At 71.1% G+C, this 57,671-nt stretch carries 53 protein-coding genes, 2 tRNA genes and 1 pseudogene (2 of these 56 running past the window's edge); 36 read left to right on the forward strand and 20 right to left on the reverse strand.

What is annotated here, in order from left to right:
- Positions 1-647, forward strand: partial view of a thioredoxin-disulfide reductase gene (gene trxB / locus BA175_RS14120; RefSeq protein ID WP_069171614.1) — the 3' portion only. 325 nt of this gene lie to the left of the window's left edge; the window shows 647 of its 972 coding nt (coding positions 326-972); its start codon lies off the left edge, out of view; the stop codon is at positions 645-647.
- Positions 648-684: 37 nt separating this feature from the next.
- Positions 685-1,017 carry a thioredoxin gene (trxA, locus tag BA175_RS14125; protein WP_069171615.1) on the forward strand — a complete coding sequence of 111 codons (333 nt, stop codon included), beginning with the start codon at positions 685-687 and terminating at the stop codon, positions 1,015-1,017.
- 93 nt (positions 1,018-1,110) lie between these two features.
- Here the strand turns inward: trxA and BA175_RS14130 are convergent, their stop codons facing one another.
- The 9 genes from BA175_RS14130 to rpmH form a co-directional block, all read right to left on the reverse strand.
- Positions 1,111-1,728 (reverse strand): GNAT family N-acetyltransferase, encoded by a 618-nt coding sequence (locus tag BA175_RS14130; RefSeq protein ID WP_069171616.1) that lies wholly within the window; start codon positions 1,726-1,728, stop codon positions 1,111-1,113.
- 309 nt (positions 1,729-2,037) lie between these two features.
- The gene (locus tag BA175_RS14135; RefSeq protein ID WP_069171617.1) at positions 2,038-3,141 is read right to left on the reverse strand and encodes a ParB/RepB/Spo0J family partition protein; all 1,104 of its coding nucleotides are present in this window, start codon (positions 3,139-3,141) and stop codon (positions 2,038-2,040) included.
- Positions 3,138-4,214 (reverse strand): ParA family protein, encoded by a 1,077-nt coding sequence (locus BA175_RS14140; protein ID WP_079159537.1) that lies wholly within the window; start codon positions 4,212-4,214, stop codon positions 3,138-3,140. The genes BA175_RS14135 and BA175_RS14140 overlap by 4 nt, the downstream gene beginning before the upstream one ends.
- A gap of 300 nt (positions 4,215-4,514) precedes the next feature.
- Positions 4,515-5,231: a 16S rRNA (guanine(527)-N(7))-methyltransferase RsmG gene (gene rsmG / locus BA175_RS14145; RefSeq protein ID WP_069171619.1), complete on the reverse strand. Its 717-nt coding sequence runs from the start codon at positions 5,229-5,231 to the stop codon at positions 4,515-4,517.
- A gap of 109 nt (positions 5,232-5,340) precedes the next feature.
- Positions 5,341-5,850 carry a Jag family protein gene (locus BA175_RS14150; RefSeq protein WP_069171620.1) on the reverse strand — a complete coding sequence of 170 codons (510 nt, stop codon included), beginning with the start codon at positions 5,848-5,850 and terminating at the stop codon, positions 5,341-5,343.
- 14 nt (positions 5,851-5,864) lie between these two features.
- Positions 5,865-7,133, reverse strand: a complete 1,269-nt coding sequence (yidC, locus tag BA175_RS14155; protein WP_069171621.1) for a membrane protein insertase YidC — start codon at positions 7,131-7,133, stop codon at positions 5,865-5,867.
- 3 nt (positions 7,134-7,136) lie between these two features.
- Entirely contained in the window at positions 7,137-7,496 is a 360-nt protein-coding gene (gene yidD / locus BA175_RS29595) for a membrane protein insertion efficiency factor YidD (protein WP_079159538.1), read from the reverse strand.
- Complete coding sequence (gene rnpA, locus BA175_RS29600) at positions 7,493-7,864, reverse strand: ribonuclease P protein component (RefSeq protein ID WP_079159539.1); 372 nt, start codon at positions 7,862-7,864, stop codon at positions 7,493-7,495. The genes yidD and rnpA overlap by 4 nt, the downstream gene beginning before the upstream one ends.
- An 18-nt stretch (positions 7,865-7,882) precedes the next feature.
- Positions 7,883-8,020: a 50S ribosomal protein L34 gene (gene rpmH, locus BA175_RS29605; protein ID WP_014047156.1), complete on the reverse strand. Its 138-nt coding sequence runs from the start codon at positions 8,018-8,020 to the stop codon at positions 7,883-7,885.
- A 381-nt stretch (positions 8,021-8,401) separates the two neighbouring features.
- Between rpmH and dnaA the strand changes: the two genes are divergently transcribed.
- The 9 genes from dnaA (at position 8,402) to BA175_RS14200 (ending at position 21,324) form a co-directional block, all read left to right on the forward strand.
- Positions 8,402-10,186, forward strand: coding sequence for a chromosomal replication initiator protein DnaA (gene dnaA, locus BA175_RS14160; protein ID WP_079159540.1), 1,785 nt, complete (start codon positions 8,402-8,404; stop codon positions 10,184-10,186).
- Positions 10,187-11,398: 1,212 nt separating this feature from the next.
- Complete coding sequence (dnaN, locus tag BA175_RS14165; protein WP_031090399.1) at positions 11,399-12,529, forward strand: DNA polymerase III subunit beta; 1,131 nt, start codon at positions 11,399-11,401, stop codon at positions 12,527-12,529.
- 133 nt (positions 12,530-12,662) lie between these two features.
- On the forward strand, positions 12,663-13,541 hold the full coding sequence (gene gnd, locus BA175_RS14170; protein ID WP_069171623.1) for a phosphogluconate dehydrogenase (NAD(+)-dependent, decarboxylating): 879 nt from the start codon (positions 12,663-12,665) through the stop codon (positions 13,539-13,541).
- A gap of 52 nt (positions 13,542-13,593) precedes the next feature.
- Complete coding sequence (gene recF / locus BA175_RS14175) at positions 13,594-14,724, forward strand: DNA replication/repair protein RecF (protein ID WP_069171624.1); 1,131 nt, start codon at positions 13,594-13,596, stop codon at positions 14,722-14,724.
- Positions 14,725-14,750: 26 nt separating this feature from the next.
- On the forward strand, positions 14,751-15,311 hold the full coding sequence (locus BA175_RS14180; RefSeq protein WP_069172113.1) for a DUF721 domain-containing protein: 561 nt from the start codon (positions 14,751-14,753) through the stop codon (positions 15,309-15,311).
- Positions 15,312-15,739: 428 nt separating this feature from the next.
- Positions 15,740-17,809: a DNA topoisomerase (ATP-hydrolyzing) subunit B gene (gene gyrB, locus BA175_RS14185; protein ID WP_069171625.1), complete on the forward strand. Its 2,070-nt coding sequence runs from the start codon at positions 15,740-15,742 to the stop codon at positions 17,807-17,809.
- A gap of 46 nt (positions 17,810-17,855) precedes the next feature.
- Positions 17,856-20,483 carry a DNA gyrase subunit A gene (gyrA, locus tag BA175_RS14190; protein WP_069171626.1) on the forward strand — a complete coding sequence of 876 codons (2,628 nt, stop codon included), beginning with the start codon at positions 17,856-17,858 and terminating at the stop codon, positions 20,481-20,483.
- 93 nt (positions 20,484-20,576) lie between these two features.
- Positions 20,577-21,176 carry a DUF3566 domain-containing protein gene (locus BA175_RS14195; protein ID WP_069171627.1) on the forward strand — a complete coding sequence of 200 codons (600 nt, stop codon included), beginning with the start codon at positions 20,577-20,579 and terminating at the stop codon, positions 21,174-21,176.
- Positions 21,177-21,247: 71 nt separating this feature from the next.
- Positions 21,248-21,324 (forward strand) — tRNA-Ile (locus BA175_RS14200).
- 314 nt (positions 21,325-21,638) lie between these two features.
- Here the strand turns inward: BA175_RS14200 and BA175_RS14205 are convergent.
- Positions 21,639-22,013 carry a DUF6344 domain-containing protein gene (locus tag BA175_RS14205; protein ID WP_069171628.1) on the reverse strand — a complete coding sequence of 125 codons (375 nt, stop codon included), beginning with the start codon at positions 22,011-22,013 and terminating at the stop codon, positions 21,639-21,641.
- A 305-nt stretch (positions 22,014-22,318) separates the two neighbouring features.
- Between BA175_RS14205 and BA175_RS31415 the strand changes: the two genes are divergently transcribed.
- Positions 22,319-22,453 (forward strand): DLW-39 family protein, encoded by a 135-nt coding sequence (locus tag BA175_RS31415; RefSeq protein ID WP_003958712.1) that lies wholly within the window; start codon positions 22,319-22,321, stop codon positions 22,451-22,453.
- Positions 22,454-22,728: 275 nt separating this feature from the next.
- Here BA175_RS31415 and BA175_RS14210 read toward each other — a convergent pair whose 3' ends face one another.
- A complete protein-coding gene (locus BA175_RS14210; protein ID WP_069171629.1) occupies positions 22,729-24,156 on the reverse strand; it encodes a serine/threonine-protein kinase in 1,428 nt (475 codons plus the stop codon).
- Positions 24,157-24,439: 283 nt separating this feature from the next.
- On the reverse strand, positions 24,440-24,988 hold the full coding sequence (locus tag BA175_RS14215; protein ID WP_069171630.1) for a helix-turn-helix domain-containing protein: 549 nt from the start codon (positions 24,986-24,988) through the stop codon (positions 24,440-24,442).
- A 170-nt stretch (positions 24,989-25,158) separates the two neighbouring features.
- On the opposite strand from BA175_RS14215, the gene BA175_RS14220 reads away from it, so the two are divergent.
- Positions 25,159-25,231 (forward strand) — tRNA-Ala (locus BA175_RS14220).
- 107 nt (positions 25,232-25,338) lie between these two features.
- Here BA175_RS14220 and BA175_RS14225 read toward each other — a convergent pair.
- Positions 25,339-25,938: pseudogene (locus tag BA175_RS14225) on the reverse strand (TetR/AcrR family transcriptional regulator).
- A gap of 80 nt (positions 25,939-26,018) precedes the next feature.
- On the opposite strand from BA175_RS14225, the gene BA175_RS14230 reads away from it, so the two are divergent.
- On the forward strand, positions 26,019-26,840 hold the full coding sequence (locus tag BA175_RS14230; protein ID WP_069171631.1) for an SDR family oxidoreductase: 822 nt from the start codon (positions 26,019-26,021) through the stop codon (positions 26,838-26,840).
- A 24-nt stretch (positions 26,841-26,864) separates the two neighbouring features.
- Here the strand turns inward: BA175_RS14230 and BA175_RS14235 are convergent, their stop codons facing one another.
- Positions 26,865-27,779 carry a serine hydrolase gene (locus BA175_RS14235; RefSeq protein WP_069171632.1) on the reverse strand — a complete coding sequence of 305 codons (915 nt, stop codon included), beginning with the start codon at positions 27,777-27,779 and terminating at the stop codon, positions 26,865-26,867.
- Positions 27,776-28,648, reverse strand: a complete 873-nt coding sequence (locus BA175_RS14240; RefSeq protein ID WP_069171633.1) for a LysR family transcriptional regulator — start codon at positions 28,646-28,648, stop codon at positions 27,776-27,778. Before BA175_RS14240 ends, BA175_RS14235 begins: the two co-directional genes overlap by 4 nt.
- 218 nt (positions 28,649-28,866) lie before the next feature.
- Between BA175_RS14240 and BA175_RS14245 the strand changes: the two genes are divergently transcribed.
- The 3 genes from BA175_RS14245 to BA175_RS14255 all read left to right on the forward strand — a co-directional run bounded on the left by BA175_RS14245 (position 28,867) and on the right by BA175_RS14255 (position 35,294).
- Positions 28,867-30,519, forward strand: coding sequence for a penicillin-binding transpeptidase domain-containing protein (locus BA175_RS14245; protein WP_254667865.1), 1,653 nt, complete (start codon positions 28,867-28,869; stop codon positions 30,517-30,519).
- Positions 30,520-30,645: 126 nt separating this feature from the next.
- On the forward strand, positions 30,646-31,620 hold the full coding sequence (gene bla, locus BA175_RS14250) for a class A beta-lactamase (protein WP_069171634.1): 975 nt from the start codon (positions 30,646-30,648) through the stop codon (positions 31,618-31,620).
- Positions 31,621-31,937: 317 nt separating this feature from the next.
- Positions 31,938-35,294, forward strand: a complete 3,357-nt coding sequence (locus BA175_RS14255) for an AfsR/SARP family transcriptional regulator (RefSeq protein ID WP_069171635.1) — start codon at positions 31,938-31,940, stop codon at positions 35,292-35,294.
- A gap of 34 nt (positions 35,295-35,328) precedes the next feature.
- Here BA175_RS14255 and BA175_RS14260 read toward each other — a convergent pair whose 3' ends face one another.
- The gene (locus tag BA175_RS14260) at positions 35,329-36,333 is read right to left on the reverse strand and encodes a beta-ketoacyl-ACP synthase 3 (RefSeq protein ID WP_069171636.1); all 1,005 of its coding nucleotides are present in this window, start codon (positions 36,331-36,333) and stop codon (positions 35,329-35,331) included.
- Positions 36,334-36,529: 196 nt separating this feature from the next.
- Between BA175_RS14260 and BA175_RS14265 the strand changes: the two genes are divergently transcribed.
- The 8 genes from BA175_RS14265 (at position 36,530) to BA175_RS14300 (ending at position 45,508) form a co-directional block, all read left to right on the forward strand.
- The gene (locus BA175_RS14265) at positions 36,530-38,035 is read left to right on the forward strand and encodes a DHA2 family efflux MFS transporter permease subunit (protein ID WP_254667866.1); all 1,506 of its coding nucleotides are present in this window, start codon (positions 36,530-36,532) and stop codon (positions 38,033-38,035) included.
- 302 nt (positions 38,036-38,337) lie between these two features.
- Positions 38,338-40,056 carry an AMP-binding protein gene (locus BA175_RS14270; RefSeq protein ID WP_069171638.1) on the forward strand — a complete coding sequence of 573 codons (1,719 nt, stop codon included), beginning with the start codon at positions 38,338-38,340 and terminating at the stop codon, positions 40,054-40,056.
- Positions 40,053-41,030 carry a ribonucleotide-diphosphate reductase subunit beta gene (locus BA175_RS14275; protein ID WP_069171639.1) on the forward strand — a complete coding sequence of 326 codons (978 nt, stop codon included), beginning with the start codon at positions 40,053-40,055 and terminating at the stop codon, positions 41,028-41,030. Before BA175_RS14270 ends, BA175_RS14275 begins: the two co-directional genes overlap by 4 nt.
- Positions 41,031-41,083: 53 nt before the next feature.
- Complete coding sequence (locus tag BA175_RS14280) at positions 41,084-41,347, forward strand: acyl carrier protein (RefSeq protein ID WP_069171640.1); 264 nt, start codon at positions 41,084-41,086, stop codon at positions 41,345-41,347.
- 30 nt (positions 41,348-41,377) lie between these two features.
- The gene (locus BA175_RS14285) at positions 41,378-42,061 is read left to right on the forward strand and encodes an SGNH/GDSL hydrolase family protein (protein WP_069171641.1); all 684 of its coding nucleotides are present in this window, start codon (positions 41,378-41,380) and stop codon (positions 42,059-42,061) included.
- Positions 42,058-43,677: a GMC family oxidoreductase gene (locus BA175_RS14290; protein WP_069171642.1), complete on the forward strand. Its 1,620-nt coding sequence runs from the start codon at positions 42,058-42,060 to the stop codon at positions 43,675-43,677. The genes BA175_RS14285 and BA175_RS14290 overlap by 4 nt, the downstream gene beginning before the upstream one ends.
- Positions 43,678-43,722: 45 nt before the next feature.
- Positions 43,723-44,094, forward strand: a complete 372-nt coding sequence (locus tag BA175_RS14295) for an SCP2 sterol-binding domain-containing protein (RefSeq protein ID WP_069171643.1) — start codon at positions 43,723-43,725, stop codon at positions 44,092-44,094.
- Between the two features lie 151 nt (positions 44,095-44,245).
- Entirely contained in the window at positions 44,246-45,508 is a 1,263-nt protein-coding gene (locus tag BA175_RS14300) for an acyl-CoA dehydrogenase family protein (RefSeq protein ID WP_069171644.1), read from the forward strand.
- A gap of 127 nt (positions 45,509-45,635) precedes the next feature.
- On the opposite strand, the gene BA175_RS31150 is transcribed toward BA175_RS14300, so the two are convergent.
- Positions 45,636-45,803 (reverse strand): hypothetical protein, encoded by a 168-nt coding sequence (locus tag BA175_RS31150; protein WP_175420826.1) that lies wholly within the window; start codon positions 45,801-45,803, stop codon positions 45,636-45,638.
- Between the two features lie 96 nt (positions 45,804-45,899).
- On the opposite strand from BA175_RS31150, the gene BA175_RS14305 reads away from it, so the two are divergent.
- From BA175_RS14305 to BA175_RS14330, 6 genes are all read left to right on the forward strand, one after another.
- Positions 45,900-46,832, forward strand: coding sequence for a hypothetical protein (locus BA175_RS14305; protein WP_069171645.1), 933 nt, complete (start codon positions 45,900-45,902; stop codon positions 46,830-46,832).
- Positions 46,829-47,731, forward strand: a complete 903-nt coding sequence (locus tag BA175_RS14310) for a ThiF family adenylyltransferase (protein WP_069171646.1) — start codon at positions 46,829-46,831, stop codon at positions 47,729-47,731. Before BA175_RS14305 ends, BA175_RS14310 begins: the two co-directional genes overlap by 4 nt.
- Positions 47,728-48,660, forward strand: coding sequence for an AurF N-oxygenase family protein (locus BA175_RS14315; RefSeq protein WP_069171647.1), 933 nt, complete (start codon positions 47,728-47,730; stop codon positions 48,658-48,660). The genes BA175_RS14310 and BA175_RS14315 overlap by 4 nt, the downstream gene beginning before the upstream one ends.
- Positions 48,661-48,678: 18 nt before the next feature.
- Positions 48,679-48,990, forward strand: a complete 312-nt coding sequence (locus tag BA175_RS14320; RefSeq protein WP_069171648.1) for a DUF4873 domain-containing protein — start codon at positions 48,679-48,681, stop codon at positions 48,988-48,990.
- Between the two features lie 84 nt (positions 48,991-49,074).
- Positions 49,075-49,842, forward strand: a complete 768-nt coding sequence (locus BA175_RS14325; protein ID WP_069171649.1) for a dienelactone hydrolase family protein — start codon at positions 49,075-49,077, stop codon at positions 49,840-49,842.
- Between the two features lie 134 nt (positions 49,843-49,976).
- Positions 49,977-50,594, forward strand: a complete 618-nt coding sequence (locus BA175_RS14330) for a TetR/AcrR family transcriptional regulator (protein ID WP_069171650.1) — start codon at positions 49,977-49,979, stop codon at positions 50,592-50,594.
- Positions 50,595-50,657: 63 nt separating this feature from the next.
- On the opposite strand, the gene BA175_RS14335 is transcribed toward BA175_RS14330, so the two are convergent.
- Positions 50,658-52,241 (reverse strand): BTAD domain-containing putative transcriptional regulator, encoded by a 1,584-nt coding sequence (locus BA175_RS14335; protein ID WP_368073315.1) that lies wholly within the window; start codon positions 52,239-52,241, stop codon positions 50,658-50,660.
- A gap of 224 nt (positions 52,242-52,465) precedes the next feature.
- Between BA175_RS14335 and BA175_RS14340 the strand changes: the two genes are divergently transcribed.
- The gene (locus BA175_RS14340; protein WP_254667867.1) at positions 52,466-53,005 is read left to right on the forward strand and encodes an RNA polymerase sigma factor; all 540 of its coding nucleotides are present in this window, start codon (positions 52,466-52,468) and stop codon (positions 53,003-53,005) included.
- Between the two features lie 362 nt (positions 53,006-53,367).
- On the opposite strand, the gene BA175_RS14345 is transcribed toward BA175_RS14340, so the two are convergent.
- A complete protein-coding gene (locus BA175_RS14345) occupies positions 53,368-54,093 on the reverse strand; it encodes a DUF5324 family protein (protein ID WP_069171652.1) in 726 nt (241 codons plus the stop codon).
- Between the two features lie 340 nt (positions 54,094-54,433).
- Between BA175_RS14345 and BA175_RS14350 the strand changes: the two genes are divergently transcribed.
- Both BA175_RS14350 and BA175_RS14355 read left to right on the forward strand, forming a co-directional pair.
- Complete coding sequence (locus BA175_RS14350; RefSeq protein WP_069171653.1) at positions 54,434-54,961, forward strand: peptidylprolyl isomerase; 528 nt, start codon at positions 54,434-54,436, stop codon at positions 54,959-54,961.
- Between the two features lie 193 nt (positions 54,962-55,154).
- Positions 55,155-56,060 carry a rhomboid family intramembrane serine protease gene (locus tag BA175_RS14355; protein ID WP_069171654.1) on the forward strand — a complete coding sequence of 302 codons (906 nt, stop codon included), beginning with the start codon at positions 55,155-55,157 and terminating at the stop codon, positions 56,058-56,060.
- A gap of 257 nt (positions 56,061-56,317) precedes the next feature.
- Here the strand turns inward: BA175_RS14355 and crgA are convergent, their stop codons facing one another.
- Complete coding sequence (crgA, locus tag BA175_RS14360) at positions 56,318-56,572, reverse strand: cell division protein CrgA (protein WP_069171655.1); 255 nt, start codon at positions 56,570-56,572, stop codon at positions 56,318-56,320.
- Between the two features lie 178 nt (positions 56,573-56,750).
- On the opposite strand from crgA, the gene BA175_RS14365 reads away from it, so the two are divergent.
- Positions 56,751-57,476: a DUF881 domain-containing protein gene (locus BA175_RS14365; protein ID WP_069171656.1), complete on the forward strand. Its 726-nt coding sequence runs from the start codon at positions 56,751-56,753 to the stop codon at positions 57,474-57,476.
- A 132-nt stretch (positions 57,477-57,608) separates the two neighbouring features.
- On the forward strand, positions 57,609-57,671 hold the 5' portion of the coding sequence (locus BA175_RS14370; protein WP_069171657.1) for a hypothetical protein. It continues 123 nt past the right edge of the window; 63 of the gene's 186 nt are visible here — the first part of the coding sequence; its start codon is at positions 57,609-57,611; the stop codon falls past the right edge of the window.

Consider the following 57,671-nt stretch of genomic DNA (forward strand, 5'->3'; position numbering starts at 1 on the left):
TCATCGTCACCACGGGATCGCAGCACCGCAAGCTCGGCCTGCCGAACGAGGACACACTCTCCGGCCGGGGCGTTTCCTGGTGTGCCACCTGCGACGGCTTCTTCTTCAAGGACCAGGACATCGCCGTGGTGGGTGGTGGCGACACCGCCATGGAGGAGGCAACCTTCCTCTCGCGGTTCGCCAGGTCGGTCACGATCGTCCACCGTCGTGATTCCCTGCGGGCCTCCAAGGCGATGCAGGCGCGGGCCTTCGCCGACCCGAAGATCAAGTTCGCCTGGGACAGCGAGGTCGCCATCGTCCACGGCGATCAGAAGCTCTCCGGCCTGACCCTTCGCAACACGAAGACGGGCGAGACGTCCGAACTTTCGGTGACCGGCCTTTTCATCGCCGTCGGTCACGACCCTCGCACCGAGCTGTTCAAGGGTCAGCTGGACCTCGACGACGAGGGTTACCTCAAGGTCGACGCCCCCTCGACCCGCACCAACCTGACGGGCGTCTTCGGCGCCGGCGATGTCGTCGACCACACCTACCGGCAGGCGATCACCGCTGCCGGGACCGGCTGTTCCGCGGCCCTCGACGCGGAGCGTTTCCTGGCTGCGCTCTCGGACGAGAAGCTCGCCGAGCCGGAGAAGACCCCGGCAGTCTGACCGTTTCCCCACACCCCACGTAGTTAAGGAGGTCGCCGTGGCCGGCGCCCTGAAGAACGTAACCGACGCCTCGTTCGACGAGGACGTCCTCAAGAGCGACAAGCCCGTCCTGGTGGACTTCTGGGCGGCATGGTGCGGCCCGTGCCGGCAGATTGCGCCGTCCCTCGAGGCGATCGCGACCGAGTTCGGCGACAAGATCGAAATCGTCAAGCTCAACATTGACGAGAACCCGGCCATCGCTGCCAAGTACGGCGTCATGTCCATCCCGACGCTCAACGTGTACCAGAACGGCGAGGTCGCCAAGACCATCGTCGGTGCCAAGCCGAAGGCCGCGATCCTGCGCGACCTGGAAGCCTTCATCGGCGCGTAGGACAGCACCGCACACTGTTTCACGTGAAACGGGCCCACCCTCCGGGGTGGGCCCGTTTCGTTCGGTCGGCAGGGACCTGCCACAGCCCCACGCTCAAAGGGGACGTAACGCGGGTTCCTTCTGTACTGCACCGAGCAATCTGTCCAGCGCCAGCTCGACGTCCTCTTTCCAGGAGAGTGTCGTACGCAGCTCCAGCCGCAGCCGTGGGTACACCGGGTGGGGGCGCACCGTCTTGAATCCCACCGCCAGCAGATGGTCGGCAGGCAGTACACAGGCCGGCTCCTTCCAGCGGGCGTCGCCGAAGGCCTCGATGGCTCTGAAGCCCCGCCGCAGGAGATCCTTGGCGACTGTCTGCACCATGACCCGTCCGAGCCCCTGCCCCTGAAACCCGGGCAAGATCAACGCGGTGATGAGCTGGACAGCATCAGGAGATACGGGGCTGGTGGGAAACGCCGTGGACCGCGGCACATACGCAGGCGGGGCATAGAGGACGTAGCCGACTGGCACATCGTCCACGTAGACGACCCGCCCGCAGGAACCCCACTCCAGTAGAACAGCGGAGATCCACGCTTCCTTCTCCACCTCGGGCCGGCCGGCCTTTACCGCTGCTTCCCCGCTGACCGGATCAAGTTCCCAGAAGACACACGAGCGGCATCGCCGGGGGAGATCCGGAAGGTTGTCCAGTGTGAGCGGTACGAGCCGACGCCCCATGTAGGCGGTTCCTCACTTCCTTCGCCCGCCGCATCCCGTGCGGCTGCCAGCGCACTCCGTTCTCGGAACAGGCTGCCGACGAAGCCCCCGACAGCACCGAGCACCAGCCCAACTGTCACCAGGTGGCTGCGATTCAGTGATCGCACGACCCCCGCCTCCTCTGAGGTGCGTCACGGTGGTGGAAACGTCATCCCAGAACGCATCGTATCCACCCAGAGGTGATGCCGACACCGAGGAAATGCAAAGGGCGGGCTGTGTTCCGGAAACTTCTCCGGCGCACATCCCGCCCCGCCGCCCCGCGCGGGAGGCTCAGATCTCGTCGTCGCTCGGATCGTCGTCGCTCTGCTCCTCCGAGAGGCTCCGTTCCAGCACTCGCCCCTCGCCTGGAGCCAGACTGCCGAGGATCCGGTCCAGATCCTCCATCGAAGCGAACTCGACGACGATCTTCCCCTTCTTCTGTCCGAGATCGACCTTCACCCGCGTCTCGAAACGGTCCGACAGCCGGGACGCAAGGTCGGTGAGGGCAGGTGAGACGCGGCCGCCCGCCCGGGGGCGCTTCGGCTTCACCGAACTCATGGGCTCGTGGCCCAGCAGATTCACGATCTCCTCGACCGCGCGCACCGACAGTCCCTCCGCCACGATGCGGTGAGCCAGCCGGTCCTGCTCCTCGGAGTCGTCCACCGACAGCAGTGCCCGTGCGTGGCCTGCCGAGAGAACACCCGCCGCTACCCTGAGCTGCACCGGCGGAGAGAGCCGCAGCAGGCGCAGCGTGTTCGAGACCTGAGGACGGGAACGGCCGATCCGGTCCGCCAGCTGCTCCTGGGTGCACTGGAAGTCCTTCAGCAGCTGGTCGTATGCCGCCGCCTCCTCCAATGGGTTCAGCTGGGCCCGGTGCAGGTTTTCCAGGAGCGCGTCGAGCAGGAGCTTCTCATCGTCCGTGGCACGGACGATCGCCGGGATGCGTTCCAGGCCGGCCTCGCCGCAGGCCCTCCACCGACGCTCACCCATGATGAGCTCGTAGCGGTCGTCGGCCACCTTGCGGACGACGACGGGCTGGAGAAGACCGACCTCCTTGATGGAGGTGACCAGCTCCGCCAGAGCGTCCTCGTCAAATACCTCGCGGGGCTGCCTGGGATTCGGGGTGATCGAATCGAGCGGCACTTCGGCGAAATAAGCCCCCGCGGAGTCGGCCGAGCCCTCAAGAGTCTCCGCATCGGCCGGGGGAGAGCTCGGCTCCGGCACCAGCGAGCCTGAGGGGAGACCGGCGACCTTCGCGGCCGCCACCCCACGGTCAGCGGTCAGCAGGGCAGAGGGCCCCGGACCCGAAGAGGGAGAGGCTACCTGCTTCTCCGACGGAGCTGCGGGGATCAGTGCACCGAGCCCACGCCCCAACCCTCTACGACGCTCACTCACTGCATGCCCTCCGTCTTGCTCTGCTGGCTGTTCTGCATGTCCGTATGGGCGTGCTGGGCCTCATAGTGCATCCCCACACCCCTCAAGGCGATCTCGCGGGCCGCTTCGAGGTAGGACAGTGATCCGCTGGACCCTGGATCATAGGTCAGCACTGTCTGCCCGTAGCTCGGCGCCTCGGAGATGCGTACCGACCGCGGGATGCTCGTCCGCAGCACCTCCTTGCCGAAGTGGCTGCGAACCTCCTCCGCCACCTGGGAGGCAAGTCTCGTACGCCCGTCGTACATGGTGAGGAGGATGGTGGAGACATGGAGCTCCGGGTTGAGATGTCCCCGCACGAGGTCGACGTTACGCAGCAGCTGCCCCAGGCCCTCCAGCGCGTAGTACTCGCACTGAATCGGGATGAGCACTTCGGCTCCGGCTACGAGCGCGTTGACCGTCAGTAGCCCCAGGGACGGCGGGCAGTCGATGAGGATGTAGTCGAGTGGCTGCTCGTAGGCCTGAATGGCCCGCTGAAGCCGGCTCTCCCGCGCCACCAGCGATACCAGCTCGATCTCCGCGCCGGCGAGATCAATGGTGGCGGGCGCACAGAAAAGACCCTCGACGTCAGGAACCGGCTGGACCACCTCGGAGAGAGGCATGCTGTCCACCAGCACGTCGTAGATGGACGGAACGTCCGCGTGGTGGTCGATCCCCAGGGCCGTGGAGGCGTTCCCCTGCGGATCCAGGTCTACCACCAGGACTCGCGCACCGTGCAGCGCGAGCGAAGCGGCGATATTGACCGTCGAGGTGGTCTTACCTACGCCGCCCTTTTGGTTGGCAACCACCATCACGCGGGTCTGCTCCGGTCGGGGCAGGCCCTCACCGGCGCGACCGAGGGCCTCAACGGCCAGCTGGGCCGCGCGACCGATGGGTGTGTCGTCCATCGGAGGCGGTGTTTCACGTGAAACACCGTCCCCCACGGACTCGGTACGGGGACCGGGGACCGGATCGGTCATCGGTCCCGCGATATTGGCGTCGGACCGCAAGGATTCACTCTCCTCGACTTCAGGCTCGCAATGAAGAGAGCCTGCCATGCTTTCGGGGGCATGAACCAGCGAGGCCGACTCTTCTGTGGATGAATCCACTTCTGTGGACAACTCGGTAACCCTGACGGGCCTGCGGTCGCGCGGCGATGCAGCCGCACGACCGCGGCCGATGATTCCCTGCAGCAGAGAGCGACGTTTCACGTGAAACACGATGCCCCTGGAGCGAAGCGCCGACGTTTCGACACTCCGCGAAGGTCACATATAGCTGCACGCTCCGCATAGGCACGGAAAAAGATCCGTAAGCGATGAATGCGAGAAAAGGGCGCGCCGCTCTCGTGTACCCCAGGCCTATCGACGTCGGCGTGTCCGCCCCACTCGCGCGGCCTTGGCGCGCTTGGCGGCGAACCGCACACCGCCCGGGCTCTCCCCGACCACTACGCGTACAACGGTGGACGCAGGCTCGACCAGTCCCTCACCGACGTGAAGCACCTCGGTCTCCACCACACCCAGTTTGCTCAGGGCGGCACGGGCACCCTGCAGCTCCTCCTCCGCGGTGTCTCCCTTGAGGGCCAGCATCTCGCCGTACGGGCGCAGAAGCGGTACGCCCCAGCCGGCGAGGCGGTCAAGGGGAGCGACGGCCCGAGCCGTCACCACATGCACCGGCTGCAGGGACCCGAGCACTTCCTCGGCCCGGCCGCGCACGACCGTCACATGGTCCAGGCCGAGCAGCTCGACGACCTCCTGGAGGAAGTTCGTGCGGCGCAGCAGCGGCTCCAACAGCGTGATCTTCAGGTCCGGCCGCACCAGGGCGAGGGGAATCCCGGGCAGGCCCGCCCCCGACCCCACATCGCACACCGTGACGCCTTCGGGGACCACTTCCGAGAGCACGGCGCAGTTCAGCAGGTGGCGCTCCCACAGACGCGGGACCTCTCGGGGGCCGATCAGCCCCCTTGTGACGCCGGCGTCCGCGAGCAGCTCCGCGTACCTGGAAGCCATGGGAAAGGACTCACCGAATACCGCTTGCGCCTCCTTGGGCGCCTGAGGGAGCTCTGCTGCCTCGCTCACGAGGACCGTCCTTCCGTACCGCACTAGCGCACTGGGGGTGGCTGACTAACAGGCTGACAACGATCGGCCCCGTCTGCGGACAGACGGGGCCGACAGTACAAGGATCCGGTCAGGCCGGAAGCACGACGACGAAGCGCTGCGGCTCCTCGCCCTCGGACTCGCTGCGCAGGCCCGCCGCCGCCACGGCGTCGTGCACGACCTTGCGCTCGAACGGCGTCATGGGCTCCAGCTTCACGGGCTCACCGGAGCTCTTGACCTCGTCGGCGGCCTTCGCGCCCAGGGCGGCGAGCACCTCCCGCTTCTTGGCGCGGAAGCCGGCGATGTCCAGCATCAGGCGGCTGCGGTCACCGGTCTCCCGATGCACTGCCAGGCGCGTGAGCTCCTGGAGCGCCTCCAGCACCTCACCGTCGCGGCCCACAAGCTTCTGCAGGTCACGCGGCGATTCGCTGATGATCGACACTGCGGCCCGGTCCGCCTCCACATCCATGTCGATGTCACCGTCGAGGTCGGCGATGTCGAGGAGACCTTCGAGGTAGTCGGCCGCGATCTCCCCCTCCTGCTCGAGGCGGGTCAGAGTGTCGCTGCCCTCAGCGGCCGTGGTGATGGTGCCGTCCGTCACGGATGGACTCCTTCTTACTTCTTGGACGGGTGCTTGGGCCGCTGCGGGCCCTTGCGCTGTCCGGACTTGGCTTGGCGTGAGGAGCCGGACGCGGTGGGCTTGCCCGCCGGCTTCGGCTTGTCGTCCTGCGGTGCGTCCTGCTTCTCCAGCGAGGTCTTGGACTCCGAGCCGACAGCCCCGGATTCCTTGGCAGCTCCCGGATGCGTCGCAGCGGTCTGACGCTTGGACTTCGTCTGGCGCTTGGGCTGCTGCCGCTTGGCCGCGGCACCGCCCTCGGCTTCGGCGACAGCCGTCTCGCTCTTCGCCACCGTCCCGTCCTCCTGGGCGGCGAGACCCAGCTTGGCCAGACCGGTGATGAACTTGCGCTCGATGTCGTTGCGGTCGGGCCCCTTGGCGACGATCCGCTTGACGGTGTTGCGCCGCGTCCTGCCCCGCACCTCGCCATGAGCGGTCACGCTCTTCAGCAGACGTCCCAGGTACTGGTCCTGTGCCTTGCTGCCCGGCGTCGGGTTCTGGTTGATCACATACATCTGCTGGCCCATGGTCCACACGTTCGTGGTCAGCCAGTAGACGAGGACACCGACGGGGAAGTTGATACCCATGACGGCGAAGATCACCGGGAAGATGTACATCAGCATCTTCTGCTGCTGCATGTACGGGGTCTTCACGGTCAGGTCGACGTTCTTCGTCATCAGCTGGCGCTGCGTGAAGAACTGGGACGCCGACATCATCACGATCATGATCGCGGTGACGACCCGGACGTCGGTCAGCGAGGCGCCGAGCGCCGCGACCTTGTCCTGGCTGTCCATGAACTTCGCGGCCAGCGGAGCTCCGAAGATGTGCGCCTGACGTGCGCTGTCGAGGAGCGGCTGGTCGATGACGCCGATCGTCTTGCCCGAGGCGATGGCCGAGAGCACGTGATACAGGGCGAAGAAGAAGGGGGACTGCGCCAGGATCGGAAGGCACGAGGAGAGCGGGTTGGTGCCCGTCTCCTTGTACAGCTTCATCATCTCTTCGGACTGGCGCTGCTTGTCGTTCTTGTAGCGCTCCTGGATCGCCTTCATCTTCGGCTGGAGCACCTGCATGTTGCGGGTGGACTTGATCTGCTTGACGAACAGCGGGATCAGACAGATCCGGATCAGGACCACCAGGGACACGATGGACAGGCCCCAGGCCCAGCCCGTGTCGTCACCGAAGATCGCTCCGTACAGCTTGTGGAACTGGACGATGACCCACGAGACAGGTGTGGTGATAAAGCTGAACAGACTGGCAATCGTGTCCACTAATCAGGCTCCTTGAGCATTGGGCGAGGTCTCTGTGGCCGGGCTCAGGGGTTCGGAGGCCGACCCCCCGGCAGGCACATCGGCGGCGGAGTCCCCGCCCTTGCCACCACGCGCACGGCTGCGCAGCAGTTCGTGCCAACGCGGACGTTTGCGCGGCGGCACGTGATCCACACCGCCGGGTGACCACGGATTGCACCGCAGGATGCGCCAGGCCGTCAGCGCCGTTCCCTTGATCGCTCCGTGCCGGTCGATCGCCGTATATCCATAGTGGGAACACGACGGGTAGTAGCGGCAGACGGGCCCGAGAAGCGGGCTGATCGTCCACTGGTACAACTTGATGAGAGCCAGCAGCGGGTACTTCATCGGGTGCCCCCTCCCAGCAGCCGCTCCAGAGCGGCGTCCAGGTCTCGGGCCAGCTGTGCATGATCGGCGTCGCCCGATCCGGGCAGCGCTCGTACGACAACAAGGCTACCGGGGGGCAGCTGAGCGAGCCGCTCGCGGACGAGGTGACGAAGCCTTCGCTTCACCGCCGTGCGAACGACTGCCCCGCCCACTGCTTTGCTGACGACGAAACCCGCACGCGGCGGGGGAGCACTCTCCCCAGTCACGTGCGGGTCCGTAGCACCGCTGCGTAGATGTACGACGAGGAGCGGGCGTCCGGCCCGACGCCCTCGGCGTACCGCGGTCGCGAAGTCCTCGCGCCGCCTCAGCCGATTCTCGGTAGGCAGCACGTCATGACCTGACGGCGATCAGGCGGAAAGGTTGGCGCGACCCTTGCCACGGCGGTTCGCGAGAATCGCGCGGCCGGCACGGGTACGCATACGCAGCCGGAAGCCGTGGGTCTTGGCGCGACGACGGTTGTTCGGCTGGAAGGTGCGCTTGCTCACTCGGGGGCTCCAGAAATGATTCGTGTGTTGGCGGGACATCGCCTGGCTGTCACCGTGCGCCCACGAGGAACTCGCGTAAACGCCTTAGTGCACCGCTTCACAATCACAGATCGTGATCTTTGCCCATCGGAGGCAGGCGGCAGCAGCCATCGACAACTCGACCTGGCCACGGTACGCGCGGCCGCGCCGTCCGGTCAAACCAGCTCCGCGGCACCCCCTGCTGTACACAGCCTGTGGACAACGACTTGAACCGTGCGGGTCGGCCTGACTACCGTGGCTGAACTCCGGTTCCTTTCCTTCCCCCCTGCCGGGCCTCACCCGACCCGACCCATCCCGTCCCGAGAACCACACATTCGTGGGACATGCGAGAGAGCGTGCCTTGTGGCTGATGTACCTGCCGATCTTGCCGCAGTGTGGCCACGCGTGCTGGACCAACTCCTCGGAGAGGGTCAGCAGGGCATCGAGCCGAAGGACAAGCAGTGGATCGAGCGCTGTCAGCCGCTGGCCCTCGTCGCCGACACCGCCCTGCTGGCCGTCCCCAACGAGTGGGGGAAGCGGGTCCTGGAAGGCAGGCTCGCGCCGCTCATCAGTGAGACGCTGACCCGTGAGTGCGGGCGCCCCATCCGGATCGCGATCACGGTCGACGATTCCGCGGGCGAGCCTCCGGCCCCGCCGGCACCCCCCATGCACCCGTCGCACCAGGGCCAGCAGTCCCACCGGTACCAGGGGTCGCAGAGGGACGAGCCTCTCCACAACGACGGGTACGACGGGTACGGCCACCGGCCGGCCGACGACGGCATGCCGACGGCCCGCCCGGCCTACCCCGACTACCAGCAGCAGCGGCCGGAACCCGGTGCGTGGCCCCGCGCCCAGGAAGATCTCTGGCAGCCCCGGCACGGCGGGTACCAGGACCGTGACCCGTACGCGAGCGCGCGCCCGCAGCAGCCGCAGCACGACTACCGGACGCAGCCGCCCGAACACCAGGGGTACGAGCCCCAACGGGACGGGCGGGACGGGCGGGACCGGCACGAACTGCAGGAGCAGCAGCCGCACCGCCAGGGCGGCACCGGCAGACCCGGAGGCGGCGGCCCCATGGGGACGAACTCCGCGCCGCCGCCGGGGACCACCGAGCCGCACGCCCGGCTGAATCCGAAGTACCTCTTCGACACCTTCGTCATCGGCGCGTCCAACCGCTTCGCGCACGCCGCGGCCGTCGCGGTCGCCGAGGCGCCGGCCAAGGCCTACAACCCCCTCTTCATCTACGGGGAGTCGGGGCTCGGCAAGACCCACCTGCTCCACGCCATCGGGCACTACGCCCGCAGCCTCTACCCGGGCACCCGGGTGCGGTACGTGAGTTCGGAGGAGTTCACCAACGAGTTCATCAACTCGATCCGCGACGGCAAGGGCGACACCTTCCGCAAGCGGTACCGCGACGTGGACATCCTGCTGGTCGACGACATCCAGTTCCTGGCGAGCAAGGAGTCGACGCAGGAGGAGTTCTTCCACACCTTCAACACGCTCCACAACGCCAACAAGCAGATCGTTCTCTCCTCGGACCGGCCGCCCAAGCAGCTCGTGACACTCGAGGACCGGCTGCGCAACCGCTTCGAGTGGGGCCTCACCACCGACGTGCAGCCGCCGGAACTGGAGACGCGCATCGCGATCCTCCGTAAGAAGGCGGTACAGGAGCAGCTCAACGCCCCGCCGGAGGTACTCGAGTTCATCGCCTCGCGCATCTCACGCAACATCCGTGAGCTGGAGGGCGCGCTCATCCGGGTTACCGCCTTCGCGAGCCTCAACCGGCAGCCGGTCGACCTCGGACTGACCGAGATCGTGCTCAAGGACCTGATCCCCGGCGGTGAGGACACCGCTCCCGAGATCACCGCGCCGGCCATCATGGCGGCGACCGCGGACTACTTCGGACTGACCGTGGAGGATCTCTGCGGCTCCTCCCGCAGCCGCGTCCTGGTGACGGCGCGCCAGATCGCGATGTACCTCTGCCGCGAGCTGACGGACCTCTCCCTGCCGAAGATCGGCGCGCAGTTCGGCGGCCGCGACCACACCACCGTGATGCACGCCGACCGGAAGATCCGCGCGCTGATGGCGGAGCGGCGCTCCATCTACAACCAGGTCACCGAACTCACGAACCGCATCAAGAACGGCTGACAGGCCCGCACGTCCAGGGCCCGCGTGCGGAGCTTGTGCCCGGGGACTGTGCCCGGGGGCTCTCCGGGGCCTGTTCCCCGGTCGCAGGCCCGGCACGGCCGACGACCGGCGGAGGAACGGCCGAGCGGCCGGCCGGGGGCCTCCGGCGGAGTGGACCGGCACGACCCGAAAAAGCGCGCCCAGCGCCCCGCGAGGACCGAGCGAGTCCTCCCGGGGCGCTTTTCGTCGTCCGGACAACCGCTGAGGACCGTCCTGAGCCGCCTCCCTCGGGCCGCCCCCGACCGGTTGCGACCGGGGGCGGCCCGGGGGCCTCCACCAGAAGTCCGGACTCCGGTCCGAGGGAGGCGGCCGCCGCAGGCACGAGCCTCCGGAGGAGCTTCGGAGGCTCGCGACAACGCACTGAGCACCTCTCCGAGCCCACCGCGCAGTCTCCCGAGGCGGCCCCGCTGTTCGAATAGACGCCGCGGATCGGCCCTTCTCCACAGAGAGGGCCGGAATCTGGCGTCCACAGCCTGGGGACTGAGAAGTTGTCCAGATTGCATCCACAGGGCCGGCTGTCGATACTCCATCAGGCCAGGTCACATGGGTGGGGATTTGTGGTCAACGGTGATCCACAGGCTGTGGACAGATTATTCGTCCACAGGACTCGGATGATGTTGTCCACCGCCCGCCCACAGGCGGGTCCGCGTTGTCCCCAGCTTCTCCACACCCCTGTCCACTGTTCGGCAACCCGACACCGCCTTTCACCGCCGGGAGTGAAAGGCGTCACACCAAGATGCCGGATTGGGCTGTGGGGAACGTGGGTAAAGCTGGGGACAGCCCTGGGGAGAAGTCACCCCCACCTGTGCATCGGGTGTGCAGAACTTTCGCGTGTCCACAGAAGCGCCTGGTTGTCCACCGGTGCCACCCACAGGGTCGGTGGACAAAAAACCGGCGCTGACCTGGGAAAACGACGTTATCCACGGTTTCCACAGGGCCTACTACTACTACCACTCAGAGTTAGCCAGGAATCCGCTTCGAAGTGGGGCCTGTGCACAACTCGAGCCGCGAGCTCCGCGGACCTCTCGACGCGACTTGACCCCGAGCAGCAACGAGTGTCGGTGCCGTACGTCAGACTGGACCCCGGCGGCCACCCCAGCCCGACGGCAGGGAGCCCCCGACCAGACGACGAAGGCCAGCAGGGCGAGCGAGCAACAGCAGGAGGCGGTTCCGGTGAAGATCCGGGTGGAGCGCGATGTACTCGCGGAGGCGGTGGCCTGGGTGGCCCGCAGCCTCCCGGCCCGTCCGCCGGCGCCCGTGCTCGCGGGCCTTCTGCTGAAGGCGGAGGACGGCGCCCTCAGCTTCTCTAGCTTCGACTACGAGGTGTCGGCCAAGGTCTCCGTGGACGCGGAGATCGAGGAGGACGGCACGGTGCTGGTCTCCGGCCGGCTGCTCGCGGACATCTGCCGCGCCCTCCCGAACCGGCCGGTGGAGATCTCCACCGACGGTGTACGGGCCACCGTGGTCTGCGGCTCCTCACGGTTCACCCTTCACACACTGCCTGTGGAGGAGTACCCGGCACTGCCCCAGATGCCCACCGCGACGGGCACCGTCCCCGGTGAGGTCTTCGCCTCCGCGGCCGCACAGGTCGCCATCGCCGCCGGCCGTGACGACACCCTGCCCGTCCTCACCGGTGTCCGCATCGAGATCGAGGGCGACACGGTCACCCTCGCGTCCACCGACCGCTACCGCTTCGCGGTCCGCGAGTTCCTGTGGAAGCCGGAGAACCCGGACGCCTCCGCCGTGGCCCTGGTGCCCGCCAAGACGCTCCTGGACACCGCCAAGGCGCTCACCAGCGGTGACACGGTCACCCTCGCTCTGTCCGGCTCCGGCGCCGGCGAGGGTCTCATCGGCTTCGAGGGTGCCGGCCGGCGTACGACCACGCGGCTGCTCGAGGGCGACCTGCCCAAGTACCGCACCCTGTTCCCCACCGAGTTCAACTCGGTGGCGGTCATCGAGACCGCGCCGTTCGTCGAGGCCGTGAAGCGCGTGGCCCTCGTCGCCGAGCGCAACACCCCGGTGCGGCTCAGCTTCGAGCAGGGCGTGCTCATCCTGGAGGCAGGTTCCAGCGACGACGCACAGGCTGTGGAGCGGGTGGACGCCGTGCTCGAGGGCGACGACATCTCGATCGCCTTCAACCCGACGTTCCTGCTGGACGGTCTCAGCGCGATCGACTCCCCGGTCGCCCAGCTGTCCTTCACGACATCGACGAAGCCGGCCCTGCTCAGTGGCCGCCCGGCCGTCGACGCCGAGGCGGACGACGCGTACAAGTACCTGATCATGCCGGTCCGCCTCTCCGGCTGACCCGGCGTTCGTTCCTCCTATGCGGCAGTCGCCGGCGGGCCCGTTCAGCGCGGAGCAGGCCCGCCGCCCTGCCCCCGGCCGGGCGTAGGCTCGGACCTGGGTACGAATCGGCACAACGCTTAAGGAATCTCTGATGGAGCTCGGTCTCGTCGGCCTCGGCAAGATGGGCGGGAACATGCGCGAGCGCATCCGCCGCGCAGGCCACACCGTCATCGGTTACGACCGCAACCCGGACGTCGCCGATGTCCACAGCCTCGAAGAACTCGTGGGCGCGCTCGAGGGCCCGCGAGTCGTGTGGGTGATGGTCCCCGCCGGTGCCGCGACCCAGTCCACCATCGACGAGCTGGCCGAGCTGCTCTCCCCGGGCGACGTCGTCGTGGACGGCGGGAACTCCCGCTGGACCGACGACGAGAAGCACGCCGTCGAGCTGGGCATCAAGGGCATCGGATTCGTCGACTGCGGCGTGTCCGGCGGTGTCTGGGGCCTGGAGAACGGCTACGCGCTGATGTACGGCGGCGACGCCGAGAGCGTGGCGAAGGTCCAGCCGGTCTTCGACGCGCTCAAGCCCGAGGGCGACTTCGGCTCCGTGCACGCGGGCAAGGTCGGTGCCGGCCACTTCGCCAAGATGGTCCACAACGGCATCGAGTACGCCATGATGCAGGCCTACGCCGAGGGCTGGGAGCTCCTGGAGAAGGTCGACTCCGTCACGGACGTGCGCGAGGTCTTCCGCTCCTGGCAGGAGGGCACGGTCATCCGGTCCTGGCTGCTCGACCTCGCGGTCAACGCGCTGGACGACGACGAGCACCTCGACCAGCTCCGCGGATACGCCGCGGACTCCGGCGAGGGCCGGTGGACGGTGGAGGCCGCCATCGACAACGCGGTACCGCTGCCGGCGATCACCGCCTCCCTCTTCGCCCGATTCGCCTCGCGGCAGGACGACTCGCCGCAGATGAAGATGATCGCCGCGCTGCGCAACCAGTTCGGCGGGCACGCGGTCGAGAACAAGAAGTAGTACGCACCACAGCGTCACCCAGCAGAGCACGCAGTCGGGAAGGTCGGCGACCATGCACGTCACGCATCTCTCGCTGGCCGACTTCCGCTCGTACGCCCGGGCCGAGGTACCCCTCGACCCGGGCGTCACCGTGTTCGTGGGGGCCAACGGCCAGGGCAAGACCAACCTCGTCGAGGCCGTCGGATACCTCGCGACCCTCGGCAGCCACCGGGTGTCGTCCGACGCGCCCCTGGTGCGGATGGGCGCCGAGCGAGCCGTCGTACGGGCCGCGGTCACCCAGGGCGAACGTGCGCAGCTGATCGAGCTGGAGCTCAACCCGGGCCGTGCCAACCGGGCCCGGATCAACAGGTCGTCTCAGGTCAGACCCCGTGACGTCCTGGGCATCGTGCGGACGGTGCTGTTCGCCCCTGAGGACCTGTCCCTGGTGAAGGGCGATCCGGGCGAGCGGCGGCGTTTCCTCGACGAACTGATCACCGCGCGCTCCCCCCGCATGGCAGGCGTCCGGTCCGATTACGAACGCGTGCTGAAGCAGCGCAACACCCTGCTGAAGTCCGCGGCGATGGCCCGCCGGCACGGCGGCCGGTCGATGGACCTGTCCACGCTGGACGTGTGGGACCAGCACCTGGGCCGGGTCGGGGCGGAACTCCTCGCGCAGCGTCTCGACCTGATCGCCACCCTGCAGCCGCTGGCCGACAAGGCCTACGCGGACGTCGCCCCTGGCGGTGGTCCGGTGTCGCTGGAGTACCGGAGTTCGGTCGGTGCGGGGGTGGAGCACGCCCGCACCCGCGAGGAGCTCTACGAGCAGGTCATGACGGCGCTCGTGGAGGCCCGCAAGCAGGAGATCGAGCGGGGCGTGACGCTGGTCGGCCCGCACCGTGACGATCTGGTGCTCGGCCTGCGGGGCATGCCGGCCAAGGGGTACGCGAGTCACGGCGAGTCCTGGTCGTACGCCTTGGCGCTGCGGCTGGCCTCGTACGACCTGCTGCGCGGCGAGGGCAACGAGCCGGTGCTCGTCCTGGACGACGTGTTCGCCGAGCTGGACGCGCGCCGACGTGAGCGGCTGGCCGAGCTGGTGGCGCCGGCCGAGCAGGTGCTGGTGACCGCCGCGGTCGACGACGACGTCCCGGGCGTCCTGGCGGGTGCTCGGTACGCGGTCTCCGAAGGCGCGGTGGAACGGCTGTGAGCGGACCGGACGAGGGACAGCGGGCCCTGCCCGGTCCCGCCGGACCCGGGGCGGGACCCGGCCCGGGGGCGAAGCAGCCCGAGGTCTCCGGCGTCGATCTGGCCCGGGTGGCGCTGCGTGCGGCGAAGGAACAGGCCCGTGCGCGGGGCGCGGCGGCACAGCAGAAGAGACAGGCCCGGCGGGGCGGCGGACTGCGCTCGGGCGCCCGGTCCGACGGCCGTGATCCGCTGCCCCTCGGCTCGGCGATCAACCGGCTGATCACCGAGCGCGGCTGGGAGACCCCGGCGGCGGTGGGCGGCGTGATGGGCCGGTGGCCGCAGATCGTGGGGGACGACCTGGCCAAGCACTGTGTGCCCCTGCGTTACGACGAGGACCCCGATCAGCGCGTCCTGACGGTGCAGTGCGACTCGACGGCGTGGGCGACGCAGCTGCGTCTGCTGGCTCCGCAGCTGGTGGCCCGGCTGAACGCGGACCTGGGCCAGGGAACCGTGCGGATGATCAAGGTGAACGGCCCGGGTGGACCGCAGCAGAGATTCGGTCCCCTGCGGGCGCCGGGAAGCAGGGGACCCGGAGACACCTACGGCTGAGGAAGCGGGCTCGCCGCGGTCTCGCCGGACCGGGTGCCGGTGCCTCCTCCCGGCCCTCCGGCATCGCCGCGCAGTGACGTCCTGGGAGTTCTGTCCCGTTCTGTCCTGGTCGGGTGACCACTCGGACGTTCCCTTTTGTATTACTCTGTCCGCTTTTGTCCCGGGCGGGTGTGATGAGGCGTCCCTCACCGTAGCCGGAGGTTGACAGCTCGAAGCGCTCAATGCCCGCGTGAGCCTCCCAGGGGCCCGCCCCGCATATGGGGAGTCGTCAGCCGCTCATCCAGGGCGGCACATGCGGACTCAGGTACCGGCAAACCCCCATTCATGTCGGCGCTACCGGTAGACTGATGGAAAATCCCGCTTCCTTGCGGGAGTCGTCGATACAAGCCGAACGACGCAGCCGCTCCCGCCTGTCCGGAGAACGGCCTGTGCTGTGCCAGAAAGGGCGCTTCGTGGCCGATTCCGGCAACCCCAACGAGAACATCCCCTCCACCGCCGGTGAGCACGGCGAGGTGACCGCCTCGTACGACGCCAGCGCGATCACGGTCCTCGAGGGCCTGGACGCGGTCCGCAAGCGACCTGGCATGTACATCGGGTCGACCGGTGAGCGCGGTCTCCACCACCTCGTGCAGGAGGTGGTGGACAACTCGGTCGACGAGGCGATGGCCGGGCACGCGGACACCATCGACGTCACGATCCTCGCCGACGGCGGGGTGCGCGTGGTCGACAACGGCCGCGGGATCCCGGTGGGCATCGTGCCGTCCGAGGGCAAGCCGGCCGTCGAGGTCGTGCTCACCGTCCTGCACGCGGGCGGAAAGTTCGGTGGCGGCGGCTACGCCGTCTCCGGCGGTCTGCACGGCGTCGGTGTGTCCGTCGTCAACGCCCTGTCCACACGGGTCTCCGTCGAGGTCCGCACGGACGGCTACCGCTGGACCCAGGACTACAAGCTCGGCGTCCCGACCGCCCCGCTGGCCCGTCACGAGGCCACGGAGGAGACGGGCACGAGCGTGACCTTCTGGGCCGACGGCGACGTCTTCGAGACCACCGACTACTCCTTCGAGACGCTGTCGCGGCGCTTCCAGGAGATGGCGTTCCTCAACAAGGGACTCACCCTCAAGCTCACCGACGAGCGCGAGGAGGCGAAGGCCACGGCGGGCGCGGACAGTGCCGAGGTGGTCGACGTACCCGACGAGGAGACGACCCGCACGGTCACGTACCACTACGAGAACGGCATCGTCGACTTCGTCAAGTACCTCAACTCCCGCAAGGGCGACCTGATCCACCAGTCGGTGATCGACATCGAGGCCGAGGACAAGGAGCGCCTCCTCTCGGCCGAGATCGCCATGCAGTGGAACACGCAGTACACCGAGGGGGTCTACTCCTTCGCCAACGCGATCCACACGCACGAGGGCGGTACCCACGAGGAGGGCTTCCGCGCCGCGCTGACCTCCCTGGTCAACCGGTACGCGCGCGACAAGAAGCTGCTGCGCGAGAAGGACGACAACCTCACCGGCGAGGACGTCCGCGAGGGTCTGACGGCGATCATCTCGGTCAAGCTGGGCGAGCCGCAGTTCGAGGGCCAGACGAAGACCAAGCTGGGCAACACGGAGGCCAAGACCTTCGTGCAGAAGGTCGTGCACGAGCAGCTCACGGACTGGTTCGACCGGAATCCCAACGAGGCCGCCGACATCATCCGCAAGGGCATCGCGGCGTCGACCGCCCGCGTGGCGGCCCGCAAGGCCCGCGACCTGACGCGGCGCAAGGGGCTGCTGGAGAGCGCCTCGCTGCCCGGGAAGCTGAGCGACTGCCAGTCCAACGACCCGACCAAGTGCGAGATCTTCATCGTCGAGGGTGACTCCGCCGGCGGTTCGGCGAAGTCCGGCCGCAACCCGATGTACCAGGCGATCCTGCCGATCCGGGGCAAGATCCTGAACGTCGAGAAGGCCCGGATCGACAAGATCCTCCAGAACACCGAGGTCCAGGCGCTCATCTCCGCCTTCGGAACCGGGGTCCACGAGGACTTCGACATCGAGAAGCTCCGCTATCACAAGATCATTCTGATGGCGGACGCCGACGTCGACGGCCAGCACATCAACACCCTGCTGCTGACGTTCCTGTTCCGCTTCATGCGGCCGCTGGTGGAGTCCGGCCACGTCTACCTCTCACGCCCGCCGCTCTACAAGATCAAGTGGGGCCGGGACGACTTCGAGTACGCGTACTCGGACCGTGAGCGTGACGCCCTGGTCGAGCTCGGCAAGCAGAACGGCAAGCGGATCAAGGAAGACTCGATCCAGCGCTTCAAGGGTCTCGGTGAGATGAACGCCGAGGAGCTGCGCATCACGACGATGGACCAGGACCACCGCGTCCTCGGCCAGGTCACGCTGGACGACGCGGCGCAGGCCGACGACCTGTTCTCGGTGCTGATGGGCGAGGACGTCGAGGCGCGGCGCTCGTTCATCCAGCGCAACGCCAAGGACGTCCGCTTCCTCGACATCTGAGCCGGCCGCGCAAGCACGCCGCAGCTCGAAAGGACTTTGACCAGAAATGGCCGACGAGAACACCCCTGTGATGCCCGAACAGGAGCCCACCGTCCCGGGCGTGGGCATGCGTGTCGAGCCCGTGGGGCTCGAGACGGAGATGCAGCGCTCCTACCTCGACTACGCGATGTCCGTGATCGTCTCGCGTGCGCTGCCCGACGTACGGGACGGCCTCAAGCCCGTCCACCGCCGGGTGCTGTACGCGATGTACGACGGCGGCTACCGGCCCGAGAAGGGCTTCTACAAGTGCGCCCGCGTCGTCGGCGACGTCATGGGTACGTACCACCCGCACGGCGACTCCTCGATCTACGACGCGCTCGTGCGACTGGCGCAGCACTGGTCGATGCGCATGCCGCTGGTGGACTCCAACGGCAACTTCGGTTCCCCGGGCAACGACCCGGCCGCGGCGATGCGGTACACCGAGTGCAAGATGATGCCGCTGTCCATGGAGATGGTCCGGGACATCGACGAGGAGACCGTCGACTTCCAGGACAACTACGACGGCCGCAACCAGGAGCCGACGGTCCTGCCGGCCCGGTTCCCGAACCTGCTGGTCAACGGCTCGGCGGGCATCGCGGTCGGTATGGCGACGAACATCCCGCCGCACAACCTGCGCGAGGTCGCCGCCGGTGCGCAGTGGTACCTCGAGCACCCGGAGGCCTCGCACGAGGAGCTCCTGGACGCCCTGATCGAGCGGATCAAGGGCCCGGACTTCCCGACGGGCGCCCTGGTCGTGGGCCGCAAGGGCATCGAGGAGGCGTACCGCACGGGCCGTGGCTCGATCACGATGCGCGCGGTCGTCGCGGTGGAGGAGATCCAGAACAGGCAGTGCCTGGTCGTCACGGAGCTTCCGTACCAGACCAACCCCGACAACCTCGCGCAGAAGATCGCCGACCTGGTGAAGGACGGCAAGATCGGCGGGATCGCGGACGTGCGGGACGAGACGTCCTCGCGCACCGGTCAGCGTCTGGTCGTCGTGCTGAAGCGTGACGCCGTCGCCAAGGTCGTGCTGAACAACCTGTACAAGCACACCGATCTGCAGACGAACTTCGGCGCGAACATGCTGGCGCTCGTCGACGGCGTGCCGCGCACCCTGTCGATCGACGCGTTCATCCGCCACTGGGTGACGCACCAGATCGAGGTCATCGTCCGGCGTACGCGGTTCCGGCTGCGCAAGGCCGAGGAGCGGGCGCACATCCTGCGCGGCCTGCTCAAGGCCCTGGACGCGATCGAGGAGGTCATCGCCCTCATCCGCCGCAGCAACACGGTGGAGATCGCGCGGGAGGGCCTGATGGGCCTTCTGGAGATCGACGAGATCCAGGCGAACGCGATTCTGGAGATGCAGCTGCGCCGGCTCGCCGCGCTGGAGCACCAGAAGATCACCGCGGAGCACGACGAACTCCAGGCCAAGATCAACGAGTACAACGCGATCCTGGCCTCTCCGGAGCTGCAGCGGAAGATCGTGAGCGAGGAACTCGCGGCGCTCGTGGACAAGTTCGGCGACGACCGGCGTTCCAAGCTGGTGCCCTTCGACGGCGACATGTCCATCGAGGACCTGATCGCCGAGGAGGACATCGTCGTCACGATCTCCCGCGGCGGCTACGTGAAGCGCACGAAGACCGACGACTACCGCTCGCAGAAGCGCGGCGGCAAGGGCGTGCGCGGCACGAAGCTGAGGGAGGACGACATCGTCGACCACTTCTTCGTGTCGACGACCCACCACTGGCTCCTGTTCTTCACGAACAAGGGCCGGGTCTACCGGGCCAAGGCGTACGAGCTGCCGGACGCCGGCCGGGACGCGCGCGGTCAGCACGTGGCGAACCTGCTGGCCTTCCAGCCGGACGAGCAGATCGCGCAGATCCTGGCGATCCGCGACTACGAGGCCGCGCCCTACCTGATCCTGGCCACGAAGGGCGGTCTGGTGAAGAAGACCGCGCTCAAGGACTACGACTCCCCGCGCTCGGGCGGTGTCATCGCGATCAACCTGCGGGAGACGCAGGACGGCGGCGACGACGAGCTGATCGGCGCGGAACTCGTGTCGGCCGACGACGACCTGCTGCTCATCAGCAGGAAGGCGCAGTCGATCAGGTTCACGGCGACGGACGACTCGCTGCGTCCGATGGGCCGCGCCACCTCGGGCGTGAAGGGCATGAGCTTCCGCGAAGGAGACGAACTGCTCTCCATGAATGTTGTACGGCCCGGCACGTTCGTGTTCACTGCCACCGACGGCGGATACGCGAAGCGGACCGCCGTCGACGAGTACCGGGTCCAGGGTCGTGGTGGTCTGGGTATCAAGGCCGCGAAGATCGTGGAGGACCGGGGATCACTCGTCGGTGCGCTGGTGGTGGAGGAATCGGACGAGATCCTCGCCATCACGCTCGGCGGTGGTGTGATTCGCACGCGAGTCAATGAAGTCAGGGAGACGGGCCGTGACACCATGGGCGTCCAACTGATCAATCTGGGCAAGCGTGATGCCGTCGTCGGCATCGCGCGCAACGCCGAGGCCGGTCGCGAGGCCGAAGAGGTCGACGGGACCGATGAAGCCGAAGGCGCCACGGTCGAGGCCCATGCCGAGAGCGTGGTCGAGGGCACAGTCGAGGGCATGGAGCCTTCGGCCGGGGAGCACGAGGAGTAGAGCGTGAGTGGAGCCACGGGTGCAGGTTCGGCCGCTTCCGGAGCCGGTGCGAACGGCGCCCGTGGCCCTGCCACGGACTCCCAAGGGGGCACTGTGACGGACACTCGGGGACCTCAGCCCCAGTACGAGGGCTACGCGACCGGGCCGCTGCCCGGTGAGCGGGAGCCCGCAACGGGTCAGGCGGGGCCCTACCACCCGCCGCAGGCGTACCCGTCCCCCGCCGGGGGCGGCACGCAGGGTGGCGGCACACAGGGCGGAGCACAGGGCGTGAGCGGTGTACAGGCGACCCGGTTGCCCCGTACGGGGGCGCGGACCACTCCGCGGACGCGCAAGGCCCGTCTGCGGGTGGCGAAGGCCGATCCGTGGTCGGTGATGAAGGTCAGCTTCCTGCTGTCCATCGCGCTCGGCATCTGCACGGTGGTCGCGGCCGCCGTCCTGTGGATGGTGATGGACGCGATGGGCGTCTTCTCCACCGTGGGCGGCACGATCAGTGAGGCCACCGGTTCGAACGAGAGCAACGGATTCGACCTGCAGTCGTTCCTCTCGCTTCCCCGGGTCCTCATCTTCACGTCGGTCATCGCCGTGATCGACGTGGTGCTGGCCACCGCGCTGGCGACGCTGGGCGCCTTCATCTACAACCTGTCGGCGGGCTTCGTGGGCGGTGTCGAGCTCACGCTGGCCGAGGACGAGTAGGGCGCCGGGTATCGATTTTGGGACTGGCCCCGACGTGCGCTAATCTTCAGAAGTCAGCGCAGCAGCGCGGCGGGGCTATAGCTCAGTTGGTTAGAGCGCATCCCTGATAAGGATGAGGCCACAGGTTCAAATCCTGTTAGCCCCACCAGCACGAAGGCCCTCCACCGGAAACGGTGGGGGGCCTTCGGCGTTGTCAGGGCGGCGCTGCGGGGGCGCGGGGCCGGTGGCCGGGTGAGCGGGGCCGGGGGGTGTCGTGCCGGGGTGCGGGGTGGCTCGAAGCGGCGGGGAGGCGCGGGGGCCGTGCGAGGGGTCGGGACACGTGCGTACCGCCCCTGAAGTGCCGTTTCAGGGGCGGTGGTTGCCGTGTGGCCTTGGGAGCCGTACGTGGGGTGTGCGGGGCCATGGAAAAGGCTCCCGCCGGTGGGAACCGGGACGGGAGCCTGGAGGCCGTCAGCTGCTCTCTCACGGCGGGAGCGGGGAGGAGTCCCCGGCCGGAGTGCCGCCGTGGGTGGAGCGGGTGGCGTTCTTCAGGTGCGCGGTGCCGGTGGTGTCGGCGGCCGGCTGGCGGGTGGCCGGTGAGGAGCCGTGGGCCTCGGCCCGGATCCGCTGCTTCATCGTGGGCGGCAGTGCCCGGTCACGCGGAAGGGTCCATCGCACCGACGGTGTCGTCGCGGTTGCGGCGGCCGCCCCCGTGTGTTCCTGGGTCGTGGCCGCCGGCTCCGTGGCCGTGGCCGTGGCCGTGGCCTGGGCGGTGGTGGCGAAGCCCAGGGTCGCGAGGACCGCGAAGAAGGCGGTGAGGAAGGCGGTCCAGATGTTCTTGACCTTGAAGGCGCTCATTGCCCCTCACTTTCAGGTGGTCCGGTTTGCTTACCTTTCCGATGATGTGGATGTGCCCGGCGGATCCGGGGACCGACGCCCCTCCTGCGCCGATCTTCGGATGAACACCACTCGTATGGTTCAACCGGCCCGGAGAAGCCGCTCCGGGAGGCACCCGGGGCCCTCGGACGGGTTCCCGCGGGGTGCCGGCGAGGCGCCGCTGAAGGGTGGAGGCGGGGCCCCGGGGAGGTCACCGATCGGTATCGGCCGGTGTGTATAGTCGGGCCGCAGAAGTCCCTTACGTCAAGGAAAGACGAGGTCGCGCGGTGAAGAAGCTTCTCCTGGTCGCACTGGCCGCCATCGGCGGGCTCCTCGTGTACCGCCAGATCCAGGCGGATCGCGCCGAGCAGGATCTGTGGACGGAGGCGACCGACTCCGTGCCCGCAGGTTCGGGTGTGTGAGACGGAACAGTCTGACGCGGGCCCCGGTCGCTGAGCGGCCGGGGCTTCGTGCTGTCCGGGCGCGGGCCGGTCTCCTGTTGCGGGGACGCCGGGGCTGTGGTGGAGAGTTCGCCGCTGTGAACCGGCGGGGGGTGCGGGGACGCGGCCGGGCGGAGATGTAGGGCCGGACCTGCGTCGCGGCCCTCCGGCGGGGCGGCCCGGGCAGGAGCGCCCCCGGCAGTGCCCCGGCGCGGTTCGGGCGGGACGCGGCCGCCGGACACCGGTCGCCGGACGCGTCAGGCCTGGGTCAGCGCCCAGATGCCCACGGCGAAGCAGACGAGGGCCACGAGCAGTACCGGGATCGCCACCTTCGGGGGCGGTCCCGGGCGCGTGCGCGAGGACGTGCGCGGTACGGGGCCGGGCGGGGCGGCGGTCGTCCCCGGGGGAGGCGCCGCCGGGTGGGGTGCCCCCGGGAGCGGCGGCTCGGGAGGGAGCGCCTGCGGGTGCTCGGCGGTGTACGCGCGGGTGGGAGGTGTCCCGTAGGGGACCGGGGCCGTAGGCGCCTGGGCGAGCGCCGAGGCGTCGGCGGGTACTGCGGTGGCAGGGTGGGGCGGCGGGCCGTACGGCTGCCCCGGAGGCGGGGGCCCGTACGGCCGGCCGGGCGGCGGGGGCGCGGCCCGCTGCGGGGGCGGCACCGGACGAGGGCCGCCCGTCTCCGCCGTCGACGGGGCCGGCGGGGCGAGCCGATGCCGCCCGGCGCCCCGGGGCTCCGGTTCGGGGTGAGGCGCGGGAGCGCCGTGGACGTCCGTGGATGTCCGGGAGCCGGCCGTGGCCTGCGGGGCATGCACGGGGCCGTCGGGGCCGAAACCGGCGGGCAGGGGGCCGATCTGGTCGAAGATCTCGACCGGCTCGTCGTCGATACCGGGCTCCGGCAGCATCTCGGCGGCGGTGGTGAGGGCCTTGCGCGCACCCGTGGCCGTGCGGAAGCGGGCCTGCGGGTCGGGCTGCAGCAGTCCCGCGACCACCTGCCACAGGGGCTCCGGAACACCTTGGGGCGCTCCCGGGGTGCCGTGTGCGGCGAAGTGCTCGACGAGCGCCTGTGCGTCCGGCTTCCGCCCGCGCAGCAGGTGGAGCGCCACCAGGCCGACGGCGAACAGGTCGGCGGGGAAGTCGGGTTCGGCGCCCGTCAGCTGCTCGGGTGCGAAGTAACCGGGGGTGCCGACCACGTAGTCGGTCTCGGTCAGGCGCGGTTCACCCTTGCGCATGGAGATGCCGAAGTCGGACAGGCGCAGATGCGGCCTGCCCGTACCGGTGGCCTCCATGAGGATGTTGGCCGGCTTGATGTCGCGGTGCACGACGCCCTCCGCGTGCACCGTCGCCAGTCCGGACAGCAGCTGGTCGAGCAGAAGGCAGACGAAACGCGGGGGCAACGGCCCGTAGTCGCCGATGACATGAGCCAGCGAGCCGCCCCTGACCAGATCCATCGTGAACAGGACCTTGTCGTCGTCCGCCGCCCAGCTGGCCGGTGCCAGGACGTGCGGGTGCTCGATCCGCAGCGCCTGCTCGCGGACGAACCGCAGCAGGGTGTGCGCGTCGCTCTGCTGCAGGACCTTGGCGGCCACGTACCTGCGGCGGCGATGGTCCCAGGCGCGCCATACGGCGCCCACGCCACCGCGCCCGACCGGATCGACCAGTTCGTACCGGCCGGCGAAAACCTCACCCATCGCGCTGCGCCCGCTCCCGTTCCGCTGTCGGCTCGTGGCCCGGTTCCGGCGGACCGCCGGGGCCTGTCCCGCAGGACCCCGCACCGGTTCGTACGGCGCCGAGCCGGACGGCAGGTCCGAGGGCTGTCCCGCGATTCCGGGGCGGAGGCGCGATACGGCAGTTACGGCACCTCGCCGCGTCGTCGGAACGGCCCCGCGCATCCCGTGTGCGGACGTCCCTGCGCCGTGCGGTGCCCCGCATCCGACGCCGCGCGCTGCTGTACCGGGAATCGCGGGACAGCCCTCAGCTCTGGTGGCCCTCGTAGTGGGCGACTGCCTCCGCGGTGCGTCCGGCGCCGTACACCCTGAGGAACTCCGCCAGTTCGGGGTGGGCCGGGGCGAGGGTGTCCGCCGCGTCGATGATGTCCCCCGCCGCGGCGACCGACCGCAGCAGGGACTGGATCTCACGGACGACGCGCCGCACGGTGGGCGCTCCGCCTGTGGTGGTGGCCTGGCCGGTGCCGGTCAGCACGGAACCCCCCTGCGACTTCTTGATCTCTTCCATCCGGTCGGTGGCCTCGCCCGCGCTCATGCTCCCGTCCGCCACCTGCCCGGCGAGTTCCTGGAGGGCCTGGACCCGCTGGACGACCGCCGGGTTGCCGATCTTGGCCCGCTGGCCGCTCATCAGCTGGGACAGCATGGGCGCGGACAGCCCGAGCACCGCGGCGAGGCGTGCCTGGTTCAGCCCGAGGTCGTCGATCAGCCTGCGGAACAGCGCACCCAACGGCTCCCCGTACCAGCTGCGCTGGAGCTCCCGGGCTCTAGCCGTCGCCTCTTGCTGCGCTGTGTCCATTGCGTCTCCCCTTGGCTGCCGCTTCGCTGCTGCGAACCTCGTCGTGCATCTTACGGAGACCGGTCAAGGACGGGGACCCCCAATCCTTTTGCAGGATTCGGGGGGACACCCGGTACTCTGTTCTCCGACGGACGCCACCACCCGGATGTGGCCGGTGATGTCCGCGTATCGGGGCCTTAGCTCAGTTGGTAGAGCGCTGCCTTTGCAAGGCAGATGTCAGGAGTTCGAATCTCCTAGGCTCCACTTCACAGAACCCCTCCGAGCTGCGGAAACGCGCTCGGAGGGGTTCTTTTTCGGTCTCGGATCGCTGTGCCGGTACGCCAGAGCCACGGTGGCGGCGGAGGCCCGGGTCAGAAGGTGCTGTCCGCGGTCAGGGAGTCGAGCCAGCGGGTGAGGCGTACGCCCTGCCGGGCCATGATCTCCGGGTCACGCAGGGCGTTGGTCAGGAGTGACATGCCCTGGTAGGCGGCGACGAGGGTGACGGCCAGGTCGCCGGGGTCGCGCAGACCCAGTTCCCGGAACTGCGCCTCGGCCCAGTTCAGCAACTACCGCATCACGCCGCCGACTTCCAGGTCGAGGGCGTCGTCGCCGCGTTTGTCGAGTTCGACGGCCAGGGTGCCGGTGGGGCATCCGTAGCGGGCCGCGATGTCGCGCCGGCCGACCCAGGCCCCGACCAGCGCCTTCAGGCGGTCGCGCGGGTCGGGCAGTGCGTCCAGACGGTCGGTGAGCTCGGTCAGGTGGGCGGTGTGTTCCGCCAGGGCGGCCTTGACCAGGTCGTCCTTGGTCTTGAAGTAGTAGTAGACGTTTCCGACGGGGACCCCGGCCGCACCCGCGATGTCGGCCAGCGTGGTGCGCTCGACGCCCTGTTCGTGCAGGACCCGCGCCGCCGCCTCCGTCAGCCGGCGGCGCTTCTCGGTGCCCCGGGGCCGTCGCTTCTCGGAGTCAGTCACCCGACTCACTATAGACACCGGTCCGGGGTGCCGTGCTACGGTCCGAGCAAGTCAGTCAGCTAACTTATTCAGGGGGCGGCATGATCGTGGTGACCGGCGCGACCGGAAACGTAGGGCGGACGCTGGTGCGCCTGCTGGCCGGGGACGGCGAGCGGGTGACGGCGGTGGCACGGCGGATCAGCGGGGCCGACGTGCCGGACGGCGTGCGGGCGGTCCCCGCGGACCTCGCCGATCCCGCGACCCTGCGCCCCGCACTGACCGGTGCGGACGCGCTGTTCCTCCTCGTCGCGGGTGAGGACGCCGAGGGCGTCCTGGCCGTGGCGCGCGAGACCGGTGTACGCCGGGTGGTCCTGCTCTCCTCCCAGGGCGTGGGCACCCGCCCGCAGGCGTACCGGCATCCGGCCCTGTTCGAGGCCGCGGTGGCCGGCAGCGGGCTGGACTGGACCGTCCTGCGGTCGGGCGGGATGGCGTCCAACGCGTTCGCCTGGACGGAACCGGTCCGCACGCACCGGACCGCCGCGGCGCCCTTCGGCGACGTGGCGCTGCCCTTCGTCGACCCCGACGACGTGGCGGCCGTGGCCTCCCGCGTCCTCCGTGCGGCGGGCCACACGGGTGCGACGTACGTCCTGACCGGCCCGGAGCCCGTCACGCCGCGGCAGCGGGCCGCCGCGCTCGCCGCCGCGCTCGGCGAGCCCGTCCGCTTCGTCGAGCAGACGCGTGAGGAGGCACGGGCCGGGATGTCGCGGTTCATGCCACCCGCCGTGGTGGAGGGGACCCTGTCCATCCTCGGTGACCCCACCCCCGACGAGCAGCGGGTCAGCCGGGACGTCCCCGACCTTCTCGGCCGTCCTGCCACCCCGTTCGCGCAGTGGGCGCGGCGCAACGCCGCGGCCTTCCGCTGACCCCGGGGATCGGGGGCGCGGGGGTCAGGTGCCCTGGCTGCCGCGCAGTTCCTCCACGGCGGCCCGCGCCGCGGCGCCGATCACCGCGTCGGCGCGCGGCAGCTTGGTGTCGGCGCGGGCGGCCTGGGTGAAGACCACCGCGGTGTAGGTGCTGCCGTCGGCCAGTTCGACGACGCCCGCTTCGTGGCGCAGCGAGCCGAAGGTGCCGGTCTTGCCGTAGACGGTGACGTCGTCGTACGGGAATCCGGAGCCGAGCCGGTGGCTCCACGCCTGCCTGCGCATGACTCCGCGCATGAAGGCGCACCGGTCCTCGGAGGCGGCCCGGTCCGTCCAGATGGCGCGCAGCAGCCGTGCCATGTCCGCCGGTGTCGTCGACGCCTTCGACGCCGGGTCGTAGACGCCCGGGGGCGCGACGACGTCGTTGTCCGCCACGTGGGCCAGCGCCGCGTCCAGGGAGGGTGCACCCGTCTCGGCGACCAGCCGGCTGAACGTGCTGACGACTCCCCCGTGGATGTGGGTGTCGGGCAGCCCCAGGTCACGGCACGTGGCGTCGACCGCTTCCGGGCCCACGGCACGGAGCACGGCGTGGGCGGAGGTGTTGTCGGAGATGGTCATCATCAGGACCACCATGTCGCGCAGCGAGAGGGTGACGGGGTCACGCAGGACGGAGAGCCCGGTCGGGCCGGGCACGCGCTCGTCCGGCCCGAGCGTGAGCCGCCGGCCCGGGTCGATCCGTCCGGCGTCCGCGAGCCGGCAGAAGGCGGCCATCAGGGGCACCTTGTAGACCGAGCTCATGGGCAGCTGGTCGCCGGGGTCGATCGTGACCTGGGCGGACGGCCGGTGCAGGTCCGCCACGTGCAGCCAGCCGCGGACGCCCGCGTCGTCGAACATGCCGCGGATGACGCGTTCCACGCCGCTGCGTCGCCCGGTCCCGCTCACGGTGCCACCTTCCGGGTCAGGGCTTCCTCCAGCAGGTGCGCCGTCCCGGCGGTGTCCTCGGCCCCCGGGCGGTGCGGGTCCCAGGCCACCCGCAACCGCAGGGGGAGGGGTGGGTCCGTCGCCTCCCGCCGCTCGATCCCGGAGGCGGTGAGCGCCGGGTCGGCCGTGACGAGTACCGCCTGCCCGGCCGCCACCAGGGCGAGACCGGCCCGCTCGTCGGACACCACCACGGTCTCCACCCGGCGCCCCCGGCTGGCCAGGGTGTCGAGGAACAGGTCGTGGGCGGCGGGGGCCTCGGCCCGGGGGCGTACGGCGACGGGCAGACGTGGGGCCGGCACCTCGGCGGTGACGCCGTGGCCGGCGGGTGCGAGGGTCCACGTCGGCAGCAGGATCACCCGGCCGGCGGCGAGACCGTGCAGCACGCAGGGGTGACGGACGACGGCGATGTCGAGCCGCCCGGCCGCGACGTCGCCGAGCAGCGTGGCGGTCGGCGCCGTCACCATGCCGATACGGCTCCGCCCGCCGGCCCGGACCGGTGCGGCGGCCACGTCGGCCGCGAGGGCCGTCGGCACCTCGGGGGCCAGCCCGATCCGCAGGCGCCGGCCGTCGGCGTGCTCCCGCGCACCGGTCTCCCGGAGTTCGGCGAGGGCGGCCAGTGCTCTGCGGGCGTGCGGGAGCAGTTGGCTCCCCTCCTCGGTGAGCGACACCCCCCGCTCCCGGTCGAACAGACGGACACCGAGGAGGGCTTCCAGCCGGCGCAGCCCCTGGGACAGCGGCGGCTGGGTGATGCCCACCCGCTGCGCCGCGGCGCCGAAGTGTTCCTCCTCCGCCAGCGCGACGAAGATTTCGAGATGCCGTTCCGTGAGCACCGGACCCCCTGGCGTGCGGTGATACGGCCGATGAATCGGCTCGATGCCGAGATCGTATTCGACATGCCGAGCGGTGGCGGGCTTGACTCCGGGACGAGGGCCGCCGCACCGGCGTCGGGAGGGCCGCACAGGTCCGCCGACGGGCGCGGGCACCTCCGCCGACGCCGGGGGCCGTCTCCGGCGAGCCGATCAGGCCCTGACCCGGAACGGAGATCACCTTGAGACGTACCGACGACCTGAACGGTCCCACCCCGCACGGACGGCCTCGGCGCGGGCGGACGGTGCTCGGGATCGCCGTGACCCTTCTCCTGCTGGCCGGCGGAGGATACGCCGCCTCCGGCCTCGTGGGCGGCGACGCGGAGGAGGCGGAGGCGGACGTGAGGTCCGCCCGCGAGCCCCTGGCCGCGTTCCTCGCCGCGTGGGCCGGACACGACGCACGGAAGGCCGCGGGCTACACCGACACCCCCGACGACGCGGCCTCGCTCCTCACGTCGGTGCTGACCAACCTCGCGCCGTCCTCGACGACCATCGAGGACGGCGAAGGCCGGAAGGAGGGCGACGGGAAGGTGGTCTTCCCCTTCACCGTGACCATGGCGGTGCCGGGGGCGGGCGAGGTGTCCTGGCGCTCCGGCGCGCAGGTGACCGAGACGGCGGGAAGCTGGAAGGTCGCCTTCACCTCACCGGTGATCCATCCGGAGCTGGAAGCGGGGCAGACGCTCGCGCTGAAGAGCGGCGGAGGCAGGGCGGCAGTGCTCGACGCCGAGGGCGACCCGCTGCGGGCGGACAGCCTCGTCGGGACCGTCGACCCCGTCAGCGGCGAGGGCACGTCCGGACTGGAGGCACGCTACGACGACGTACTGTCCGGCGGTGCGAAGCCGGGCAAGTCGCTGGTGGTCGCGGACCGGCGGACCGGTCAGGCGGTCAAGGACCTGACCGGGGCACCGCCGGCCACGGGCCGCCCGGTCCGTACCACCATCGATCCGCGCGTCCAGAAGGCGGCGGCCGACGCTCTGGCCGGGGCCGAGGTCAACGCGGCCCTCGTCGCGGTGGATCCGCGCAACGGTCACATCCTCGCCGCCGCCAACCGGCCCGGCGGTTTCAACCGGGCCCTCGAAGGGCGCTATCCGCCCGGTTCGGTCTTCAAGGTCGTCACCGCGGCGGCGTTCCTGGAGGACGGCATACGGCCCGCGGACCCCGCGCCCTGCCCGAAGTTCGCCACCGTCGACGGTCAGCGGTTCGAGAACCAGAACCAGTTCGAGCTGCCGGCCGGCTCGACGTTCGCGGATGTCTTCGCCCAGTCCTGCAACACCTACTTCGTCGACGCCCGTGGCCGGCTCTCCGACACCGCCCTGCACGACGCGGCCCAGGCGTTCGGCATCGGAGGCAGCTGGGACGTGGGCACGTCCACCTACGACGGCAGCGTTCCCGCCAACACGAGCGACAACGACAAGGCCGCGGCCACCATCGGCCAGGCCCGCGTGCAGGCGTCACCGCTGGTGATGGCGTCGGTCGCGGCCACCGTCAAGAACGGCACGTTCACCCAGCCGGTCCTGGTGCCGGACGCGGTGAAGAAGAGGTACGAGGCCCCGACGGCCCTGGGCACCGAGGTGGCCGGCCGGCTCCGTGAACTGATGCGTACCACGGTGACCTCGGGTTCCGCCCACGCACTGAAGGACCTGCCCGGAAGCCCGCACGCGAAGACCGGCACCGCCGAGTTCGGCACCGAGGTACCGCCGCGCACCCACGCCTGGATGATCGGCTACCAGGGCGACTCCGACCTCGCCTGGGCGGTGCTCCTGGAGGACGGGGGCTCCGGGGGCGCCGACGCGGGTCCGGTCGCCGCGAAGTTCCTCCGGAACCTCGCCGGCTGACCCGACGGACGGGACCGGGCAGGGGCGGAGGCGAGGACGGCCGGACCGGAAGGAGAGCAGGAGACCAGGACGACAGACCCGGCAGCACGGCAGACACACCCGACAGAGCAGAGAGAGGCCGCACCCATGCGCACCCCCACCCCCGCCCGCACCGGAGGGCCCGCGTCCCGCCGGGCCGCACTCGCCACCCTGGCCGGGCTCGCCGCCCTGCCGCTCGCCGGATGCACCGCAGCCCCGGCCCCGTCCGGCCCGTCGCCGGCCACCCCCGAGCCCGCCCCGCCGGCCTCGGCCGACCCCCGCACCCGGCGCGCGTTCGACGCGCTGGAGCGGGAGTTCGACGCCCGGCTGGGGGTGTACGCCCTGGACACCGGCAGCGGGCGGACCGTCGTCCACCGGCCCGACGAACGCTTCGCCTACGCCTCCACCTGCAAGGCCCTGCTCGCCGGTGCCGTGCTGGAGCGGAACTCCCTGCGGCAGCTCGACCGGCTCGTGCGCTACGGCCGTGAGGAGCTCATCAGCAACTCACCGGTCACCGAGCGCCACCTCGCCACCGGCATGACCCTCCGCGAGCTGTGCGACGCCGCGGTCCGCTACAGCGACAACGCCGCCGCCAACCTCCTCTTCCGCGAGCTCGGCGGGCCGGGAGGTCTGCAGGACGCCCTCCGCGCGCTCGGCGACCGGGTCACGCGGTGCGACCGCTACGAGGTCGCCCTCAGCGACGGCATCCCGGGCGACCCCCGGGACACCAGCACGCCCCGCGCCCTCGCCACCGACCTGCGCGCCTACGTCCTCGGCGACACCCTTCCCGCCGGCAAACGGGCCGTACTGACGGACTGGCTCAAGCGCAACACCACCGGGGACGACACCATCCGCGCCGGTGCCCCCGGCGGCTGGCAGATCGGTGACAAGACCGGCACCGGCGGTTACGGCACCCGCAACGACATCGCAGTCGCCTGGCCGCCCGGCGGCGCCCCGATCACCCTGGCCGTCCTCTCCGACTGCGGCACGAAGGACGCCGCACGCGACGACGCCCTCCTCGCCCGGGCCGCCCGCACCGCTTTCGGGGCACTTGTCCCGGCGCCTTCCGGTGCGCCCGGCTGAGGGCTGTCCCGCACTTCACGGCGGGCGCGCGACGACGGCTACGGCACCTCGCCGTGTTGCCGGTACGTCCCCCTACCTCACCTCCCGAACGCGGACGTCCCTCGGCCGTGCGATGCCCCGCATTCGGCGCCGCGCGCCGATCCACCGGTCATCGCGGGACGGCCCTCAGCCCCGGACCGGCGTCATCGCGTTACGTTCGCCACATAGAACACAACGTGCCTGCTCTGCGACGGGTGTTCGACAACCCTGGGCCCTGCACTGTTGACGTAGCCATGGGGGCCACCCGGCGATCGTCGCACTCATGAGCGGAGTCCACTGTGATCGACCTGCGGGTGCTGGGACCGGTACGGGCGTTGGACGACGGACGCGACCTCGACATCGGGCACGCACGGCAGCGCAGCCTGCTGGCCATGCTGCTGGTGGACGTGAACAACGTGGTGCCCAGCAACCGGCTCGCCGAGCTCGTGTGGGACGACAGACCGCCGGGCCGGGCGCGCAACACGCTCGCCGGTTACGCGACCCGGTTACGCAAGGTCCTGACCGGCGCGCCCGGCCGGCCGTCCCTGGTCTCCCGGGACGGCGGATACGTCCTGCGGGCCGACCCCGCGGCCGTCGACCTGTACCGCTTCCGCGCACTCACCTCCAGGGCCGCCGCGGCCGAGGACGACGAGGAGCGCTGCGCGCTCCTGCGGTCCGCGCTGGCTCAGTGGACGGGGGCCGCGCTCGGCGATCTCCTGGGGACCCGCGTCGAATCGCTGCGCACGGCCCTGGACGGCGAGCGGCAGGCCGCCCTGCTGGAATTCTTCGACGCCCGGCTGCGACTCGGCCGCCCCCAGGAGATCCTCACCCAGCTCCAGCGGATGACCGAGGAACGCCCGTACGACGAGGAGCTGGCGCTCCGGCTGGTGCTGGCCCACCGGGACAGCGGAAACCCGGCCGCCGCGCTGCGGACGTACGAGGCGGCACGGGCGCGGCTGGCCAGTGAGCTGTCGACCCGTCCCGGCGAGGCGCTGCGGGCAGCCGGCGAGCGGCTGCTGAACCCCCGGCGGCCGACCGAGGAGACGGGCACCGCCCTCGCCGTGGCCACGCGGGCCCGTGACCGGCTGCGGATGCCCCGGGGCGCCGGGTACTTCGCGGGCAGGGAACGTGAACTCGGCGAGCTGGACGCGCTGTTGACGCCGAGACGGGCCGCCACGGCGGCCGCCGTTCCGCAGGGCACCAACCTCGCCGTGATCAGCGGCATGGCCGGAGCGGGGAAGACGACGCTGGCCCTGCAGTGGGCGCAGCGGGTCGAATCCTCCTTCCCCGACGGGCAGTTCTTCGTGGCGCTGCGGGGGCACGAGCCGCACCTGCCGCCTCTCGAGCCGGCCGAGACGCTCGCCCGGGTCCTGCTCGCGCTGGGGCTGCCCGCCGCCGACATCCCCTTCGGGCTCGACGAGCGCGCCGCCCTGTACCGGACGCTGCTGGTGGGCCGCCGGGTGCTGCTCGTCCTGGACGACGCGGCGGGACCCGGGCAGGTGCGCCATCTGCTGCCGCCGAGCGCCGACGGCAGCGCGGTCGTGGTGACCTGCCGGGAGCGGATGCCGGGACTGACCGCCACGTACTTCGCCGGTGAGGTGCTGCTGGACGCGCTGGACGCCACCTCGGCGCTCGCCCTGCTGTCCTGGCTGGTCGGAAGCGCGCGCGTGGCGAACGATCCGGAGGCGGCGGCCGGCATCGTACGGGCCTCCGGGCGGCTGCCGCTGACCGTGCGGCTCAGCGGCGCGTATGCCGCGAACCACCCCGACGAGCCGCTGGGCCAGGTCCTCGCACGGGTCCCGACGGCCGACAGCGCGGACGCGCGCGGGGCGATGGGCCGGGCGCTCGACCTGTCGTACGGGAAGCTGGGGGCGGACCAGCGCCGGCTGTTCAGGCAGCTGGGTGTCGTCCCGGGCACCGAGTTCGGGCGGGACGCGGTGGCGGCGCTGGCGGACGGTTCGTTCGCCGTGCAGGAGGAGCGCATCGGGGCGCTGGTCGGGGCCAACCTGCTGTCCGAGTACGCCCCGCGCCGCTACCGGATGCACGCCATGGTCAAGGAGTACGCGGTGGGGCGCGCGGGGGACGAGGACCCGTGGGAGGTGCGCCGGGACGTCCTGCTGCGGCTTCTGGAGTGGTACCGGCAGACGGTGGAACAGGTCAGCAGCTCCATCGGTATCCAGCGGGCGGGGGCGCACCGGGGCGCGGGCGCGGCACCGTCCGGCCCGGGAGCCCGGGTCGGGACGGAGCCGGGTACGGACGCGGCTGCGGGAGACCCCGGCGCGTACGGTCCCCACGCCTCGGGCGGACCCGGCAGCACCGACGTCGGCGACGGGTTCGGCATGGACTGGCTGGACCGGGAGAAGGCCAATCTCTGCGCGGCCATCAAACTCGCCGCCGAACTGGGGCTGGGACCGGCGAGCTGGCGGCTGGCCGACGCCATGCTCGGCTTCATCCGGCTCCATCCGGGCGGCGACGACTGGTCGGCCGCCGTGGAGGCGGCGCAGAGCGCGGCGGCCAGGTCGGGAAACCGGCGGGCGAACACCGCGATGCTGCTCAACGTCGCCGACTCGCGGTACCGCAAGGGCCGTTCCACCAGCGAGCGGCGGCTGGCCCGGGAGGCGCTCGCCGCCAGCCGGGACGGCGCGTGGCGGACCGGGGAGGCCCTCTCCCTGTCGGTCCTCGGCCGGTCTTACTGGGCGGTCGGGGCCATCGGGATGGCCGACCGCTACCTGCGCGCCGCGCTGCGCATCCACGAGAGCACGGGGGACCTGGCGGGCCAGGCCAACGCCCTGGGCCGGCTGGCCCGCAACGCCTACGACACGGGCGAACCGGTGTCCGCCCTGCGTGACTTCCGCAGGGCCCTGGAACTGGCGGAACGGGCCGGCTCCCGGTTCGGGCAGGTCAGGGTCCCCGCCTACATCGCGCTGACCCTGCGCCAGCTGGGGCAGTACACCGAGGCCGGCCGGTGGTGCGAGCTGGCGATCCGTCTGAGCCGCGACGTGGAGTTCCACGAGGGGGTGGCCATCGCGCTGACCTGCCGGGCGTCGCTCTTCAGCGACCTGGGCGAGCACGCCCGCGCGGTGGCTGCCGCACGGGAGGCGCACGTGGCGATCCCGCACCTGTCGGACCCCCGTATCGAGGCGGACTGCCTGATCCGGCTGGGCGGGGTGGAGGCCGCGGCCGAGCACACGGACGTGGCCATGCGCAGCTTCGGCAAGGCGCTGTTGCTCGCGGAGGAGATCGACTACCTGCAGGGCGCGGCGCGCGCCCAGGCGGAGAGCGCGGCCACCTACGTGCGGCTGGGGCTGTACGAGGAGGCACTGGCGGCCGGACGGCGTACCCGGCGGGCCCTCCAGGGGTGCGAGATGCGCCTGGTCACGGCCCAGATGCTGGTCCTGGAGGCGGACTGCGCCCTGGCGTCCGGCCGGTGCGCGGCCGCCGTCGCGGGCTACCGCCGGGCCGCCACGCTGTACCGGACGGCGGGCCACCGGCTGGGGGAGGTGCGGGCCCTGCTGTCCTGGGGCCGCGCCGCCGGGACCGTGCCGGGACACGGGCGGCCCGACCGGCCCTGGCGCCGGGCGCTGCGGCTGGCCGGTCCCCTCGCCGTCCCGGAGGCGGACACCCTGCGGGCCCTGCTGGGCACCGGGGCCCGCTGAGGTACGGCCCGCGGGGCGCCCGGGGCCCGGTCGCTCAGATGCGTACCACCGTCCCGGCGTACGTGAGGCCGGCCCCGAAGCCGATCAGTACCGCGAGGTCGCCCTCCCGCAGGGCCCCCGAGGTGCGCATGCGGTCCAGGGCGAGGGGGATGGAGGCCGCCGAGGTGTTCCCCTGGTCCACGATGTCGCGGGCCACGGCGACGTCGTCGGGGAACCCCACGCTCTCCGCTACCGCCTCGATGATCCGCAGGTTCGCCTGGTGGGGGACGAAGGCCTGGACGTCGCCGGGCCCGACGCCCGAGCGGTCCAGCACCTCCCTCACGAGGCCGGGCAGTCGGGTCACCGCCCAGCGGAAGACCGACGAGCCCTGCATGCGGATCACGGGACCGCCGTGCTCGGGCTCCTCCCGTACGGTGATCGCCTCGCCCAGCGCCGGGTCCGTGCCCCACACCACGGTCCCGATGCCCGGCTCCGTACCGCGCCCCACCACGGCCGCGCCCGCTCCGTCCGAGAACAGGAAGGCGGTGGAGCGGTCCCGGGGGTCGAGGATGTCCGACATGCGTTCCACCCCGATCACCAGGCAGGTGCGGGCCTGACCGGTCCTCACGGCCGTGGCCGCCAGGGCCAGTCCCACGGTGAAGCCCGCGCAGGCGGCGCCGACCTGCCAGGCGGTGCCGGGGGCGCCGAGCCGGCGGCCGATCTCGGCGGCGAGCGCGTTCGCCGCCGCCCCGGTGCCCGCCCCGTGGATGTCCGACATGGTGGCGACCAGCACCTGGTCGACCTCGTCCGGCGCGATCCCGGCGTCGGCGAGCGCCTTCCCGGCGGCGGTGGCCCCCATCTCGGCCAGCGTCTCGTCGGGGCCCGCGAAGCAGCGGGTCCGGATGCCGCTGCGGCGCAGGATCCACTCGGGTGACGAGTCCAGGGTGAGGCAGACCTCCTCGTTGGTGACGATCCGTCGGGGCCGGTAGCCCCCGATGCCGAGCAGCACCGCGTGGTGGCGGCCCTGACCGGGGACGTGCGCGGCGTGCGTGGTGTTCACACGGGACTCCTGTCGTCGCTCGCAACTGCGTCCTTGCGTGTGCTCTCCCTCGATTGCTCCTTCGCAGTGTTTACGCGCCGGACGGCGCGACCCCGCGTGACACCACGGCGACAGAGTGCACGGTTTCCGCTTGACAACCACATACCGACGGTATGTACTCACATACCCAAGGAATGTTAGTTGGAAGGATCGACAGGTGACCTCAGTACCGCTTGCGTCTCGCGCCGAGCCGTCGAGTGCGGGGAAGACACTGCTGCTCACGTCGGCAGCCACGTTCATGGCCTTCCTCGACACGACGATCGTCAACGTGGCCTTCCCGGCCCTGCACGAGGACTTCCCCAAGGAGTCCGTGACCGACCTGACCTGGGTGGTGACCAGCTACGGCATCCTCTTCGCCGCCCTGCTGACACCGGCCGGACGCTTCGCCGACATCCTGGGCCGGAAGAAGCTGTTCCTGTGGTCGGTCGGACTCTTCAGCCTCGCGTCCCTCGCCTGCGCCGTCGCCCCGAACATGGAGCTGCTCATCGCCGCCCGTGCGGTCCAGGGCATCGGCGCGGCCGGCATGATTCCCTCCGCGCTCGGACTGGTCCTGTCCGAGACACCCGCCGAGAAGCGGGCCGAGGCGATCGGTATCTGGGGTGCGGCCGGATCGATGGCCGCCGCCGCCGGCCCCGCGCTCGGCGGTCTGCTGGTCAGCGAGATCGACTGGCGGGTCGTGTTCATCCTGAACGTCCCGATCGGCCTGGCCGTGATCTTCGGCGCCCTGCGCCTGCCCACGCGGCCGGTGGAGAAGACGCAGCTTCCCGACCTGCTCGGGACGGCCACCGTCACCTTCGGCATCGCCGGTGTCGTCGTCGGTCTCACCAAGGGCGGCGACTGGGGCTGGAGCGCGGTGCAGACCTGGGCCTGGATCGGTGCCGGCGTCCTCCTCATGGCCTACTCGCTGGTCCGCTCCGGCAAGCACCCGGCCCCGGCCGTGGAGACCTCCCTGTGGCGGACCCCGATGTTCGCGGCGGCCAACCTCACCGCGTTCCTGCTGGGTGCCGGCCTGTTCGTCTGGTTCCTGTCCGGGCCGCTGTACCTCACCACGATCTGGCACTACTCCGTGCTCAAGGCCGGTCTCGCCGTCACCCCCGGCGCGGTGCTCTCCGCGGTCGCGGCCATCACCGTCGGCCGCCGCCTGAAGCCGGAGCAGCAGCGCCCGGTGGTCATCGTGGCCGGCCTCGCCTTCCTCGGCCTGAGCATCTGGGCGTACACGGGACTCGGCTCCGACCGCGAGTTCCTGGCGCTGTGGCTGCCGTACGGTGCGCTCGGCGGCGCCGTGATCGGCGCCGCGCTCACCAGCGTGACGACCGCGGCGTCCATCTCGGTGCACCCGCTGAAGTTCGCCACCGGCACCGGTATGGCCACCACCGCCCGCCAGTTCGGCGGTTCCGTCGGTGTCGCCGCGATGGCCGCGGTGTTCGCGGCGGGAGATCTCAGCACCCCGCAGCCGTACCTCAACGCCTTCCTGCTTGCCGGCATCTTCATCGCCGCCGCCGCCATCCCGGCGTTCGGCATGTTCACCAAGAAGTCGATGGCGCAGATCGCGGAGACGCAGGCGCAGATCCAGGCCTACATGCGGGCGCAGGCGGAGGCGGCCGCCAAGGCCGCGGCGGCCGCACCCTCCGCGGAGGGTGCCGCCACCGCGGACCGCGGCTGACACCACGCTCCACCCCGAACGCCGGCCGCGGTTCCATCCCCCGTGGCCGCGGCCGGCCCCGGCGGGGCCGCGGCTCCGCAAGGAACCGCGGCCCCGCTTCGCGTTCCCCCTGCCGCCGGCTCCCTCACACCCGCCGGGACGCCCGCGCCGCGGCTCCCGTCACCCGGTGTCCCACCCCTGCCGCGACCGGCCGCCGCCGGCGGAAACCGTGACGCGCCGAGAAATCCGCGATCGCCACGAGGGGGTGGCACCGGTGGCCCGTAATACAGGACGAGAGCCCATCGGTTGGATGAGGGGAATTGATGAACACAGTCCTCGACTGGCTGGACTCCCCCGCGCCGGAGCGTGGAATCCACTACTACCGAAACGGCGACTGGCACCTGCGTGACTACGCGGACATCGCCTCGGCGGCCCGCCGGACAGCCGCCTTCCTGCATGCCAACGGCGTCACCAAGGGCGTCGTCTCCCTCCTGATCGAGGAACCCGAGACCTTCGTCCCGGCCTTCCTCGGCACGATGTACGCGGGGGCCACCCCGTCCCCGATCGCCTCACCCGTCACGTTCGGCGGGCACGACGCCTTCACCGAGCACGCGGCCGCAGTCCTCGGCGCCGCCGGCCCGGCCGCCGTGCTGACCGACGCCCACCTCGCCCCGCTCGCCGCCGCGGCGTGCGCGAAGGCGGGGACGGGCACACCTCTGGTGCTGCCCGATCCGGCCGGGCTGCCCGCCGCCGACGACCTGGCGCCCCGGGCGGCCGAACTGGCGCTGCTGCAGTTCACGTCCGGTTCCAGCGGCACCCCCAAGGGGGTCCGGGTCACCGGCGACAACCTCACGGCCAACGTCCGGGCCATCCACGGCTGGCTCGGGGTGACACCCGAGGACTCCTGCTCGTCGTGGCTCCCGCTCTACCACGACATGGGCCTCATCGGGACGTTCCTGGGGTCCGTCGTCGCCCAGATCGACCTGTGGCTGATGAGCCCGGTCGACTTCATCCGCTCCCCGGCCCGCTGGCTCGACTGTCACGGCCGGCACGGGGTGACCATCACCACCGCGCCCAACTTCGGCTACGGGTACGCGACCTCCCGGGTACGCGACGAGGAACTGGCGGGCACCGACTTCTCCACGTGGCGGGTCGCGATGAGCGGTGCCGAGCGGGTGGACGCACGGGTGGTCGCCGACTTCACCTCGAAGCTCGCGCCGTACGGGTTCGACTCCCGGGCCCTGACGCCCTGTTACGGCATGGCGGAGACGACGCTCGCCGTCACCGGCGTCCGCCCCGGCCGCGGGGCGCGCATCGTGCGGCCGTCCGGTCCGCTGGACACCGGAGCGCCGGTGACCGTCGCCGGCTCGGGCACCCTCGGTACCGACCGTCCCGAGGACCCCGCGGGCTGGATCGCCTCCTGCGGTACGCCGGTGCCCGAGACCGCCGTCGAAGTCGTCGGCGAGGACGGGGAACCGCTGCCCGACGGCACGTTCGGGGAGATACGGGTCAGGGGCACCTCCGTGGCCGACGGCTACGAGTCGCCCGACCCTGCCGCGAGCGCGCCCTTCGGCGACGACGGACTGCGCACCGGCGACGCCGGTTTCCTGCTCGACGGCGAGCTGTACGTGGTCGGGCGGATCGGCGACAGCATCAAGGTCCGCGGCCGCAAGGTGCACGCCGAGGACCTGGAAGCGGCGCTCACCTCCGTCCCCGGGGTGCCGCCGGGCCGCTGCGCGGTGGCGCTCGGCGACCGCGACGGCCGCCCGGGAGCGGTGATCGTCGTGGAGGCGTCCGGCGACGGCTGGCTGGACGCGGTGACCGGCGTACTGCGCTCCGCCCTGGACACCTCGGTCTCCGTGACCGTGGTGCGGGCCCGGCGCGGCACCATCCCACGGACCTCCAGCGGCAAACCGCGCCGCCGGCTGCTCTGGCGCCAGGCGGGGGAGAACGCGCTCGCCGGCGACGTACTGCACGGCACGCACAGCGACGACCGACCGACAGCACAGACCGCACCGGGACTGGATGGGGTAGCCACATGAGCGTCACGACCACCGGGCTCGTACTCGACGTCACCGAGACGGCCCCCGAGACCTCCGCGGAACAGCGCGGCCGGCTCGCCAACTCCGCCGACCTGTACCGCCGGTGGGAGCGCCAGCAGTGGGCCGTCGCCCAGGTAGACCCCGCGCGGGACGCGGCGACCTGGCAGGCCCTCACCCCCTTCTCCCGTGCCCAGATGCTCGGCTCGCTCGGCGAGCTGGAGGTCGGCGAGGTCACGGTGACGCACACGCTGGGAGCGCTGATCGACGCCCCGCCCACCGAGGACGACCGGATCTTCCTCTGCACCCAGCTCGCCGACGAGGCGCGGCACGTGCGGTTCTTCCAGACCTACCTGGAGGAGGGGTGCCGGACGAGCCTCGACGCGGTCGAGGAGGGCGCCGACTACGCGGAGGTGTTCACGCCCGAGCTCACCCGGGCGACCGACGCCGTGCGGGCCGACCACGCGGACCGCGAGTCCTGGTACCGGGCACTCGTCTACTACCACCTGATCACCGAGGGCGTGCTCGCCGCCACGGCCCTGCGCACCACCCGCTTCCTCGCCCGCCGGCTCAAGCTGGCGGCGCTGGAGGAGGGCCTGACCAACGTCACCCGTGACGAGTCGCGGCACGTCTCCTTCGGCCTGCGGGCCGCGCAGGACGGGGTCGCCGGCGGATTCGCCCAGGTGGTCGGCGACGCCCACTTCGAGTCGCTCGGCGTGGCGGCCTGGGTCCTCATCGGCCCCTCCCGGCACAACCCGGTGCCCGCGCTCCGCGCGGCGCTGCTCAGCCGCGCCGCCCAGATCCAGGGCAGCGTCGAGATCGCCCGCGAGCGCCTGGTGAAGCAGCTGCGGCTGGTGGGGCTGCCGGAGCTGACCGAGAAGGCCACGGCCTCCTGGGACCAGGCGGTGGAGACCGCCCTCGACGCCTACGCGGAGCGCTGGGACGCACCGCACCCCATCCGCGCCGCCGCGGCCTGAGCGGCGCCGGACCCCCGGACCACGAAGAAGACAGTGAAAGGGACCACGAAGACATGGACGACAACACGCTGCGCGCGCAGGTCCGGCAGATCGTCGGGGAGATGAGCCCGCTCGGGGCCCGCGAGGCGCGGTCCGAGGACCGCCTCGTCGAGGAGCTCGGCTACGACTCGCTCGCCGTCATCGAGCTCTCCCTGCGCATCGAGCAGGAGTTCCCGCTCGCCGACCTCGGCACGAACACCACGCCCGACATCACCACGGTGAAGGACATCGAGGACTTCGTCGACCAGCAGCAGGCGGCGCCGAGCGACGCCGCCTGACCCGCCCGCCCAGGGAAGGACCACGAGAAGATGACGACACACGATCTGCGCAGTGAGGCGGACGACCCGCTGACGCTCTCCCACGAGGAGTCCGTGCGGCTGCTCCGGGGAGCGCCCTGGCAGCGGCTGGCCGTGATGGGCGACAGCTTCGCCGCCGGTCTCGGCGACCCCAGCGAGGGGTACGCCCATGTGCCGTGGCCGCAGCGCGTCTCGGCGGCCCTCGGTGCGGGCAAGCCCGACTTCGGCTACCTGAACACCGGTGTCATGGGGAAGCGGACCGGCGCCGTGCGGGTCGAGCAGCTGGAGCAGGTCCTCGCGTTCGAGCCGGACCTGGTCAACGTGGCGGCCGGTGGCAACGACCTCTTCGACGCCGAGCCGGACCTGGACGGCGTCGAGGCGGACCTGGACGCCATGTACACGGCGCTACGGGCGCAGGGTGCGGACATCTTCACCTTCACCGTGACCAACGTCTTCGAGTCGGTCCCGGAACTGGCGGTCTTCAGCGACCGTACGGCCGCGCTCAACGAACGCATCCGCGCGGTGGCCGCGCGCCACGACGCCGTGCTGATCGAGATGTGGAGCCATCCCGTGCGGCTGCGTCCCAACCTGATGAGCGCCGACGGCATCCACTTCGCGATGGAGGGGCACGCCGCCCTCGCCGCGGAGATCGTCAAGGCACTCGGCGCGCGGATCGCGGGCGGTGCGCGGACGTGAGGGGAGTCGAGGGCACCGTACGCCACATCGTGATCGGGGCGGGCTCGGCCGGCTGCGTGCTGGCCGAGCGGCTCAGCGCCGACGGGGACGGGCAGGTCCTGCTCATCGAGGCGGGCGGCCCCGACCGGCGCGCCGAGATCAGCATCCCGGCCGCGTTCCCCGCCCTGTTCGGCACGTCCGCGGACTGGGGTTACCGCACGGCCCCGCAACCGGGTCTCGGCGGCCGCAGACTGAACTGGCCGCGCGGCCGCACGCTGGGCGGCTCCTCCTCGCTCAACGCCCAGATCTGGACCCGTGGGCACCGGGCGGACTTCGACGGCTGGGCCGAGGACGACGGGTGCGCCGGCTGGTCGGCCGACGAGGTGCTGCCGTACTTCGAGCGGTCCGAGGACCGCTCGGGTACGGGCGCCTACGGCTCCGGCGGGCCGATCCGCATCGAGGACCTCCGCGATCCCAGCCCCGCCACCGCCGAGTTCCTGGGCGCCTGCGCCGAGGCGGGGCTACCCGCTCTGGACGACGGGAACCCGCTGGATCCGGAGGGCGCGGGGCCGGTACGGGCCACCCAGCGCGGGGGACGGCGGTGGAGCGCGGCCGACGGCTACCTGAGGCCCGCGCTGCGGCGCGGGAACCTCACCGTCGTCACGGACGCCCACGTCGAGCGCGTCCTGATCGAGGACGGCCGCGCGGTCGGCGTCGCCTGCACGACCGCCGACGGACCGGCCGAGGTGCGCGCCGACGGCGAGGTGATCCTGGCGGCGGGCGCGATCGGCTCCCCGCAGCTGCTGATGCTGTCCGGCGTCGGCGACGCGGACGAGCTGCGGCGGCACGGCATCACCGTCCGCGCCCACTCCCCCCGGGTCGGGCGGGGTCTCGCGGACCACCTCTACGTGCCGCTGGCCTTCGAGGCGCACGGGCCGGTGACCCCCGGGGTCACCGACCAGCAGGGCGAGATCGCCGAGTTCCTGCGGGGCCGGCGCGGCCGGCTGACGTCGAACCTCGCGGAGGCCGTCGCGTTCCTGCGCAGCGACCCCGCGCTCACGGCGCCCGACCTGGAGTTCGTGTGGATGCTGGTGCCCTTCCTCGACCAGGGGCGGGCACCGCAGGCGCACGGCGTGACCCTCGGCGTGGTGCTGCTGCGGCCCCGTAGCCACGGCACCGTACGGCTCGCCTCGGCGGATCCGGCGGCGCACCCGGTGATCGACCCGCGCTATCTGTCCGACCCGGAAGGCGACGACCTGCGGGTGCTCACGGAGGGGGTGCGCCGGGCCCGGGAGGTCCTCACCCGGCCCGCGCTCGCCGGGCGGCTCGGCGAGCCGCTGACGCCCGGGGCCCTGGACCCGGACCCCGGCACGGTGCACGCCCTGACCCGGGCCCACGCCGAAACGCTGTACCACCCGGTCGGCACCTGCGGCATGGGGGCGGACCCGGAGGCCGTACTCGATCCGCGGCTGCGGGTGCGGGGAGTGGCGGGGCTGCGCGTCGTCGACGCCTCCGCGCTGCCCTCCCTGCCGCGCGGCCACACCCACGCGCCCACCGTGATGCTCGCGGAGCGCGCGGCCGAACTGATCCTCGCCGACGCGGCGGAGCACCGCGTCGGTGCCCTGTCGCACCGCTGACCCGCCGCACACGACCAGCCTCACCAGACGAAAGGCAGTACGACTGTGACCGTTCAGGACCCGCAGCTGTTCATCGAGGCCTTCCGAGCGGCCTTCTCCGACGCGGACTTCGCGGCCCTGCTCAAGGAGCGCGAGTTCTCCATCCAGTTCGTGGTGACCGGGGACGCCCCCACGGCCTTCCTGCTGGACTCCGACGGCGTGCACGACGGAGCGCCCCACCCGGCGAGCCTGCGGCTTGAGGTGCGGCCGGAGACGCTGCACCTGATCCTTCTGGGGCAGCTCGGCGTGACCCAGGCGGTCGTCGCCCGCGGCCTCGTGGTGAAGGGCCCCGTCCCCCAGGTCCGCCGGCTGGCCGACCACCTGCCGGCGATGGGGCGCGCGTACGCCGGCCTCGCCCTGGCACCGGCCTCCGCCTGAGCCGCGCGACGGCGGGCCGTGCGGCACCGGCCGTACGCCCGCCCCACCGCCGGAGGGCCGTCGCCGGGATCACGACCGGCACACCGCCCCGGGACCGTATCCGGCGCCGTCCGCAACCCACACCGTCCGCCACCACAGAAAGCCGACCGTTGTGATCGCGACCACCACCACCGCCGTCCCGAACGCCCCGACCCTTTCCGACCTGAGCGCCCTCAACGCCGCCGCCATGCCCTCGCTGTTCCAGCTCCCGCCCGAGGTCGAGGAACTGCGCGAGGAGGTACGTGAGTTCGCGCAGACCGTGGTGAAACCGCGGACCCTCGCCAACGACCTCGCCCCCGCCGACGCCTTCGACTGGGAGATGGTCGAGGCCGGCCACCGGCTGGGTCTGCTGCGGCTGACCATCCCCAAGGAGCTCGGCGGCCGCGGCATGGGCGTGCTCGGTGTCTCCGTCGCCATGGAGGAGCTCGCCTCCGTCTGCCCCAGCACGGCCCTGATCTTCGGTGCCTCGCTGCTCGGGCAGACCTCCGTGCTCTTCTCGGGCGACCAGCAGCTCCAGTCCCGCTTCCTGCCCCCGTTCCTCGGGGACGAGCCGGTCCTGGCCTGCAACGCCATCACCGAGGAGACGGCGGGCTGCGACCTGCTGATACCCGAGCACGCGGAGCTGGCCGAGGACGTGATGACGGCCCGCCGGGACGGCGACCACTTCGTCCTCAACGGCATCAAGCGCTTCATCACCAACGGCAAGACGGCCGAGTGGGCGGCCGTCTTCGCCAACATCGAGGGCAACCCCGGTGCCACCGGCCTCACCGTGTTCATCGTGCCGCTGGACACCGAAGGCGTGACCCGCGGCGAGGTCGCCGACAAGATGGGCTACCGGGCCTGCCTCGGCACCACCCTCCACTTCGACGACGTCCGGGTCCCGGAGGAGAACATCGCCTTCGGCGAGGGCGGCGGCTGGAACTACCTCACCGTCCAGTCCAACCAGGCCCGTTCGATCGTCGCCGCCATGTCGACCGGGGTCGCCCGCGGCGCCTTCGAGATCGCCAAGGAGTGGGCCGGCGAGCGCGTCCAGGCGGGCAAGCCGCTGTACGAGCACCAGTTCACCGCCCGGAAGCTGGCCGAGATGTCCTCGAAGATCGAGGCCTCGCGGCTGCTGTACCTCCAGGCGGCCTACCAGGCCGACAACATGATGCCCGCCCCCGTCTACGGCCCGGCCGTCGCGAAGATGTTCGCCGACCGGGCGGCGATCGAGGTGGCCGAGGAGGCCATGTCCATCGTCGGGGCCCGCGGCTACTGCCGTGACCACGGGGTGGAGAAGCTGGTCCGGGAGTCCTTCGGCGCCCGTATCTACGAGGGCACGCCGGAGGTGCTGGCCCTGGCCATCACCGGTGCGCTGTACGGGCGCCGGCTGTGACGGCGGCCCCGCGCACCGACCGGGCGACCCCGCCCCGGAGCTCCGCGCCCCGTACGGCTCCCGCGCCCCGGGCCACGGCACCCCGGGTGTCGGCACCTCAGGCGCCGGCACCCCGGGCGTCGGCCCTTCAGGCGTCGGTACCCCGGGCGTCGGCACCCCAGGTCACGGCGCCCCAGGCCTCGGCCCCGCGGACGGCCCCGCGGACGGCCGCGCCGCGGCCGGGACCGGCCCCGGCGACCGCGCCGCGGGCGCGGGCCGCCGCCGCGCTCTCGGCCGCCTCGTACGTGGAGGCCACCCTGGCCCGCTGCACCTCCCTGCTGCTGGGTCCGCCCCTGGCGCCGGAGACCGCCGGTGCGACGCCCGCCCCCGGCTCCCCGCAGGGGAGGTCCTCGTGACGTCACAGACCGTCGACGACGCGGCGACGACCGCCGAGGACGCCCGCCGGGCACGCTACGTGGAGCACGTGCTGGCCCTCCACGACCGGATGAGTCTCGCGGGCCTGGCCGAGCACGCCGACCCGCTGTACCTCGCCCGGCGCCCCGACGGCCTGACCGTGCTCGCGGTGCCGCAGTCCCGGCTCCCCGAGCGCTACCGGCTGGCCATCTACGGTTTCCGGCTCGCCCAGTACCTGCGGTCCCGGTTCGCCAGCGACCGCATCGCCTTCGCCCGCGGCCTCTTCGCGGAGCCGCTCGGCGTGGGACACGGCGAGGAGATCCACGTCATCGGCATGGAGGAGTCGACCGGCGCCATCCTGCGCTACGTGTCCGTCATCGCCACGACGGACACCGCGCCCCTGCCCGTGACGCACCCGGACCGCTCGCCGTTCCCCTGCGAGGTGGCCCACGGCATCAACCTCTTCGACCACGTGCCCCTGGACGAAGCGGTCACCGGTCAGGAGGTCTGGGAAATCAAGCGCCTGATGCAGCGCTCCTCCCAGCGCGACACCTCACCGGCCCGGCGGCTGCGCCTGTCGCTGGAGCTGATGCTCGGCTTCTACACCGTCCTGGCCGGACTCTCGCCCCGGCCGAAGTTCCTGGTCGGCGACGGCGAGGAGGGCCTGGCCGTGCGGCGCCTGGCGCGCAGCCTCAAGGAGATCACCGTCATCGAGGGCACCTGCCCCTCGCTGGCCGAGGACGACCTGCTCTTCCCGGCGTACGTGGAGCGCGCGGTGGTCAAGCCGTTCGTGGCCCGCGTGCCCCGCGGGGAGGAGCTGGACGGGCTCGTGCACTGGCTCGGACGCGCGCTGGACGCGACGAATCCCCTCGCCGGCTTCCAGGAGCTCGTCGGCCGGGTCGGGGGAGAGATCCGGAGGGTAAGGATATGAGCACCACCACCGCGGCCCCCGCCGCGGCGACGGTCACGGCCGGCGTCCCCGACGACCCGGAGGCGTACTACCGCTCCCTGACCGAGCGCAACCGGGGCCTGATCCCGGACGCCGTGCAGGAGCGGCTGCGCGCCTCCACCGTCCTGGTGGCGGGATGCGGCTCGACGGGAGGGGCGGCCGTCGAGCCGCTGGCCCGGCTGGGTACGGGACGCTTCGTGCTGGCCGAGCCCGGGGAGTACGAGCTCAACAACCTCAACCGGCAGAGCGCCACGCGCGCGGACATCGGCCGCAACAAGGCCGAGGTGGCCGCCGAGCGCATCCGTGCGGTCAACCCCTTCGCCGAGGTCCGCGTCGACACGGCGGGCATCCGCCCGGACGCCCCCGAGCTGCTCCTGGACGGCGTGGACGTGGTCGTCGACGGCGTGGACGTCACCACCCTGGGCGGCTGGCAGGCCAAGTACGCCCTGCACGTCGCCGCGGCCCGGCGCCGCCTGCCCGTGGTCTCCGGCTACGACCTGGCCGGCACCCAGCACGTGCGCTTCTACGACTACCGCACCGACCCGGCCCCCCTCGCCGACGCGGTCAGCGCCCAGGACGTCGCCGAGGGCGCGCTGTGGACGCTTCTGCTGAAGGTGATCCCCCGGGAGATCGTCCCGGCCGACCTGATCGCGGACGTCACCGCACACCGTGCGGACCCGGACTACAGCGTCCCCCAACTCGTCTACGCATCACACCTGTTCGGCGTACTCGCCGCCCGGTACGTGGTCGAGATCCTCGCCGGCCGCCCGGTCCGCGAGCAGCTCACGGTCGACGTGCACCGGCTGGTCTCGGCGGACGCCGGACTGCCGGGCACCCCTTCGGAACGTACTCAGCGCGCACAGGACAAGGAGTCGCGATGACCACCGCCACCGACCGCCCGGGACGCCGCTCGGGCGACCCGCTCGTCCGGCAGACCAAGAAGGCCGCGCAGCTGCTCGTCGCGTCGGCCCGGCATTCCTACGACCCGCGTGTCGACGTCAACTGGGACGAACCGCTGGAGGAGGGCAAGTGGTTCCTGCCCGAGAAGCGGATATCCCTCTTCGGAACGGAGCTGTACGACTCCCTCCCCATGGAGCAGAAGCTGCTGCTCAGCCGTGAGGAGCTGGCCTCGTCGCTGGCCGCGGGCGTGTGGACCGAGCACATCCTGCTGCACCTGGTGTCCCGGTACGCCTACAAGCGGGACATCACCAGCCCGCAGGTGCAGTTCGCGCTGACCGAGGTGGCGGACGAGGTCCGCCACATGATCATGTTCGCCCAGCTGGTGGAGAAGACCGGGGCGGAGTTCTACCCCGTGAACCCGAAGACCCAGCGGTCCGGACTCCTGCTGAAGACCTTCGCGCCGGTTCCCGCGCTGTGGGCGATGCTCCTGCTCACCGAGGAGTTCTTCGACCGCTTCCAGCGTGAGCAGGCGAACGACGAGACGGTGCAGCCGCTGGTGCGCACGGTCGCCCGCATCCACGTCGTGGAGGAGGCCCGCCACATCAGCTTCGCCCGCACCGAGCTGGAGCGGTTCGTGCCGACGCTCTCCAAGCGGCGCCTGCAGCTGCTCCGCGACTTTCTCGCCGCCGTGGTGAAGTCCGTGCGCCGCGACCGCTACAACCCGCTGATGTACGAGCGGGCGGGCCTCGATCCGAAGACCTGCGTGGAGGCCGGCCGGAACAACCCCGTCGGGCTGGTGAACGGGGCGTACGGCGCCGAGCGGATCGCCCCGTACTACAAGTCGATCGGCCTGATCGGCGGGCGCTCGGAGAAGGTGTGGCGCGAGGCGGGTTGGCTGAAGGACGCCTAGAGAAAAGGGAAGTGGACCGTGGAAGATGACGGATACGAGGGTCCGGCGGTACTGGTCGTGGAAGACCGGGCCGAGTTCACGCTCCGGGCCCGGCTCACCGGCCGGTTCCAGCCACTGGACGGCCGCTACCGCTGGTACGGACGCCTGGAGGCGCACGAGGAGCTGACCCGGCTGGTCGGCGACCGGAGCGCCGGCGTCGTGCTGCGTACGGCCGAGGGTGACGCGGTCGGCCGCATCACCGAACCCGATCTGTGGAACCGGTACCGGATCGAGGGCACCAGCGTGCCCCCGTTCCGTGTCCCGTTCAGTCTGGAAGAAGTGGGGGAGTAGGACTCCTCCGCGCACGATATTTTCGTGGGCGAAGCGCCTGCGGAGAAAAGCAGAACCACACAGAAAAACGGAGGCCCCCCGCCCATGTGCTTCGACGAGGACGCCGTTCCACCGGTACCGCCCGTTCCGGATTCCGTGATCGAGAGCCGGTATCTGGAATTGACCGCCGAGGACGGCAACACATTCGCCGCATTCACCGCCGCGCCGGCCGACGGCACGCGTACGGCGATCGTGATCCTTCCCGACGTCCGCGGGCTGTACGGGTTCTACACGGAACTGGCCAAACGCTTCGCCGAGAACGGCGTACGGGCACTCGTCGTCGACTACTACGGACGGACTGCGGGCGTCGGGAAACGGGAGAAGGACTTCCCGTACGCCGAGCACATGGCCGCACTCAGGCCCCGTGAGCTGTACGCCGACCTGAGCGCGGCCGTCGCCCACCTGCGCGCGGCGGAGGGCGGCGCGGCGAGCGCCGTCCTCACGGTCGGCTTCTGCATCGGCGGCCGGCTCGCGGTGATGGCGGCGGCCGGGAACTTCGACCTGGCCGGCGTGATCGGCTTCTACTGCTGGCCCGCCGACGGACCGGACGGTTCCGCAGGTCCGACCCGCCGGGCGGCCGATCTCGCGGCGCCGGTGCTGGCGCTGATGGCGGGGGACGACCCGGGCATTCCGCAGGCGCATGTGACGGCGTTCGACGAGGCCCTGACCGAGGCGGGCGTCGACCACGAGGTCGTCACCTACCCCGGCACCCCCCACAGCTTCTTCGACGCACAGCGGGACGCCTACGCGGACGCCTCCGCGGACGCCTGGAACCGGGTGCTGCGCTTCGTGGACCGCGTCGGCGCCCCCTGAGGCTCCCGGCGACGGGGCTCCGGCGGCGTAGCGCGGGCAACAGGACAGGCCGGAACACATACGTATGGAAGGAATGAAAGTGCGTGTAGCCTGGAAGACCAGCTGAAGGCGGTCGACCCTCGGGGAGTGTGAACATGCCCACCACTCGTACGAGAACGCGTCCGACGCAGCGCGAACGGTCCGACAGCACCATCGAGGAGCTGTTGCGCGCCGCCCGCACGCTGTTCGCCGAACGCGGCTACAACGCGACGTCGCTGGATGCCGTCGTGGAGGCCGCCCACCTCACCAAGGGCGCCCTCTACCACCACTTCTCCGGAAAACAGCACCTGTTCCGGGCGGTGTACGAGCGCGAACAGGCCCGGCTCACCCACATCGTGGCCCACGCCTACCTCGACGCGAAGCCGGACTCCTGGGAAGCGGTGTTCGTCGGCGCGAGGGCCTTCCTCGTGGAGGTTCTCGCGACCGACGTCCAGCGCATCAACCTCCTCGACGCCCCCGGTGCGCTCGGCACCGAGGAGATGCGCGAGATCAACTCCAACTGCATGAAGATGATGGAGGAGGGAGTGCGGCGCGCGGCGGCGACCGGTGACATCGCGCCCCACTCCGTGACCGCCCTCACCCACCTGCTGTACGGCGGCCTGTGCGAGACGGCGATGGCGGTGGCCCGCGCCGAGGACCAGCAGCAGGCCCTCGACGCGGGCATCACCGAACTGCGCACCCTCTTCGACGCCCTGGCGGCCGCGCCGCGCTGAGCCGGACGCCCATGGCCCGGGGCACGCTCCCGTGCCGCCCGCGGCGGCACGGGCGCGTCCGCCCTACCCCGTCCGGCCCGCCATCGCCGCCGCCAGGTCGGCCAGAGGCAGCCACGGCCGTACGAGCGCCTGTTCGGCGGCCGCGCTCAGCGCCCGCGGTGAACGACCGCACAGGTCGATGATCCGGGACACCTCCGCCGGCTCCGCCTCCACCCGGCGTTCCCCGAGGATCCCCGCCAGCATGCGCCGGGCCTGCTGGACACTGAGCTCCCGCAGCCCCACGGTGCGCAGCGCGGCGAGGCGGGGGAGGCGGCCGGAGTCCCGCGCGGTCACCAGGAGGGCTCCTGCGGACGGCCCGGGCCGCAGCACCTCCAACTGCTCCGGCGAGGCCAGGTCGTCGAGCACGATCAGCACCCGGAGGTCCTTCAGCGCCTCCTGACCGAACGCCACGGGGTCGGCCTCACCCGGCGGTACGACCACGCCCAGACTGCGCAGCACGTACCGCAGCACGTCGTCCCCCGACGGAGCCCGGTCGCGTGTAGGTACGGTCGCGCGCGTGCCCCGTGCCGGGTCGGCCGGGCCGTGCCGTGGGTCCGGCGTCCGCCCGGGCACGTGCGCGCACCCGTGCCGAGCCGGCCCGGTGCTGCTGCCGTGCAGGGCCACGAAGATCTGCCCGTCCGGGAAGCGGTGCGCCACCCGGTGCGCCCACTGGACCGCCAACGCGGTCTTGCCGATGCCGGGCGGCCCCAGGATGACCCGGGTGACGGGGCGCCCGTCGGCGGCCGTGACGGACCCGTCGAGCATCGCGAGCTCCTGCTCCCGGCCGACGCAGCGGATGCCGCGCGGCAGCTGGCGGGGTACGGACGGGGCCGCGCCGGTCCGGGGCCCGGCGGCGGTCAGGTCGGGATCGGCGCGCAGGATGGTGGCGCGCAGCGCCTTGGTCTGCTGGGCCGGGTCCACCCCCAGCTGGTCCGCGAGCCGGCGGCGCAGTGACTCGTACGCCTCGACGGCCTCGGTCCGGCGGCCGGCGCGGTGGAGTCCGGTCATGAGGTTGCGGATGACCAGCTCGTTGTCCGGATACAGGTCGGCGAGCGAGTGCAGTTCGTCGAGGAGCCCCGCGCTGCCGCCGAGCCGCAGTTCACCCTCGTGGCACTCCACGAGGGCCGATAAGTGCTCCCGCTCCAGCAGCCACCGCGTTCGCGTGGCCCACTCTCCCGACACCCCGCCGAGCGGCCTGCCGCGCCAGCTGCCGAGCGCCTCCCGGAACAGCCGCGCGGCCGTCCGGGGGTCCGTCCCGGCGGCCCGGGCGGTCGCCACGGTCCGGCGGAAACGGTGCAGGTCGATCGTGTCCGGCTCGGCCTCCAGGACGTAACCGCCGTGCCGGCGGCGCAGGACGGCCCCGTGCCCGTCGTCGACGGCCTCCAGTGCCCCGCGCAGCCGCGAGATGTAGGAGTGAATCATGTTCCGCGCCGACTTCGGCGGGTCCGCCCCCCACGCCCGGCTGATCAACTCGTCGGGCATGACTACTTCATTGGCATCGACGGCAAGCATCGCGAACACGCAACGCTGCTTCGTCTGTCCCAGTTCTACCGCGTTATCCCCCGTGGCCCGGTACTGCACAGGCCCCAACAACTGAACAAGAGCCACGCTTGCCCACTCCCCCGTGTGCGCGCTGTCTCGGATCGTTCCGCCGATGAGATTGACCGACTTCGCTCTGGTGAACGAAGCCCGTCACGATGTGGCATTTCTTGATTTTCGCTGAATGCCCCCTGCCGTGGACGGTGAAGCAGGGAATGCTTTCGTCAAGTTTTCCCGCACCGTGCCCGTCGAGGCTGGCTCCTGCCACCACGACCTCGCACGCGGGAGCTGATGTGACGCGCACCCTGTCCCACCCCTGCACAGAGAAGGATCGGCACCACCGCTGGAATCTCGTACTCGCCGAGCGGGAGCGACTGCTGCGCCTGGCCGTCAGCCGGCTCGGACGTATCTCGGACGCGGAGGACTGCGTCCAGGAGGCCATGCTCCGGGCGGCGGCTTTCGACGCGCTCGACGAATCCCGGGTCGCCGCGTTACTCACCACCATCACGCTGCGCCTGTGCGTGGACCACCAGCGCGGCACCCAGCGCGACCGCCGGCTCGCCGTCCGGGTCCACGTCCTGCGCCGTCCCGAACCGGATCCGGGCTCCGAGGTGGAGCACCGGGTCTGCGACCGGGCGGCGGGCGCCTGGCTGCTGACCCAGCTCCCCGGGCTCGGCAACCGTGAACGCGACGTGCTGCTCGCCCGGGCACGCGGCCTCACCACCGCCGAGACGGCGAACGCGCTGCAGATCACGTACAAGTCGGCGGAGAGCGCCTTCACCCGGGCCCGTAGCCGGCTCCGCGCGCTGTACCACCAGGAGATGGCCCGCTGACCCCCGTCCCCCGACCCGCACAGGCGCGGACGGCCCTTCCCGAAGCTCCGCGTGGCGAGCCGAGGTGGTTTCCGGCCTTCTGTACGGGGGGCCGGGGGGCTTCCCCGGCTGCCTTGCACAGCTGCGGGAGGCCGTACCCCACGTCCCGCGCAGCGAGCCGGAGGCGGGTTCCCGGGCTTTCGGTGGACGGACACCGAGACGTCCCCGGCTTCCGTACCCCCGGGCGCCGGAGGTCCTTCCCCGGCCATGCGTACGAGCCGGCGGCCCGTCGGTCCCGCGCACACGACGAGAGGGGCGCCGGGGACCTCGCGGTCTTCCGGCGCCCCTCTCGCCGGGGGTCGCGCGGTGCTCTGCCGGGCCGGTCAGGGGCGGTCCTCGCGGCCGCCCTCGTCCGTGCTGCCCGAGCCACCCTCGGCGTCGTCCTGCTTGGCCTTGACCTCGGGGTCGAGTACGGCCCCGCCGCTGCCGTCGACCGAGGTCAGCGGTGCGCGGTCGTCGGCCACCTCGGTGGGGGCGGGCGGCTCGACCAGCCAGTCCGGGTTGGCCTGCTTGTCCCACCACTTCCAGGCGGCGACGGCCCCGCCCACCAGCAGGCCCGCCACGAGGAAGCCCTTGCCGACCCGGCCGGCCTTGGCCCGCCGCTCGTGCTTCCTGGCCAGCTTCTGGATCTCCTTGGCGGTCACCTGGCTCCGCAGCGCCGCCACGGCGGCCAGGCTGCGCGCGGTGGCCTCCTCGGCCATGGGCTGTGCCACGGCGACCGCGTGCTCGACGCGCGGCATCGTGAAGTCGGCCGCGGTCCGGGCCGCCTTGCGGGTCCGCACCGCCGCCCGGTGGGCGGCGTCGTCCACCTTGGGCGGGACGTGGGTCAGCGCCTGTTCGACGCGGGGGGCGAGATGCGCGTCGTACTGGACACGGGCCTGCGCGGCTGCCTTCGACACCTTGGGCGCAAGCAGTGCGCGAGCCTCCTGTGCGTAGTGCGCGGCCTGTTCCTTGGCCGTGTCGGCGTACGGCGCCACCACGTCCGCGGCGTGCTGCGCGCTGTCCTTCGCCGAGTAGGTTGCGGCGCGCACGCTGTCGATGCGGGTCACGGGATCCTCCTCCTTGGTGGCGGGTAGGTACTCCGCCTATCCACCCATGTCGAAATCATGCCTTCCGGGACCCCGAGCGCCAGACGGGACGGGCATCCGGGTCATGAACGGGCAATGTGGTGCAAGGGGAGCCTGCCGCCGACCCTGCCACGGTTCGGGCCGGGGCGCGCCGTGAGTCCCGCACCTGGCCGCATTTGTCCCACAGGAAGTGTGGAAAACATGCAGGAAGGCGGGCGGCACGGTACTCCGCCCCCCGTTTCCGGGCCGGGGACGGGCCGGCCCGGGGGCCGCATCGTGCGAGGATCGGGGGTCCTCAGCGACGACTCACGGAAGGCAGCCAGTGGCCGAGCAGCTTTACGCCACCTTGAAGACCAGCCAGGGCGACATCAGGATCCGGCTCCTGCCGAACCACGCGCCCAGGACGGTCGAGAACTTCGTCGCGCTCGCCACCGGCGAGCGTGAGTGGACCCATCCGGCCACAGGGAAGAAGTCCAGGGGCAAGCTGTACGACGGCACTGTCTTCCACCGTGTCATCAGCGGCTTCATGATCCAGGGCGGCGACCCGCTGGGCAACGGCACGGGAGGCCCCGGCTACGAGTTCGCGGACGAGTTCCACCCGGACCTCGCCTTCACCACGCCGTACCTGCTGGCGATGGCCAACGCGGGGCCGGGCACGAACGGTTCGCAGTTCTTCCTGACGGTGTCGCCCACCGCGTGGCTGACGGGCAAGCACACCATCTTCGGCGAGGTCGCGGACGGCGCGGGCCGGGAGGTCGTGGACGCCATCGCGGCGGTCCCCACCAATCCGCGCACCAACCGCCCGCTGGAGGACGTCGTCATCGAGTCGGTCGTCGTCGAGACCCACTGACCGTCGGACCCTCGTACCTGTCACGTTCTGTCACGCACACCTGCCGCTCCCGCAGGCCGGAACACCCGCCCGCCCCGCCGGGAACCAACCGCCCCGCTCGTCCGTACTGCTACATAACGGGCGATCGGGGCGGTCCTCTGCGTGCCGGCTCCCCGCACGCCCTCACGGACGAGGACCGAAGGGGCCATGACCGATGGAGCAGCAGCCGCCACAAGGCCAGGACGCGTCAGCGGCCGGGGACAGAGCCCTCACGTGCTACCGGCATCCGGACAGGGAGACGGGCATCCGCTGTGTGCGGTGCGAGCGGCCGATCTGCACCGACTGCATGATCGGCGCCTCGGTCGGCTTCCAGTGCCCGGAATGCGTTCGCCAGGGGTCCGGTACGGGGCACCGCCCCGGTGCCGCCCGGCCGCGCACGGTCGCGGGCGGCACGGTCACGTCCGACCCCAGACTGATCACCAAGATCCTGCTCGGCGTCAACCTCGCGGTATTCGTCGCCGTCTCGATCGTCGGCCGCCCTCTGCTCGACGAGCTGCTGCTGTTCGGCCGCGCCTACAACGGTGACCCGTCGGCGGGCATCGAAGGGGTCGCCGAGGGCCAGTGGTACCGGCTGGTGACCTCGATGTTCCTGCACCAGGAGGTATGGCACATCGCGTTCAACATGCTGGGGCTGTGGTGGCTGGGCGGTCCACTGGAGGCCGCGCTCGGCCGGGTCCGCTACCTCGCCCTCTATCTGCTCTCGGGACTGGCGGGCAGTGCCCTCACCTACGTGATCGCCGACCCCGCGCAGGGATCGCTCGGAGCGTCGGGGGCGATCTTCGGCCTGCTGGGCGCGACGGCCGTCCTCATGCGGCGCATGAACTACGACATGCGACCGGTGATCATCCTGCTGGTGGTGAACCTGATCTTCACCTTCAACCCGTGGGGTGCGATCGCCTGGCAGGCGCATGTCGGTGGCCTCGTGGCAGGGACCGTGATCGCCTTCGCCATGGTGCACGCCCCGCGCGAGCGCCGGAATCTCGTGCAGTACGGCGCCTGCGGACTGGTCCTGCTGGCGGTGGTGGGGATGGTCATCGCCAGGACCGCTGTCCTCATCTGACCGGAATCCGTTGCTCCCCGGTCAAACTTGTCCACAGAGTGTGCCGAATCTTGTGCATGGCGTGGGGAACAGGTGTGCCCCTTGTCGCTGAACCGGGTTTTCCCAGTCAGGACAAGGGGCGTAGGGCCTCGTGGCGCGAGAGGCTCCAGTCACACCGGCGTCAACGTCGACGAAGGTTATCCACAGATCGTCTGACCTTTTCCCCCGCCTGTGGATAACCCTGTGGGTAACGTGGAGGCACGGTCACACCCGCAGCGTCACTTCCACTGGGTGGAGACGCCGAAGCCGCCTGCGATGAAGCCGAAGCCCACGACGATGTTCCAGTTGCCCAGTGCGTCGACCGGCAGGTCGCCCTCGGTCACGTAGAAGATCACGATCCAGGCCAGACCGATCAGGAAGAGCGCCAGCATCACCGGCGCGACCCAACTGCGGTTGGTCAGCTTTATGTTGGTGGACTGCTTCGCCTGGGGAGGCGTGAAGTCGGCCTTCTTGCGGATACGTGACTTCGGCACGAGGGACTCTCCTGTCGATGCGCTGCGTGACCGCGCAGGGATCTGTGGCTGGCGCCGGGGCGCAAGGGGGAATGCTGCCTCCCCGGGGCGTCCGTTAGCGTAGTGCTTCCGTGGCGCCTAAGGAGATAAGGGTACGTTGAGCAATTCTGCCGACTCCCCCCGAGGTCCCGGCCGGCGCATGTCCCGATGGGCCGTCCAGGGCCTCACCGCCGGTGTCTTCGCGCTGGCCGGACTGATCTTCGTGACCAGCGCCAACACGGCCAAGGGCACCGATATCCGCACGGACTCCTCCCTCCTGAAGCTGTCCGACCTCATCCAGCAGCGCAGCGAGAAGAACGCGGAACTCGACGCGTCGACCGCCTCCGTACGGGCGGACATCGACACGCTCGCCCGGCGCGACGACGGGAGCACCCGGGCCCAGGACGCCGAACTCGACGCGCTGGAGAAGGCCGCCGGCACCACGAAGCTCACCGGTGAGGCGCTGTCGGTCACCCTGAACGACGCACCGCCCGACGCCACCGCCAACCCCGGGTACCCCGAGCCGCAACCCAACGACCTGGTCATTCACCAGCAGGACCTGCAGGCGGTCGTCAACGCCCTCTGGCAGGGCGGGGCCCGCGGTATCCAGGTGATGGACCAGCGGCTGATCTCCACCAGCGCGGTGCGCTGCGTCGGCAACACGCTCATCCTGCAGGGAAGGGTCTACTCCCCGCCGTACAGGATCACCGCGGTCGGCGACCGGGGGAAGCTCAGGCAGGCGCTCGACGACTCCACGGCGATCCAGAACTACCAGCTCTACGTCAAGGCCTACGGACTGGGCTGGAAGGTCGAGGAGGACGACCGGACGACCCTCCCCGGATACTCCGGCACGGTGGATCTCCACCACGCGCGGCCCGTGGAGTAGCGGACCGCCGGGCGCCCCGCGTCCGGGGCGCCGTACCACCTGTGACGGACGGGGACCGGCGGCTTTCCACAGCTGACCCACGCCTGTCCTCCGGCCCTTTAGTCTGGTGCCGTACCGAATGGAGGCGACAGCATGTACGGCTGGATCTGGCGGCATCTGCCGGGCAACACATGGGTGCGGGGACTCATCTCGCTG

It is taken from the genome of Streptomyces griseus (assembly GCF_001715295.1).
Taxonomy (GTDB): domain Bacteria; phylum Actinomycetota; class Actinomycetes; order Streptomycetales; family Streptomycetaceae; genus Streptomyces; species Streptomyces griseus_G.

Bases quoted from the DNA above. Each gene is read 5' to 3' on its own strand.
- BA175_RS14355 (WP_069171654.1), top strand. From the start codon at position 55,155: ATGGAGCAGCAGCCGCCACAAGGCCAGGACGCGTCAGCGGCCGGGGAC.
- yidD (WP_079159538.1), bottom strand. From the start codon at position 7,496: ATGAAGTACCCGCTGCTGGCTCTCATCAAGTTGTACCAGTGGACGATC.
- BA175_RS14310 (WP_069171646.1), top strand. From the start codon at position 46,829: ATGAGCACCACCACCGCGGCCCCCGCCGCGGCGACGGTCACGGCCGGC.
- BA175_RS14315 (WP_069171647.1), top strand. From the start codon at position 47,728: ATGACCACCGCCACCGACCGCCCGGGACGCCGCTCGGGCGACCCGCTC.
- BA175_RS14365 (WP_069171656.1), top strand. From the start codon at position 56,751: ATGTCCCGATGGGCCGTCCAGGGCCTCACCGCCGGTGTCTTCGCGCTG.
- gnd (WP_069171623.1), top strand. From the start codon at position 12,663: ATGGAGCTCGGTCTCGTCGGCCTCGGCAAGATGGGCGGGAACATGCGC.
- BA175_RS14325 (WP_069171649.1), top strand. From the start codon at position 49,075: ATGTGCTTCGACGAGGACGCCGTTCCACCGGTACCGCCCGTTCCGGAT.
- BA175_RS14205 (WP_069171628.1), bottom strand. From the start codon at position 22,013: ATGAGCGCCTTCAAGGTCAAGAACATCTGGACCGCCTTCCTCACCGCC.
- BA175_RS14130 (WP_069171616.1), bottom strand. From the start codon at position 1,728: ATGGGGCGTCGGCTCGTACCGCTCACACTGGACAACCTTCCGGATCTC.
- gyrA (WP_069171626.1), top strand. From the start codon at position 17,856: ATGGCCGACGAGAACACCCCTGTGATGCCCGAACAGGAGCCCACCGTC.
- BA175_RS14285 (WP_069171641.1), top strand. From the start codon at position 41,378: ATGACGACACACGATCTGCGCAGTGAGGCGGACGACCCGCTGACGCTC.
- recF (WP_069171624.1), top strand. From the start codon at position 13,594: ATGCACGTCACGCATCTCTCGCTGGCCGACTTCCGCTCGTACGCCCGG.
- BA175_RS14275 (WP_069171639.1), top strand. From the start codon at position 40,053: ATGAGCGTCACGACCACCGGGCTCGTACTCGACGTCACCGAGACGGCC.
- BA175_RS14270 (WP_069171638.1), top strand. From the start codon at position 38,338: ATGAACACAGTCCTCGACTGGCTGGACTCCCCCGCGCCGGAGCGTGGA.
- BA175_RS14330 (WP_069171650.1), top strand. From the start codon at position 49,977: ATGCCCACCACTCGTACGAGAACGCGTCCGACGCAGCGCGAACGGTCC.
- BA175_RS14210 (WP_069171629.1), bottom strand. From the start codon at position 24,156: ATGGGTGAGGTTTTCGCCGGCCGGTACGAACTGGTCGATCCGGTCGGG.
- BA175_RS14280 (WP_069171640.1), top strand. From the start codon at position 41,084: ATGGACGACAACACGCTGCGCGCGCAGGTCCGGCAGATCGTCGGGGAG.
- BA175_RS14230 (WP_069171631.1), top strand. From the start codon at position 26,019: ATGATCGTGGTGACCGGCGCGACCGGAAACGTAGGGCGGACGCTGGTG.
- BA175_RS14215 (WP_069171630.1), bottom strand. From the start codon at position 24,988: ATGGACACAGCGCAGCAAGAGGCGACGGCTAGAGCCCGGGAGCTCCAG.
- bla (WP_069171634.1), top strand. From the start codon at position 30,646: ATGCGCACCCCCACCCCCGCCCGCACCGGAGGGCCCGCGTCCCGCCGG.
- BA175_RS14140 (WP_079159537.1), bottom strand. From the start codon at position 4,214: ATGGCAGGCTCTCTTCATTGCGAGCCTGAAGTCGAGGAGAGTGAATCC.